The following is a 43,572-nucleotide window of genomic DNA, read 5'->3' as shown; positions in this document are numbered from 1 at the left end:
CTAGGGAAGAAACTAGGGAAGAAACTAGGGAAGAAACTAGGGAAGAAACTAGGGAAGAAACTAGGGAAGAAACTAGGGAAGAAACTAGGGAAGAAACTAGGGAAGAAACTAGGGAAGAAACTAGGGACAAAGTCCTGGCCCTGATCGCAGCCGACCCAACCATCACCATGAACGAACTCGCAGAGCAGATCGGCATCACGCCGAAAGGGATTGAGTGGCAGATCCGGCGATTGAGAGAGGCTGGCCGGCTCAGACGGGTGGGTCCAACGAAAGGCGGCCGTTGGGAGATTATCGGAGACGAAGATGAGCACCGTCGGCGAGCGTGAGCGCCTCACGCAGGAGCGTGTCGTCGCCTACTTCCGTGACACCCTCAAGTACCGCTACCTCGGGAACCGGGAGTACCGTGACGGCAACAGCAACATCGAGGAGGCGCTGCTCGCCGACTGTCTCGCGCGCCAGGGCCATAGCAAGCAGATCTTCGACAAAGTACTCTATGAACTCAACAAAGCGAAGGCGGTCAGCGGGAGCAAGACCCTCTACGACGCCAACCGCGAGGTCTACGGGCTGCTCCGCTACGGCGTGAAGGTCCGGCCCGACGTCGGCGAGCAGCACGTCACCGTCTGGCTGATCGACTGGGAGAACCCCAAAAACAACAACTTCGCCGTCGCCGAGGAGGTCACCATCGCCGGCGAGAACAGCAAGCGCCCCGACATCGTGCTCTACGTCAACGGCATCGCTCTCGGGGTGCTGGAACTGAAACGGTCGATCGTCTCGGTATCCGAAGGCATCCGCCAAAACCTCGACAACCAGAAGAAGATCTTCATCCGCCCCTTCTTTTCCACCGTCCAGCTCGTGATGGCCGGCAGCGAGACCGAAGGGCTCCGCTACGGCGTGATCGAGACGCCGGAGAAGTACTACCTGCGGTGGAAAGAGGCCGACGCCCCGCCTGCCGCCGGAGAAAACCCGCTCCTCCGCGAACTCTTCCAGCTCTGCCGCAAAGATCGCCTGCTTGAGATCGTCCACGACTTCATCGTCTTCGATGCCGGGACCAAGAAGACCTGCCGGCACAACCAGTATTTCGGGGTCAAAGCGGCACAGGAGCGCGTGAAGCGGCGCGAGGGCGGGATCATCTGGCACACCCAGGGCAGCGGGAAGAGCCTGATCATGGTCTGGCTCGCCAAATGGATCCGCGAACACGTGCCGGCCGCCCGCGTCCTGCTCGTCACCGACCGCACCGAACTCGACGAGCAGATCGAGAAGGTCTTTTTAGGCGTCAGCGAGGACATCTACCGCACCCGGAGCGGCGCCGACCTCGTCCGCGTTCTCAACACCGACACCGAATGGCTGGTCTGCTCGCTCGTCCACAAGTTCGGCCGTGGCGACGACCTCAGCGACGCCGATCTTGAGACATACATCGAAGATATCAAAAGCCACCTGCCTAGAGGATTCTCCCCCAAAGGCGAGTTCTTCGTCTTCGTCGACGAATGCCACCGCACCCAGTCCGGCAAACTGCACCAGGCGATGAAGGCGCTCCTCCCCGGGGCGATGCTGATTGGGTTCACCGGCACCCCGCTGCTGAAACAGGACAAACAGAAGAGCATCGAAGTCTTCGGCCCCTACATCCACACCTACAAATACGACGAGGCCGTGAGTGACGGCGTTGTCCTGGACCTCCAGTACGAGGCCCGCGACATCGACCAGAACCTCATCTCGCAGGAGAAGATCGACCAGTGGTTCGAGATCAAGACCCGGGGCCTGACCGACGCCGCGAGAGCCCAACTCAAGAAGCGCTGGGGAACCATGCAGAAAGTGCTCAGCGCACAGGACCGGCTGGAGAAGATCGTCGCCGATATCCTGCTCGACATGGAACTGCGCGACCGGCTCAGAAGCGGCCGCGGAAACGCGCTCCTTGTCACCAGCAGCATCTACTCGGCCTGCCGGTTCTTCGAGATGTTCCAGAAGACCGACCTTGCGGGCAGATGTGCGATCATCACCTCCTACACACCGTCGCCTGCAGACATCAAGGGCGAAGAGACCGGCGAGGGGTTGACCGAGAGGCTGCGGCAGTACGACATCTACCGCAAGATGCTCGCCGAACACTTCGACGAACCGGAGGACACGGCGATGTACAAGGTCGAGCAGTTCGAGAAAGAGGTGAAGAAGCGGTTCATCAACGAGCCCGGGCAGATGAAACTCCTGATCGTTGTCGACAAACTCCTGACCGGCTTTGACGCCCCGCCCGCGACCTACCTCTACATCGACAAACAGATGCGCGATCACGGCCTCTTCCAGGCGATCTGCCGCGTGAACCGCCTTGATGGCGAGGACAAGGAGTACGGCTACATCATCGATTACAAAGATCTGTTCCGGTCGCTTGAGAAGTCGCTCAAGGATTACACCGGCGAAGCCTTCGGCGGCTTCGACAAAGAGGACGTCTCCGGACTGTTGAAAGACCGTCTGGAGAAAGGACGTGAGCGACTTGACGACGCCCTTGAGGCGATCAGAACGTTATGCGAACCTGTCGTTCCTCCCCGGGATACTCTTGCGTATCAGCATTTCTTCTGTGCAGCCGATACCACAGATCCCGGGGCACTCAAGGAGAACGAACGTAAGCGCGTCACCCTCTACAAACTGACCGCCGCACTCCTCCGGGCGTACGCAGGCCTCGCGAACGAGATGCTTGATGCCGGATATGCCGAAGCCGAGGCCGCAGAGATCAGGGCCGAGGTCACCCACTATGACAACGTCCGTAAAGAGGTCATGCTGGCAAGCGGCGACTATATCGACCTGAAACTCTACGAACCGGCCATGCGACATCTCCTCGACACCTACATCAGGGCCGAAGAAAGCGTGAAGATATCGGCATTCGACGATATGCCACTGGTACAGCTCCTCCTCGAACGCGGTGTCGATGCCGTTGAAACGCTCCCGCCCGGTATACGGCGTGATCGCGAAGCAGTTGCGGAGACCATCGAGAATAACGTCCGGAAGCTGATCATCGACGAGACGCCGATCAACCCGAAATATTACGAAAAGATGTCCGAACTGCTGGATGCGCTGATCAAAGAACGCCGGGCGCAGGCACTCGGGTACCTGGAATACTTAAAAAAGATCGTCGAACTGACAAAGCAGATCAAGCGCCCCGGTGATGGCGCACGGTATCCGAAGACCCTAAACAGCCCTGCAAAACAGGCTCTCTACGACAACCTCGGCGAGGATGAAGCGATCGCACTCGCGGTTCATGAAGTGGTAACCTTGACCAAACAGGACGACTGGGCGCACAACCCCATCAAGACGAAGATGGTCCGTATCGCCATCAAGAAGGTCGTTCAGGACGACGATAAACTCGACAAGATCCTTGAACTGGTCAAAAACCAGCAGGAGTACACCTGAATGCACCGGATCTCCGTGAATGGCATGCAGGTCGACGTGATCCGAAAGGACATCCGGAACCTGCATCTCGGGGTATACCCTCCTGAAGGCCGGGTCCGGGTGGCGGCGCCGTTATGCGTGGATGATGAAGCGGTGCGGCTGGCGGTGATCACAAAACTGCCGTGGATCAAACGGCAGCAGACCCGATTCAGGACCCAGGAACGCCAGAGCCCGCGAGAGTACACCTACCGCGAGACGCACTACTATCTCGGCAGACGCTATCTGCTAAACGTTATCGAGGATGCAGGCCCGTCCCGGGTTGAGGTTAACAAGGCAAGGATAGACCTCTACGTTCCGGTGGGAAGCGATGCCGCCAGACGCGAACAGGTCATGCTCAAATGGTATCGAAAGGAGCTCAAGGCCCTGATCCCACCACTGGTCGATACGTGGCAGGAGACGCTCGGGGTGACGGTAGACGACTGGGGAATTAAAAAGATGAAGACCAAATGGGGCAGTTGCAACACCGATGCCCGACGGATCTGGTTGAATCTGGAACTCGCGAAGAAACCGGTTCAGTGCCTCGAATATGTTGTCGTCCACGAGATGGTGCACCTGCTGGAGCGAAATCACACCGACCGGTTCAGGGAATTAATGGATCAGTTCATGCCACAGTGGCGACATTATCGAGATGTGCTAAATCAGGCACCGCTAAGCTACGAGACCTGGAGTTACTGAAAAGCGGCCCCGATACCTGACGATACCTGATTGAGCCTGTCGCCGAGGAAAGTCCGTTGACAGGGTTCCTCAACCGGCAGACCACACTCCCTCCGGTCGGCCGAGGCCCGCGCCTCCGGCGCTTCGCTCCGTTCCGCTCCACTTCGCGAGCCTCACCTCCCTCCAGTCGTGGCGTCTGCCTGATCTTCTCTTCCTGTCCGGGACCTCTGACGACCATGACCGGCTCGGAACTCGCCGGTCATCGTCTGCTGGAAGTGCTCGTCGCGCCGTGCTGCGGCACCGCGCTCCTCGCACGGAGGGGTGGCGCAAGGCCACCCCTCAAACGACCCCCACCACCCGGCGCTGTGCGTCTCCTCAACATACCTTCGGCACTCAACTTCCTGCCGGCCGACGACCGCACCGGAAGGAGGAACAGCCAGTCCGGCTCACCCCTCCGGGCACCCGCACAATCACCATCACCCCGGAGTCCTTATACGCCGGATACCGCTTCCACTTTCGCACCTTTCCCGGGTCGATCGCGAACCCCTCGATGTCTCCCGCGCTCATGCCGCCACCCCTGCGCCGCGCTCCAGAGGCCCGGCGGCCGGCCGGGTCCGATCGTTGTGGGTCACCCATGTCCCACAAACATTTTTGTGGGTCGCATATTGCGTTTTGTGACCTACGAACTCTGTTGTGGATCGTATATGGCCCACAACCCATTCCCATATAGCCTGTAGGTATCCTGATACCCACAAAATATTTTGTTGGTATTGGATCGGGGTTTGGATACCTACAAAAAGATTTGTCAGTATCAGAATACTCACAACCGGTTCCCCTCTGTGATAGCAATCAGACGCGAAAAGGCGTAGATGTTTGGTTTACTCCCTTTACCTCGCTGCAACAACTGGATAACGTCATTCTCCTCCAGTTCCCTGAGGATTTTTGCCCCACTCTCCCTCTGGATACCTGAATCACGGATGAAGAGCGACGTACTGAAGATCGTATGGGAGAAGATCGCATCGATCGCCTGGATAGAATACTGCGAATGGGTAATCTCGGGGACAACCTGCTTCATTTCGTTATAAAGGGAGATGATGTCAAGCGCTCTCCTTCCGTTCTCATCTGCTTGTTCGCAGATAGCACGCAAGAAGAACGCAATCCAGCCGTCCCAGTCACCATCTTCCGATACGGCTCTCAATCGTGCATAATATACCTCTCGATGTCTCTCAAGGTACGCACTGATATAGAACATCGGTGTGGAGATAACCCCCTTGGAGAAGAGCGTCAAAGGGACGAGCATTCTCCCAATCCGACCATTGCCGTCACGGAAAGGATGAATCAATTCAAACTGCGCCTTGAGAATGGCCACCTGCACCAGAGCATCCTTCTCCTTGCTGTGCAGGTAGTTTTCCCAGTTGGTGAGGGCATCCCACACCATCGGTGGTGCTGGCGGCACAAACGTTGCCTCCTCTATACTCCTCCCATATGGCGCGATATAGTTCTGGATTCTCCTGATCTCTCCGGGCTCCTTATCCTGACCCCGTACACTGAAAAGCAGCGTCCGGTGGAGTTCTCGAATCGTATTGATACAGAGAGGCCGCTCACCCATCAACCCCACTGCAGTCATCATTGCCTTACGATAATTCAGGATCTCCTGAATATCATCTCTCTTGGTCTGCGAAATCTCCTCTTTTGGGTCGGCCTCGTAGTGCAACACGTCCTCAAGAGAGGCCTGTGTCCCCTCGATACGGGACGACACTACTGCCTCTTGAGTCATAATCGGCGCGAGGAGCACTCGTGGATTGACAACGCTCCGCAAAATGCCATCGTACCGTGCGATCTTTCGGTTTGCCTCACCAATAGAGGGGATATGCGACACCCAGTCAATCCTATCCAGCGGCAGGGTCTCCGGCTCATACGGATGGACGCTCACTCCATCATCTCCCTCACCATACCAAGGATCTCCACCTCAAGGCTCTTAATCTCCGCCTCGATCTCCTCGAGCGGCCGGGGCGGCGTGTAGGTGTAGAAGTAACGGTTGAAGTTGATCTCGTAGCCAACCTTCCCGACCTGGCCGTCTTTTGGGTCCGTCACCGACTCGTTGATCCAGGCATCCGGAACGTGGGGCAGCACCTCACGCTCGAAGTACTCGTAGACGGACTCCGCGAGCGGGACGTTCTCGGTGTCGCGGAGCGCGGGATCGGCCTCCGGCATGCCTTTCGCGTCGAGGCAGGCGGGCGCCGTCTCGTCGCGCTCGGAGAGCGCCGAGAGGATCGCCTTCTTCACCGCAGTATCGAGTTTCACGCCGCGTTTCTTGAACCCGGCGGTCAGAACTTTCTCGAACTTCTGCCGGTCGATATACACCTCATCGCCAGCCATCTCGCGGAGCACGGAGAGCACCAGGTCCTGCTGCCGCCTCCCCTCGGCGACCTCGGCAGCCCCGGCGTTGCCTTTCTTCTTGCTCGCGGAAAGCCTCTCAAACGCACCCTCACCGCTCAGGCGTTCGATCCGCTCCGGGGATATCCGGAAATTGAGGCGGAGCGGCCGCTCGACGGTGATCTTCCGGTACCCGAACTCCGTGGCATCAAAGATCTTCACGATCTTCGACTCCTCAAAGGTCTGGAAGAGCCCCGTGATCTCCCGGATCTGCTCATCCGCGATCTCGTGGCGCTTGTCCCCGAGACTCTTGCGCATCTTCACGTAGCAATTGGTCGCATCGATGAGCTGCACCTTCCCCTTCCGCCGTTCCTCCTTCCGGTTCGAGAGCACCCAGATGTAGGTGCTGATCCCGGTGTTGTAGAAGAGCTGGCCCGGCAGCGCCACGATCGCCTCAAGCCAGTCGTTCTCCAGGACCCAGCGCCGGATCTCGCTCTCACCCGAACCAGCATCGCCGGTAAAGAGCGGCGAACCGTTCATGACGATCGCGATCCTGCTCCCGCCGTCCTCCGTCGCCTTGCGCTTGGCGAGCATGTGCTGCAGGAAGAGGAGTTGCCCGTCGCTGATCCGGGGGAGGCCCGCCTCGAACCGTCCAGCCGTTCCGCGCTCAAACTCGGCCTTGATGAAGTCTTCCTCCTTCTTCCAGGACTTCCCGTAGGGCGGGTTGCAGATCATGTAGTCGAACTTCATCCCCGGATGTCCGTCTCTTGAGAACGAGGAGTCGGGCTTGATATTGTCCGCATCACGGTCGTCGCCCTTGATCAGCATATCGCTCTTGCAGACTGCGTAAGTCTCGTCGTTCGTCTCCTGTCCGAAGAGCCGGATATCAGCGTTCGGGTTGATCTCGGAGATAATGTGCTCCTTGGTGACCGAGAGCATCCCTCCAGTCCCGCAGGCCGGATCGAGGACCGTCTTGATGATATGGTTGTGGGCGAGCATATCCGCGTCGCCCGCGAGCATGAGGTTCACCATCAGTTTGATCACCTCACGGGGCGTGAAGTGTTCACCGGGATTCTCGTTGTTCTGTTCGTTGAACTTCCGGATGAGTTCCTCAAAGATGTAGCCCATCTGGTGGCTGCTCACGCGGTCGGGGTGAAGGTTCACCGTATCGGAGGCAAACTTCTGGATGAGCAGATAGAGCGATCCTTTCTCATGCAGGGCCTGGATGGAGTTGCGGATCTTGAACCGGTCCAGGATATCCCTGACGTTCTCGGAGAAGCCGTTGATGTAGTCGATCAGATTCTTATGGATATTCGCCGGGTCGTCGAGGAGGCGTTTGAAATCATATTTTGAAACATTGTAAAAGGCGTAGCCGGATTCGTGTTTGAGAACACCGTCAAGGTTCTGGATCTCGTCTTTTAATTCAGTGTATTTTTTCAGCACATTCTCTTTGGTCGGCGCGAGCACACAGTCGATGCGGGCGAGGACTGTGAACGGCAGGATCACATCGGGATATTTCGAGCGCTTAAAATCGTCGCGAAGGACATCATCTGCGACCGTCCATATAAAACTGGTGATGTGCTGGAAATCTGCCATATAACTATTCGATGGCGAGAAAGTGTATTAAGAGTGATTATTTGCGATCGCATGGGTTCCTAACCGACGGATCCGCCGGCCATCTCGTCTGCTATAAACGATTCAAACCCCGACCCCGCCGGCCGCCCCTGTACCAAAAAAGATTGAATCTCCTGCACCACGAACAGATCCCGCCCCCCTCACTCCCCGGCGGTACCCCGCTTCCCGCAGACCTGCACCACCTTCTCCGGCTCGTACCGCAGCGCAACCTCGCTCGTCCTCCCGCCGGCCTGCACCCGGATCAGATCAACCAAGCGCAGCGAGTCAAGCTTTCGCAGTTGCCGGGAGAAGACCGTGTAGCCGACCTTCGGCGTCTCCTCGACCCGGCCGTAGATCGCGCCGGAGACCAGCGGGCCTGATTGTTCCTGCGACAACTCAGCGATCCGCCGGAGCAGCAGCCGCTCGTCTGCGGAGAGCGCCCGGACGGTGCAGGCGAGATGGATGTGCTTCGCCTGCTCATAGGCGGCCGTGATATCCTCCTCGATGACCTCGGTGCGGGCGGCGCACTCCGCGTTCAGCACCGCCCGCTTCACCAGGTCCAGTCCCACCCGCACGTCGCCCGACTCCATCGTCTGCTCAACGATGCGGTCCAGCATCGGTGCCGAGAAGGCGCCGGGATAGAGCCCGACCCGGATCCGCTCCTGGAGGATGCCCCGGATCTCCCCGGCGTCGTAGGGCGGGAAGTAGATATCGGAGGGGCGGAACGGCGAAAGGACCCACCTGCTCAGGTCGCTCGCGAGGTCTATGTCCATGTCGCTCACCGTCGCAAAGACCGCGGCCCGGGCGCCGGGATAGTCCTGGTGCAGCCGGAGCAGGGAGTTGACGACATCGCCGAGGGTGTTGTTGTAGTGGAGCAGGTTTGCGTCGTCCAGGCAGACGATCAGGCTTATCTCTCGCCGCTGCAGGGCGCCGCCGATCGCGTCCATCACCGACTTGATCGAGATCCCGGTCCGCGCCGGAGCGTGGCCGACGATCGCTGCGTAAATCCGGGAGAAGACCATGTACTTCGTCCGGTCGTTCTGGCAGTTCACGTAGACCGGCAGGATCTTCTTTGTGATCTGCTCGAGTTCGGCAAAGATCCGGAGCACGCTGGTCGTCTTCCCGGTCCCGGGCAGACCCCTGCAGATGGCGGAGAGAGCCCGCCCGCCTTCGAGTGCGGGGCGGACCTGGTAGGCAAGGTCGTTGAGCTGGCTTTCGCGGTAGTTGAAGAGCTCTGGAACATAGTCGATCTCGAAGACATCGATACTCCGAAAGAGTGTCTGGTCGGACATGAGGAGTCGCTTTCTCATACAGGGATCGTCGAGAGACCGTTACTTAAGCGGCGGCCGTGCGCATAGTGAAAGTGAAAAAGGGATTATGCCGGGAGGACTTCTGCGCTCATACTGCCGTTGTTGGGTCCAACAGAGGCATTGTTTGCGAGAGTTCAATGTGGCTGATCATCCGCCGAGCACCCGCACAATCACCGCCACCACCCCGCCGACGACCCCGCCCGCCCCGGTGCCGATCGTGGAAACTCTTCGTTCCTCCCCGGCCTTCTCGGCTCGCCAGCCCTCCAGCGCCCGGATCCGGGCCTCGAACTCCTCGTCCTGCGCCTCCATCCGCGCGAGCGCCCGGCAGATCCACTTCACGTCCCGGTTCGTCTCGTAAAACCGAGCTCCCGGGTGGTCTTCTCCTCGGTCATCCTGGTAACCCTCCCGGAGAACAGTAGGACGGGGAAGAGAAAAAGCCTGATCGTAACGGTTATCAAAGGAGAAATCGCGACTTATCGTTGAGGAGAATCCAAAACGGGACGTTATTCTGCGCCTTCAGCGCCAGGGAGTGTAGTGAGGAGCCTCACGACCTCCTCCCTGAGTGCGGGGATATCGTGGTCCACGACCACCCAGATCTCGTCAGGGTCCACGCGGAAGTATGCGTGAACCAGGATGTTCCGAAGGCCGATTACCTGTTTCCAGGGAACGTCGGGAGAAGCGGTTCGCAGGTCAAAAGGAAGGCGTGCGGCTGCTTCCCCGATGATCTGAAGGTGGTGAAGCATCCAGACCTGCACCAGCTCGTCCTGCAAAAACGCCTCCCTGCCCTGGACTGCATACCGCTCGATCTCTTCGATCGCTTCCAGAATGTCGAGGAGCCGCTCGTTCCCGTCCCTCATAACGGCACTGCCTCTTTGAGGACCCTCTTTTTGTATCGTTCCTTGAGCGCTGTCTCCGTCACCACGTCCACCCGGCACCCGAGAGCCTCCTCCAGATCCTGGATGAGCGCGATATGATCGAGGAGGCTCCTGCCCGGCTCCAGGTCCACCAGGAGATCCAGGTCGCTCTCCGGCCCCGCCTCGCCGCGGGCGACCGACCCGAAGACCCGCAGGTTCGTGGCCCCGTGCCGTCCGGCTATTGCGAGAATCCTGGAACGCTTCTCCCGGATCAGATCCCGCGTGACGGACATGGCTGTTCAATCAGTCTTATCGAAGGTTGGAGATATAAATTTGCCCCCTGGCAACTGCGTCATCAAAAAAGCGCCTGTATGGCAGCCCTCACGACAGAAACAGTCGCCCGGCACTCCCCGATAAAGTCAGACTGATACCCTTACGAGCCAACCCTATAATCGTCTGTCACATTCCCGGGAAGCCTGGCAGGCATGGAGAACCAACCATGGCAGACTTTGTGCCGACTACCGTGAACAGAACGGCGGTCCGGGACCTCGCCGTCCCGATCGCCAGCGTAACGTCGTTTAACACCCTCGTCCAGTCCGTCATCGACGACAACCCCTTCGGGTGCGTCGGGTATACGACCAAAGGCGGCGAGACCGTCGATGGAGTCGTCCGGAACCGCGAGCACTACACCGCGAAGGTGAACTTCCTCGACGGTGAGGGCAAGCGCGTCGGGACCGTCTCGCTCCAGTCCCCGACGATCGCCGCGTTCAACGCGAACGCCGCCGAGGTCATGGACAACGCGGCCCTCGCGGCCGCGATGGGCGGCGAGGCCGTCCGGAACGGCCCGGGAGAGACCTACTACGCGCAGCTCAAGTGCCACGACCCCTCGGGTGACGACTACTACGTCACCTTCACCCGGAAGACCGTCCGGCTCTCGTCCTACCAGGACGAAGCGATCCGGGGCAAGGTCGAGACCTGGGCCGACACCGTCGGGACGCTGGAGTGAAGAGGGGGAAACCCCTCTCTCCAGAGGCTGAGGAAGATATCTGAGAAGACAGAGAGGCTATTCTCTCCGATTGATAACCGCTCATTGAGCGCATGATCTCCTATGACAATTGGGGCACAGTACCGGTTCGTCCCCACGGGTATGGGGAGCGCGGGCGCCCCCCTCAGACACTCCCACCAAACGCCGCCTGGCCGACAACGTAGCAGAGCCCGGCCACGATCGCCGCCGCCGGGATGGTCAGGACCCACGCGGCGACGATCTCGCGGACCACGCCCCACTTGACCGCCGAGTAGCCGCGGGTTGCGCCGACACCCATGATCGCGCCGGTCGTCGCATGGGTCGTCGAGACGGAGATACCGAAGATCGTCATCAGCGAGAGGACGCCGCCGGCAGTGGCCGATGCCGAAAATCCCTGGTAGGGCCGGATCTTCGTAATCCGGTTGGCCATCTTGTCGATGACCCGCCAGCCCCCGAGGAGCGTCCCGACCGACATGGCGAGCGAAGAGGCCAGTATGACCCAGAGCGGGACCGAGAACTCGGCAATCAGCCCGCCGGCAAGGAGCATGGCGGTGATGATGCCCATCGCGTTCTGGGCATCGTTCGCGCCGTGGCCGATCGCCTGAAACGACCCCGAGAAGATCTGGAGGTTCCGAAAAAGGCCTGAGAGGCGCCGCGGATGATAGTTGCGGAAGACATTGACGACGAGGGTGCTGAGGGCGAACGCCACGATGAACCCGAGCATCGGGGAGACGACGATGAAGATCAGGATCCCGAGGATGCCGCTGATCTTCAAAAATCCGGTTGCCATGGCGAGCGGGATGACCGCCGTCACCCCGATGAGTCCGCCGAGGAGGAGGTTCCACGGCTTGAAGTCACCCCGATGATACGCAACCACACCCGTGACGACCGCACCGAGGACCGCGCCGGTGAGCCCGTAGAAGAGGACCTGCTCGACCATATCAAGCGACGGCCAGAGCACCGCCCCCGTCCCCGCCGCAGCGATTCCCGTGCCGAGGAGGCCCCCGATCAGGGCGTGGCTGCTCGATACCGGGATCCCGAGGAACGATGTCACGAGGACCCAGAGGACCGCACCGACCAGGGCCACCAGGATCAGCGTCGGCGTAAGGAAGGAGGGGTCGACGATCCCTCTTCCAATGGTTGCTGCAATTGCCGTAGTGAAGAGGAGAGGGCCGAGGAGGTTGAAGACCCCCGCGAGGAGGACCGCCTGCAGGGGGGTCAGGGCTTTTGTCGCGATGATGGTGGCGATCGAGTTGGCGGCATCGTTCAAGCCGTTTGCAAAATTAAAGAGGAGGGCTAGAAGAATGCCGAGGATGACGATCGGGTCCATAGCGCTCAGGAATGTCTGATGGCTATGTCGCTCAAGACGTTGGCGACGTCTTCACACTTGTCGGTCGCCATCTCCAGGTTCTCGTAGATGTCCTTGAGCTTGATGATGGTGATCGCATCCTTCGTCTTGAAGATGTCCATGATGGCATGGCCGAGGACGTTGTCCGCGATGTTCTCCAGGCGGTTCACCTCGATGCATCGCTCTTCGATCAGGCCCGGGTCCTTGATCGACCGTATGCCGGTGACGGCCTTCTCGATCTCGACGACGCTGAGCTGGATCAACTTTGCCAGCTGGACCATCGAGTCGTCGGTCTCGGTGATGCCGTAACTGTACATCTGCTGTGCGGTGCCGTCGATGTAGTCGAGGATGTCGTCCAGCGCTGAAGCGAGGCGGGAGATCTCTTCGGGCTCAAGCGGCGTGATGAACGTCCGGTTCAGCTGCTCGTAGATCTGGTGTGTGATGTCGTCTCCCCGGTGCTCGAGCTGTTTCACCTGACGGCACTTCTCTTTCACGTTCTCGAAATTTTCGACGAAGTCGACGAGGAGATCGGCTGCGGCGACGACTGTCCCGGCCATCTCGTCAAAAAGGTCGAAGAATGCCTTGTCCTGGGGGACTACCCACTCCTTAATGCCCACGATGATCGCTATAAGTTTCTCCCATCAGGGGCTATATACCGATCGGTCATGCTGCCCGGAAAGGGCGGAGGGAGACGGCAAAATGGGGAGAGAATAAGTGCAAGGTCGCCGGGTGAGCGCATAAACCGGCTGTCGGGAGCGGCCCGCCCGGCGGTATGCCGGCGCGATACGGTGCAGGGCGACTCCCGCCCCGTGCCTCACTCCGAGACCTTCACGAGGTTGCTACGGATGAACTCGATGTCCGCGTCCTTTGCCGCGATCTCGAAGAGCATAGTCCCGTAACCGGGGCAGGGCTTCGTAAACGGCAGCAGAACCTTCTTCTTCCGGAGCTGGAGGCCGACGAGCATGGGCTCTTTTAAGAGCACCCGGATGTCCTTGAAGACGAACTCGGGGGTCATCTCGTAGTATTCTTTGCTGTGTTTTCGCACGTATTCATTCACCTGTTCGGGTGTCACGTCCTTGAGGAGCACCAGTCCACCCAGGTTGTTTACGCAGCGCGACGCCATCTATAAATTATTCGCATTTGAACGAATAAATCTTTGCGTGACCCCCGGCCCCGGAGGATTGCGCCGATCCGCTCGCAAGAACGGCCGCCCTTTGCCGGTGGGGAAAGGTTATCTTCTGCCGGGCCGATACCCCGGTATGAAGCCGTATGGAATGCCGGCCCGCTCGCCCCGGACCGGTCTCTTCCTTCTGGTGGCCTTCTCTGCCCTCCTCATCATGCCCTGCTCCGTCTCGGGCGCGACGCCCCCGCCGCTCCCTTCTCTTGCGCTCTCGATATCGAACGCCACCCTCTCCGGGGACGAAGACCTTGTTGTCTCCGCCGCCTGGAGCAGGGACGCGAGTTTCTACCGCCCCCCGCGAAGCATCGACGTGCTGATCTACAGCGTCTCTTCCGGATCGCTCGTTGCAGGCTACACCATCCCCGGCGACGATCCTACGGCCGCCGACGATACCGCCCGGCATTTCCGCGGGACGGTGCCCTCCTCGGAGTTGCCGGAGGGGAGACTCCTGCTCGTCGTCACCGACCCGGTCTCCGGCGCCGAAGCCCGCGCCCTGATCGACGTCACCGAACCGGGTCCGGATTACCCCGCCGCCCAGGCGAAGCGATACGCCGAGACCGCCTTCTTCGCGGTTGCGGGGGTCCTGCTGGCCGTCCTCGTTGCTGCTCTCGCCCTGCTCTTGCGGCACCCGTGAGCCCGTATCGCGACGACGTTGCACCACCGGTTCACTTAATGTCTGCAAGCAACCAACTATTCATCAAGTGAACCGCGAACCGGCAGTAAAAAAAGTTCTCTACTGGTGCGACGAGTGCAACGTCCCCCTCATCGGGCGCACCTGCTCCTGCAAGACGAGGGTCCGGGAGATCGAGCTCCTGCAGCCGCACGACGTCCGCCCGGCCCTCGCAGCGGATACGGCCCTCATACAGCGTCTTCTTACCGAACGGTTCGGCGATGTCCCCCTGCCCCGGGTCGTGCTCCTGAACAAGACCGGCGGCGCCGACCGGGCCGACCTCGTGATCGTCCACGGCGACCGGTTCGGCTGGCTCGCGTTCGACCCGGTCACCCGGAAGTTCAGCCTCGATATCGCCCCCGAAGCGCTCCCGTACATCCTGGGGCACGCAACGCGGGGCATCATCGACCTCGATGCCGAGCCCGCGGTGCGCGCGCATAAGGGCCGCGTCGGCGGGAAACGGTTCGCCCTCGCAACCGCCGTTCCCGATGGAACGGCCATCGTCGCCTATAAGAACCGGTTCGGGACCGGCGTCGTCAAGGACGGCCAGGTCCGGGTGAAAGAACTCGTCTCCGTCACCCCCCGCACCCGGCCCGACCCGGGCTGGGACGTGGTGATCGAGAGGAACCGCTACCACTTAAAGAACCTTGAGCGCAACGCCGTCCGCACCATCAAAAAGCATATGAACGACCGGCCGTGCGCGAACGTCTCGTTCTCCGGCGGCAAGGACAGCACCGCCGTCCTCCACCTCGCCCGCAAGGCAGGGGTGGAGAAGGCGTTCTTCATCGATACCGGGATCGAACTCCCCGAGACGGTGGAGTTCGTGGCGTCGCAGGGCGTCGAGATCGTCCGGAAGGGCGGCGATTTCTTCCAGGCGGTCGAGAAGGCAGGGCCGCCGGGGAAGGACCACCGTTGGTGCTGCAAACTCCTGAAACTCCACCCCTTGAAGATCTACCTCGCCGATACCGGCGCCTGCGTCACCATCCAGGGGAACCGTTGGTACGAGTCCTGGAACCGGGCCGACCTCGACGAGACGAGCCAGAACCCGGCAAATCCCCTGCAGTTGAACATCTCGCCGATCCGGAACTGGCGGGCGCTCGAGGTCTTCCTTTACCTCTGGTGGCAGGAGGTTCCCATGAACCCGCTCTACGAGAAGGGTCTTGAGCGGATAGGCTGCTACCTCTGCCCGGCGGCGCTCGAGAGCGAGTACGAGGGGCTCCGGGAGATGCACCCCGACCTGACGGATCGCTGGGACGAGTTCCTTGTCCGTTGGGCGGAGAAGAACGGGTTGCCGGACGCCTACCACCAGTGGGGGCTCTGGCGGTGGCGGGCGCTGCCCCCGAAGATGCGCGAGGTCTGCCGGGAGCGAGGGATCGCCGTGAACGCGGACTTCACCCTGAAGGAGGGCCCGGTGAAGAAGGAGGCCCGGGCGGCAAGCATGAAGAGTATGGATACCCAGAAGCCGGCACCGCCGGCAGAGATCGAGTCCGTCCCGGACGAGATCAGGAAGGACTTCCCGATCCTCGGCGACATCATCTATCTCGACAACGCAGCGACGACCTTCTCGCCGGAGCCGGTGGTTGAGGCGGCGGTCGAGTTCGAGCACCGCTACCGGGCGAACGTCGGCCGTGGCGTCCACCGCCTGACCCGGATCGCGACGCAGCGCTACTGGCACGCCCACGAGAAGGTGGCCCGGTTCATCGGCGGGGAGGCGGGGGTAACGGTCTTCACGAAGAACGCCACGGACGCGATCAACATGGTCGCGCAGGGCCTCTCCTGGAAGCCGGGCGACCGCGTGGTGACCACCATCCTCGAACACCACTCAAACTTCCTCCCCTGGTGGGCGCTTGCGAAACAGGGGGTCGCGCTCGACGTGGTCGGGATCGATGCCGACTACGCGCTCGACCTTGCCGCGTTCGAGGAGAGCCTTGCCGGCGGCGGCGTCCGGCTCGTCAGCGTCACCCACGCTTCAAACGTCCTCGGCGTGACGACGCCGGTCCCCGAGATAGCCCGGCTCTGCCGGGAGCACGACGCGCTCCTCCTCGTGGACGGGGCGCAGACGCTGCCGCACATGCCGGTGAACGTCGCGGAACTCGGCTGCGACTTCCTCTGCTTTGCGGGGCACAAGATGTTCGGGCCGATGGGGACGGGGGTGCTCTGGATGCGCGAGGCGCTCCTTGAGCCGCCGGTCCTCGGCGGGGGGATGGTCGCGAGCGTGACCGCCGAAGGCTACGTCCCCGCGGAGGGCTACCAGCGCTACGAGGCCGGGACGCCGAACGTCGGCGGCGGGATCGCGCTCGGCGTCGCCGTGGACTACCTCTCGGCGGTCGGGATGGAGCGGATCCACCAACATGAGGAACGCCTGACCGCCCGGCTGATCGCGGGGCTCTCCGGGATCGACGGGGTCACGGTCTATGCCGGAAAGAAGTCCGGGGCCCGGATAGGCGTCGTTTCGTTCACCATCGACGGCGTCCACCCGCAGGAGGCCGCGCAGATGCTCGACGAGGATGCAGAGATCCTGGTGCGGTCGGGGCACCACTGCTGCCAGCCGCTGATGGAGCACCTGAACCTCCCGGAAGGGACGGTGCGGGCGAGCATGGCGGCCTTCACGACGGAGCACGAGATCGACCTCCTGGTTGCGGCCGTCGACGAGATCAGCCGGGGACGGTGAAGGGTAACCCCCACCCCGCCCGGATCTCGGCGTCTGGTTTTGAGTCTTCATACCCCCGGCCTGCTTCCTGCTCTTTAGTTTCTGCCTTCAAAGTCTCCCGAAGGTCTTAATCCCCGGAGAAGAACCTTAAACGGCTTTCCACTGGCTATCACCACGCACTGCCCCCGCCCCTCGCGGGCGGGGGAGGAGCGCGAAGCGCGGGCGGGGTGGGGGCTGCACCCTCCTCCCCGTCGGCCTCACCCCCAATGGCGCTATCCCCGCCCTGAGAGAAAGGGGGGAACCGAAGGCTAACATCCAGGGCTTGATAAGCCATCAGGCCCCGGGTAAAAACGTGAGCACCGGAGTTACGAACCCCTTCACCCCTCCATCCCCTCTATCCTCTCCGGATGCGTATACACCGCCATCTCCGGCGTCCCCGCGGCCCCGACGATACAGAGTTCGGTCTCCTCCGCAACCTCCACGGCAAGCGCGGTCGGGGCGCCGGTGGAGGCGAGCAACGGGATGTTTGCCATGAGGCACTTCCTGACCATCTCGGAGGTGACCGTGCCGGTGCAGACCGCAACCGTCCGGGAGAGGTCGAGACGGTCAAGGAGCCCCCTCCCGATCACGCGGTCAAGGGCGTTGTGCCGGTCGAGATCTTCTGCGCGGGCGACGACACGGCCTTCCGATGCAAGAACAACCGAATCGAGCGGGCCGGTGAGGGCGGCAGCGGCGGCCTCGATCTCGGGCACGGCAACCACGATACCTGACTCGATCGCGGGCAGTTTCTGGGTGTCGATGTAGGAGACCGCCCCCCCGCAGCCGGAGAGGATGGTCTTTTTTACGCTGACCCGCTTGAAGATGTTCTTCGTGATGACGCTGATCCGGTTCTCCTCGATCCTGATCGACTCGATCTCGTCAGCGCTCCGGATGATCTCCTCGGTGTAGAGATAGCCGGTGATGAAATCCTCAAAACCGCCGGGGCTCAGGATGACGGTCGTCAGGTGCCGGCCGTTGACGAAGATCGCAACCGGTTTCTCTTCGGCGGCGTCGTGGGTGACGCTCCCCCCACCGATACGGATACAGGCAATTTTCTTGAACATGTTTCCTCACTTCAGGATACCTGCGGCGTCCCGGATCATGCCGGGCGTTACCCGGCAGAACCGATCCTGGTACAAGAGATGCACGGGAGAGGACTATATCATACCGGTCTTATGGCCCTACACACTGCCGGACGAACTCTTCGGGCATCGAGGTGCGCCGTGCGGTCTCTTCGACCGAGAGCCCGCTCCGAAGAAGCCTCTTCACCACGCTCTCCATGGGCTCGCCGACCTCGACGATGTGCAGATCGGGATCATACAGCCTGATCACCCGCTGCCCCCAGGGCTGCTCGATCATGCCGTGCACGTACTTCACGGAGTCCATCCCGTTGAGCCTTTCGAGAAAGGCATCCAGGTCGTCCTCTTCGAAGTAGAGTTCGGCGTTGTTCGATCCCCGGATGATATCGTCTGCGTCGACGCCGATCAGATCGGCAAAATGCGACCGGAGGTGGATCGCAAAACCGCCCTCGAACGCTACGTTCTCACCGAGATCGTAGCCGACCTTCTGGCCGAGTACCTCTTCGTAGAAGGCTCTGGATATCCCGATGTCGTGAACAACAATAAGCGGACCTGCAAATCGCATACAGGGTTTCGTAAGAATTCGAGGTAGTTATGCCTTTTGTTCGGCTGCTCCCCTGCTCTCCGAACGTTCTACACAAGAGAGGTTATTACGGCTGCCCGGCGGCGCGGGGAGATGACAGGGGAATCCTCCACGCCGCCGGGTATTGCCAGACACACCTTCTGCGCCCCGGCACGGGCGCATCGAGGTTTTTATGGAACTCAAGTATTGCTCCGGTCGAACGCCCGGGCCCCGGCAGGCTCCGGGCATAGCCCGGAACCTGCCATGATACGGGGTTATTTGAATACGTCGAAGATCTGGTCGCTGCCGGTTGCGAAGAGCCGCTGGCGTTCCGCCTGCTCCTCGACGAGCGCGAGGACCGGGAGATCCATGTTCACACCCGGGGTGTGGCCGAACATCTTCTCCATATCCGTCTGCAGGGCGTGCATGTAGAGCGAGTTCGCGATCTCCATCGGGCAGTTCTCCTCGCACTGGCCGCAGTTGACACAGGAGTCTGCCACGTGAGCGTAGCGGATCAGGTGGAACATGAACGGCACGGGGAGCACACCCGGCGCTACCAGGTAGGGCTTCTTCGTGCTGCACTCGACACAGTAGCAGATCGGGCAGTTCTCGATGCAGGCGTAGCACTTGGTGCACCGGCTCGAGTCCTCCATGATCGTCTGGAGACGCTCCTTGCCTTCGCCGAGCCCCTCGAAGTAGCGCGCCCGCCACTTGTCGCCGAGTTTCAGCATCGAGTTCTCGACCTTGCCGCGGATCTCGATACCTTTCGGGTTCGCGGCCTCGGTGGCGATCGCCCCGGACCTGACAGCCGCATCAAGGAGGTTTGCGCCCTTCTCGGAGCAGACCTCGACGAACGTGGCCTTGCCGGCCTTATCGCCAATGACGCCCCAGTTTCCGCAGGCGAGGTCCGCCTGGCGGGGGATCTTCATCTTGCACCGGCGGCAGTTGCCGCGGCGGCCGAAGCCCGCCTCCTCGAGTTCGTCCATCGAGATGCCCTTGTGCTCGCCATCCTTCGTGACGATGATGAACTGACCCTTGTCGATCTCTTCCTTGACGACGTCGTTCGGGTCGACCCCGAACTTCTCGGTGATCATCTTCCGGGCGGTCACCGGGCTGACCGATCCGCCGCAGTTGACGCCGATCATCAGGAGGTTGTCCAGGTTGATCTGGTTGCGCTTCGCGAGTTCGTAGATACCCATCGCGTCGCAACCCTTCACCGTCACGGCAAGGCGCGTGTCCTCGGCACCGTCCAGGTACTTCTTGATCAGTTTCGAGAGCAGAAGCGTTCCGCAGTGGAGCGAGCCTGCCGTCTGTCCGATCTCCGCGGGGTCGGTGATGATCGTGGGAACCGCGTCGTAGAGGTCCACGCCCTTCTTCACCGCCAGCACGGCGTCGACGATGTTGTTCTCGAGGGCGTACTTAAGGAGCCCGGTCACCGCACCGCCGCATTCCGCCACTTTGGCGAGGTCGGCGTTCGTCGTCCAGGCGTATACCATATCTCCCTTTGCTGCCATTTACTGCACCCCCGTGATCTTCTCGACGGCAACAGCACTGTGCTTCAACTCCGGCATCTTGGAGAGCGGGTCGAGAGCGGTGTTCGTCAGCTGGTTTACAGACCCGACTCCGCCGAAGTGCATCGTCATCATCAGCACGCCGGGTGCGACTTCGTCGGTCACCCGGGCAAGAGCCTCTGCCTGCCCGCGCCTGCCCTTGAGCCGGATCTTCTCACCGTTCTGGATGCTCAGCCGTGCTGCATCTTCGTTGTTGATCTGCACGTAGGCTTCCGGCACCTCCTGGTGGAGGATCTTCGCCCGGCCGGTCTGGGTCCGGGTGTGGTAGTGGAAGATCAGACGTCCGGTCATCAGGGTGAACGGATACTCGGCGTCGGCGACCTCCGCGGGCGGCCGGTGCTCGATACCGAAGAAGTGTCCGAGACCATCGGCCGACGAGAACTTCTCGCGGTGCAGGATCGGCGTTCCGGGGTGCTCGAGGGTCGGGCAGGGCCAGTGGACGGACTCGGGCTTCTCCATCCTCTCGTAGGAGATACCGGCCATCGACGGGGTGACCCGGCGCATGTCGTTCCAGATATCCTCGGGCGAGTTGAAGTCGAACCCGTTGAGATTGAGTTTGTGGGCGAGGTCGACGAAGATCTGCCAGTCTTCCTTCGCGTCTCCGGGGGTATCGACGGCCTTCCTGATACGGTTGACACGCCGCTCGCCGCTGGTGAACGTCCCGTCCTTCTCGGCGAAAGATGCGCCGGGCAGGATAACGTCGGCGTATTTCGCCGTCTCGGTCATGAAGAGGTCCTGCACGACCAGGAAGTCGAGCTTCTCAAGCGACCGCATGACGTGGTTCGAGTCGGGGTAGGAGACGACCGGGTTCAGCGCGAAGATGTACATCGCCTTGATCGGGTCGCCGCACTGGGTGATCTGTTCGGTCAGGGTCACGCCGTAGTTGCTGGCAAGCCCGGTGACGCCCCAGAGTTCTTCCATGCGCTTCCGGGTGGCGTCATCCTCGCACTTCTGGTAGCCGGAGAAGACGTTCGGGTACGCACCCATGTCGCAGGCGCCCTGGACGTTGTTCTGGCCACGGAGCGGGTTGACACCGACACCGGGTCTCCCGACGTTGCCGGTGAGCATCGCGAGGTTTCCGAGCGACCGGACGTTGTCCGTGCCGGTGGAAAGTTCCGTGATGCCGAGACAGTAGATGATCACCGCGTTATCTGCGGTGGCGTAGGCCCGCGCGATCTCCTTGACCCGCTCGGTCGGCACACCGGTGATCGACTCGACCTCGGCGTAGTTCTCCACGGTCTTCTTCAGTTCGTCGAACCCGCTCGTCCTCTTCTCGATGAACTCCTTGTCGTGGAGGTTCTCCTGGATGATCCAGTACATGATCGAGTTGATCAGGGCGATGTTCGTCGAGGGGTTGTAGCGGACGTACTCGTCGGCCAGACGCGCCGTGGGCGTGTAGCGCGGGTCGCAGACGATGACCTTCTTGCCGGCCTTCTTCGCCTGGAGGACCCGGCGTGCTGCGAGCGGGTGCGCCTCGACGCTGTTCGCGCCGATCATGAAGATGACGTCGGCGTTCTTGACGTCCTCGAAGGGGTTCGTCGCGGCGCCGGAGCCGAACGAGAGCGAGAGCCCCGCGACGGACGGCCCGTGGCAGATACGCGCGCAGTTGTCGATGTTGTTGGTCTTGAAGGCGACGCGCGCGAGTTTCTGCATGATGTAGCACTCTTCGTTCGGAGTCCGGCACGAGACCTGGAAGCCGAGGGCGTCCGGCCCGTACTTGTCGCTGATCTCCGTGAACTTCGAGGCGATGAGATCATAAGCCTCGTCCCAGGAAGCCTCGACGAACTCGCCGTTCTTCTTGATGAGGGGCTTTGTCAGACGGTCGGGGCTCTGGACGAACTCCCAGCAGGTTGCTCCCTTGGGGCAGAGTTTGCCCTCGTTGATCGGGCTCCTCTTGTAGGGTTCGACACCCACGAGTTTGCCATCGTTCACCACAAGGTTGAGTCCGCACCCTACGCCGCAGTAGGGGCAGGTTGTGGGAACGTAACGTAATTTGCCATTAATGTCAGCCATGTGAATTCTCCCGATAGTTGCATTCAACGTCGGTTTTGCCATGCATGTCCAGATGATCCGGGCATGTTAATAGTGGCTTTACTCTACTAAGTAGTATATAAATTTAAACTTACTCTTTTAACTTCGGCCGGCTTTTTATGCTATATAGTTGATCGCTTCCTCGACATATTTTTTGTCACCCGGGGTATAGGCCGCTGATATCGATGATTCCGCGATTAGGCGGCACCTTCCCGGCGATACGTCGCAGCAACCCGATCCAGGTCAATTAAACCTTATTTACCGATCCAAAATGTTTACAACCTACCCTGACCAACTACATCTCCGTGCAACCGAGACTGAATCATACATGGGAAGATATCGAGGCCCGACTCAAGTCCAGAGGCACCTCGCCGGAATTGATCGAGGACTTCAAACGCTGCATCGATTTCCACACCTTTGCGGCCCCCGGGCTTCTGGTCGGGGTCTATATGGTGGACTATGCCCTGGAACTTCTGAACTCTCCCCGGGGCCAGAAGATCTATGCCGTCTGCGAGACGACGAAGTGTCTGCCCGACCCCCTGCAGGTGATCGCCCACTGCACGACCGGCAACCACCGCCTCCGGGTGCTCCCGATCGGGAAGTTCGCCATCACCATGAATGGGCCGGCCGATGCCCCCCACGTGAACGGGTTCCGTGTCTTCGTCGACGGCGATAAGATCGAGCGGTATCCGACGTTTGCTCTCTGGTATACGAAGGACCCGCTCTTCGACCCGAGAACCCGGGGTCTCGATCTGATCGACGAGATCATCGATGCAGAGCGCGATATGCTCTCCTGGGAACGGGTGCGGGTGAAAGTGCCCCAGAAATGGCCGTGGAAGTCCGCGGTCTGCTCCATCTGCGGCGAGATGGTTCCCGACAACCTGCTCGTCGACGGTGCCTGCTCCGACTGCCGGTCACAGTCTTACTACGAGAAGATAGCCTACTGAGGAGACCTCCCTCTCGCGGGAGGCATATACCGTATGGAGTTCTCTCCGATAGGACTCGTGCATTCCGCCGTCCGCTCCAGGAGCGATATGCCGGTCCAGGGCGTCGATGCCGAGATCGAGATCCACCCCTCGTACGCCGGGGGACTCTTCGGCATCGAGGCGAACTCGCACCTGATCCTCGTCTGCTGGCTGCATGAGGCCGGCCGGGACGTCCTCCGAGCGGTTCCCCGGAAGGTCTCGGGGGATCTGCCGGAGAAGGGCGTCTTCTCTCTCCGCTCTCCGGCGCGGCCGAATCCTCTCTCCGTCTCGGTGGTCCGGCTGCGCGGGATACGGGACGGACGGTTCCTTCTGCTCGCAAACGTCGACGTGATCGACGGAACGCCGGTGATCGATATCAAACCCTACCAGACGGGGTGGGACTGCGTCTTCTCCGCGACCGGCCACGACCGGACGGAGAAGATCCGGAAGATGGGCCCCGGCGAGTACCGGGCCGGCCTCATCCGGGAGGCGGTGAACTATCACGGTGAACTCTGCCCCGGCGTGGCGGTCGCGGTGCGGCTTGCGGAGGCGGCGACGCGCATCTTCGAGCGCGACCTCGCGTCCCCCGAGGTCTCGGTCGCCCCCGGCTCCGACCCCTGCATCGCCGACGCGCTCATCGGGATCACCGGCGCGCGCCCCGGAAACCGTCGGCTGGGATCTTCAGGGAGAGACCGGTGCGTTCTCTCCTGCGCGGGAAAGGAGGCGGTCTTTCTCCTCCGGGAGGTGCCGGAGAGCGTCGATGCGATCCTCGCGGCCGACGAGGCGTCGCTCTTCGACTGCACCGTGCGCCTTCGGGCGCAGCACTGAGAGTTACAATAATCCAGGACGAATATGTCACGCAGATACCTGAACCTTACCGCGCTCTCGGAGGCGCTCGCGATGATGCGACGGGAGTTTCCCTCGCCGGGCCGCGCCGAGACCGTGCCGCTCGCAGAGGCTGTCGGCAGGGTGACGGCCGAACCCCTGTATGCGGGGTATTCCGTCCCCGTAGCCGATATCGCGAAGTTTGATGGATACGCGGTGAAGAGCGGCGAGACCCGTGGAGCGCAGGACCAACAGCCGCTGCCCCTTGCCGGGTATGCCCGCGTCAACACCGGCGAGGTGCTCCCGCGACCGTTCGACGCTGTCGTCATGATCGAGGATACCTGGAACGAGGGCGGCGTCCCCCGGATCCGGAAGTCCGCCGCGCCCGGGCAGAACATCCGCCGTGCCGGCGAGGATGTCCGGGCGGGGGAACTCGTCCTCCCGAAAGGCCACCGCATCAGGCCGTTCGACATCGGTGCGCTCGCGACCTACGGGATAGACCGGCTCGCCGTCCGGTCGGTCCGGGTCGGGATCGTCCCGACGGGGAGCGACCTTGTCCCGCTCGGCACGGCGCCCGGGCCCGGTCAGACTATCGAGACGAACACCCTCATGGCGGAGGCCTACCTCGCCGGGTTCGGGGCGACCTGTCGCCGTTACGGGATCGTTCCCGACGAACCCGATCTCATCCGGGAGGCGGTGGAGGCGGCGGTCGCCGAGAACGATCTCGTCATCCTCTCGGCGGGTTCGTCGGCCGGCACCCGCGACTTCTCCCGGGACGTCGTCGAGGTCCTCGGTGAGATCGTCTTCCACGGGATCGCCGTCCGGCCGGGGAAGCCGGTGCTGCTCGCGAACGTCGGCGGCAGACCGGTTCTCGGGATGCCGGGGTATCCCGTCGCCGCCCAGACGGTTCTCCGCGAGGTTGCCGGGGCGCTCCTCGCGGGGTGGGGACTCGAGCCGCTCCCGGGCGAAGAACTGGATGTCCGGCTCTCGCGACGGCTGGCGTCCGATCTCGGGTTCGACGAGTTCGTCCCGGTCTCGATCGGGCGGGTCGACGGCACCTGCTGGGCGACGCCCCATCCCCGGGGCGGCGGCATCCAGATGGCGGTCGTCCGGGCAAACGGCTATCTCCACATCCCGGCCGCACGGGAGGGGATCGAGGCGGGCGAGGAGGTGCGCGTCCGGCTCACCGTCCCGCCCGCTTCCGTCGCCCGGACGCTCGTCTGCGTCGGGAGGCGTGACCCTGTCCTCGGCGAACTCGGCAACCTCCTCGCGGAGGCTGGCTACCACCTCCACTGCTGCAACGCATCGACGATCGGAGCGGTGCTCGCTCTGCGGGCGAAGACCTGCCACGCGGCGACGGTTGCTCTCCCCGAGACCGCGTCGGCGTGGAGCGACCAGGTGCTCCGCTACCTGCCCGACGTGCGTCTCCTCCGGGTTCCGGTGGCCCGGACGGAGTTCGGGGTTGCGTCGGCCGGCGACCTCGATGCCGGGAGCCTTGCGTCGCTGCGGGTCGTGAACCGCCCGGTGGCGCAGTTCCTCCTCGATGCGTGGCTTGACCGGGAGGGGATCGCTCTCTCCCCGTCGGGCGTTCCCGGGGACGTCCGGGTCTGTTCGGCCCTTGAAGCGCGGGAGTCGGGGCTCCGGTTCACGTCGATCGGCTACGAGTCGTGCGATCTGGTGATACGAGAGGAGTTTGCCGCGGACGAGGGCGTCGCAGCCCTCATCGAGGCCGCACGGTCGCCGGGGTTCTGCGCGTACCTCCGGGCTGTCGGGAGAGATCCCGGGGACGGAGCCGCGGACGACGTATCTTCGGCCTGAGCCGCTGCCCCTGCTCGAAACGAATATCCATTTTTGGTATGACCACTCCTCATGCGAGTCAGCGAGCAGACCCGGGAGCAGATCATGGCGGTGCTCCGGCGGATGACGGATGCCATGAGCAGGAAGGATGTCGAGGGTATCATGGCGTTCACCGACCCCGAGTTCCGCGGCTTCGGGACCGGCGCCGACGAGAAGGCGATCGGGAGGGAGGAGTATCGCCGTCATCTCGAGCGCGACTTTGCGCAGGCGGAGACGATCTCGCTCGACCTCTCCGACGTCCGTATCGGCGCCGAGGGGACGGTCGCCTGGGTGATGGCCGATCTGACCTACCACGTTGTCGCGGGCGGCGCCCCGCAGGACCTGAACGGGCGGATGACGGCGGTACTCCGGGGGACCGGCCATGCGTGGGTCTTTGCCCAGATGCACTACTCAATCCCGGCAGAGGGCCAGGAAGCGGGCCGGTCGTATCCGGCGTAACCCTCCCCGCGCCGTCTGCAGAAACAGTTCGATCACCACTATTTTTGAGAGTTGTCTTATACCGCCGAAAGCGGGAAAAAAGGGTGGGAGCGGCGAGCCGGATCAGGGCTGGCCCGCGCTGAACGTGAGCAGGGTCGCTCCGGCTTCATCGGTGAGAACGAGCCGGGTTCCGTCGATCCGGTAGCCTGCGACCGACTCGAGGAGGGTGAGGTAGCGGTTCTCCTGCTCCATGACGCCTTCCGGCTCGCCGCAGTACATCTTCGTGCTGATCGGCGCTTCGACGGTGAGGTTTGCGCCGTCCACGGTGTAGCCGGCCCCGTAGGAGTTGCACCCGGCGTTGCCGCCGACGTTCCCGTCGGCCGAGAAGACCGCGGTGACCGTCGTCCCGGCGATCACCGAGGAGACGGCTTCGCTGCTCAGGCTATAGGACTCAAGCGTCCACTCCGTCCCGGCGAGCGGCGCCGGCGGGACCTCCTCGGCCTGCACGAAGAAGAGGAAGTCCGTCCCCGCCGCGTCCGCGAGGGTCAGGCGGTCGCCTTCGATTCGGTAGGACGAGGCATTTCCGAGGAGGGCAAGGTAGGCGCTCTCCTGCTCCATGACGCCGGGCGTCCCGCAGTACATCAGGGTGCTGAAGAGCGAGGAGACCGAGAGGTTTTCGCCTTCAAGGCTGTACTGGCCGCCGTAGAGGTTGCACCCGGCGTTGCCGGTGACGTTCCCGTCCGCCGAGAACTTCGCGGTGACCGTCGCCCCCGCAATCACCGAGGAGATTGCGTCCCCTCCGGTGCTGTAGCTGTCAAGCACCCAGTCCGTCCCGACGAGCGGGAGGTCGGACTTCGGGACGGCCTTCTCGAAGACCAGGAGGTCGGCGCCCTCGCCGTCCGTGAGGATCAGCCGGCCGTCTTCCATCCGGTAGGAGGCGACGTCCGCGAGGAGCGCAAGGTAGCGGTCCTCCTGGTCCATGAGGCCGGGCGGCTCGTTGCAGTACATCTCGGTCCGTATGGCCGGCTCAATGGTGAGGTTCGCGGCGTCCACGGTGTAGCCGGCCCCGTAGGAGTTGCACCCGGCGTTGCCGCCGACGTTCCCGTCGGCGTTGAAGAGCGCCGTGACGGTTGTGCCGTCAAGGACCGGGATCATGGTGCCGTTTTCGGCGAGGCTCGCGAGCGTCCAGGACGTCCCGGCGAGTTCAGCGGGCGCGTCTCCCTTCACGAAGACGAGCGTCGTTGCTCCCTCCGCATCGGTGACGACGAGCCGATCGTTCTCGATCCGGCATCCGGCCGCCGAGCCGAGGAGGTCGATGAACCGTGCCTCCTGCTCCATGACGCCCGGCGTCTCGCAGTACATCAGCGTCTGGATGAGCGAGGAGACCGAGAGGGTCGTGCCGTCGAGGCGGTAGTCGCCGCCGTAGTGGTTGCACCCGGCATCCCCGCCGACGTTCCCGTCAGCGCCGAAGACCGCCGTGACCTCTGTTCCCGGCAAGACCGGAACGAGGGTTCCGTTCCCGGCGAGGTATGAATCAAGTTTCCAGGACGTTCCGGAAAGCGCCACAGACGCCCCCGGCGTCGACGTGCCCCCCATGCACCCCGCGGCGATGATGGCTGCCACGACGATGACCAGGAGCGACGCCGTCGTGAGGATGTAGTTTCTGTTCCTTCTTCTGTTCGGTGCCATACAACAGCATATGGGCGGGAATGAGTGATAAATGAATTGTAAGCTACGAAATAAATCGAACCTATACGTGGTCGGTTTGTCAAACCTGACGATTATATGGTTTATCCGGGTTCTGTTATTTTATGCCGCCTAATAGCGAGGAGTGGGCTGTCCCGCCGTATTTGGGCGTTCCGGTATCGTTCGGCGGGTATCTTTCTGCATGTGCAGGGGTTTTATCGGGGAGCGTCCCATACCGGGTGCGGGAGAAGAACGCTATGGTAACGTTGATCCTTCTGAGGCACGGCGAAAGCGTCTGGAATCGGGAGAACCGGTTCACGGGCTGGACCGACGTCGACCTCTCGCCACAGGGTATCGAAGAGGCCCATAAGGCGGCGGAACTCCTCGGGGACGGCGGGTATACGTTCCGCGTCGCCTACACCTCCGTCCTGAAGCGGGCTATCCGGACGCTCTGGATCGTGATGGACGACCTCGACCTCATGTACGTCCCGGTGCACCGGTCGTGGCGGCTGAACGAGAAGAGTTACGGCGCCCTGCAGGGTTTGAACAAGCAGGAGACCGCGGAGAGGTACGGTGCGGATCAGGTGCATCTCTGGCGCCGGGCATACGACGTCCGGCCGCCGCCGCTCCCGTGGGACGATCCGCGGCACCCGCGGTTCGACCCCCGCTATGCAGACCTCGACCCGGAGACCCTGCCTGCGACCGAGGCCCTCCGCGACACGCTCAAGCGGGTGCTCCCCTGCTGGGAGAGCCATATCACCCAGGACCTTGCGGCGGGGAGACCCGTCCTGGTCGCCGCCCACGGCAACAGCCTCCGTGCCCTGGTCAAGCACCTGGACAATGTTCCCGACGACGAGATCGCGGGGCTGAACATCCCGACCGGCTACCCGCTCGTCTACGAACTGGACGGAGACCTGAAGGCCGTCCGGCACCACTACCTCGGCGACCCGGAGGAGATTGCAGCGGCCGCCCGGGGCGTGGCCCGGCAGGCAGGGCCGGGATAGACGAAGGAATGCACGGGCGGCTGGCCGGGGATCGCGTATGCCGGCTTTTCCCTGGGAGGGTACGCATACGCTTTCTCCGGCAACCCCCACCCCGCCCGGCGTTTCCCTGGGAGGGTACGCATACGCTTTCTCCGGCATCCCCAACCCCGCCCGGCGTTTCCCTGGGAGGGTACGCCTATACTTCTCCGCATCCCCCACCCCGCCCGGCGTTTCCCTGGGAGGGTACGCATACGCTTTCTCCGGCATCCCCACTCCGCCCGCGCTTCGCGCTCCTCCCCCGCCCCCTCCCGGGGGCAGGGGCAGTGCTTGCGATACCCGGGGAAGGCCGTGCCCGGGGAGCAGCGCTTGGCGCCGGTTCTTTTCTGACCATATCCCCATACAGGGGACCGTGGTGGATATCGCGACTGGGGGAGGGGCCGACGGGGAGGGGGGAGCATCCCCCCTCCCCTGTCTCTACCCCATAGGGCTATTCTCCGGACCTTCCACCTCGCCCACCGGCAGGGACTGTCATGGCGATACCCGGGGAAGGCCGTGCCCGGGGAGCAGCGCTTGGCGCCGGTTCTTTTCTGACCATATCCCCATACAGGGGACCGTGGTGGATATCGCGACCGGGGGAGGGGCCGACGGGGAGGGGGGAGCATCCCCCCTCCCCTGTCTCTACCCCATAGGGCTATTATCCGGACCTTCCACCCTTCCCGGGGGCAGGGGCAATGCCCAGGCGTATACCCGGTGGGAAGCCGTGCCCCGGGGGAGCAGCACTGACGCCGGCGTCCTGATAGGGATCGCGTATGTCACCCCCTCTCCGCGGTGGGAAAGATCATATATACCATCCCGCAGAGGGCCACCTCTCCAACAGGGGGAAGTGTCATGAAGAAGGTTGCCATCAACGGATTCGGGCGGATCGGGCGGAAGGTTCTCTCCAATTACCTGACCGATCCGCCGGAGAAGATCGAGATCGTCGCGGTGAACGACCCAAACCCGACAGAAGAACTCGCCTACCTGATGCAGTACGACTCGGTCCACGGGCGGGCGCCGTTCCCGGTCGAGGCCGGGAAGGACCATATCCGGTTCGGGCCGAAGGAGGTGCGGGTGCTGCACGAGAGGGACCCGACCCGCCTCCCGTGGAAGGACCTCGGCGTGGATATGGTGCTCGAGTGCACGGGGCACTTCACGGAGCGGGCGGGCGCCGCGAAGCACCTGGACGCCGGGGCATCACGGGTCGTCATCAGCGCACCCTCGCCCGACGCCGACCATACGGTCGTCCTCGGGGTCAACGAGGAGACGTATGACCCTGCAAAGCATACCGTCGTCTCGAACGCCTCCTGCACGACCAACGCGCTCGCGCCGGCGGCGAAGGTCTTGAACGATGCGTTCGGCGTCGAACGCCTGATGGCAACGGCGATCCACGCCTACACCGCCACCCAGGCACTGGTTGATCGGGCCGCAAAGAAACCGCGCCGGGGACGGGCCGCAGCCGTCTCGCTGATCCCGACGACGACCGGTGCCGCCGTCGCCACCACCCGGGTTCTGCCCGAACTCACCGGGAAGATGGACGCGATAGCGATCCGGGCTCCCATCCCCGACGGGTCGGTCATCGATATCGTCGCGGAACTGAACCGCGATACAACGGCGGACCAGGTGAACGCCGCGATGAAGACGGCGGCGGAAGGAAGGATGAAGGGATACCTCGCGTATACCGAGGATCCGATCGTGTCGGCCGATATCGTCGGCGACCCGCACTCCGGGGTCGTCGACGGGCTCTCCACGAGCGTCGTCGGCGGGCGGATGGTCAAGGTCCTGGTCTGGTACGACAACGAGTTCGGGTATGCGAAGAGGATGGTCGATATCGCCGCCTACATGGCCTCCCGGGAGTGAGGGGATGACCAAATTAGTCTTCTTCGGCCTCGATGAGCACGAACAGGATGTGATCGGGAGGGGGTTCGCCGGCCCGAGCGGTTATGATCTCGCCCTGCACGCCGAACCGCTCACTATCGAGAACGTATCGCTTGCCCATGGCGCCGAAGGCATCGGGGTCTTCGTCATGTCCCGTGTCACCCGCGAGGTCCTCGACCGGCTGCCGGACCTCAAGGTGATCGCCGCCATGTCCACGGGGTTCGACCACATCGACTTCGCCGCCTGCCGGGAGAAGAACATCGCCGTCTGCAACGTGCCGCATTACGGAGAAACCACGGTGGCGGAGTTCGCCTTCGGGCTCATCCTGGCCCTCGCCCGGCGGTTCCGGGCGACGTTTGCGCGGACCGACCGGGGCGACTTCTCGCGGGCCGGACTTGCCGGGATGGACCTCGCCGGTAAGACCCTCGGCCTGATCGGGACCGGGCGCATCGGGTCGCACCTCGCTCGCATCGCCCACGCGGCGGGGATGGAGGTGATCGCCTACGACCTGAGGCCGAACCCGGCTCTCACAAAAGACTACGGCGTCCGCTACATGGACCTCGACGAACTCCTGCGGGAAGCGGACGTCATCAGCCTGCACGTCCCCCACACGAAGGCCACGCATCACCTTATCGACGCAGAACGGCTCCGGCTGGTCAAGAGCTCCGCGCTCCTCGTCAACACAGCCCGGGGCGGCGTGGTGGACATCCGGGCGGTCGCAGAAGCCCTCCGCGAAGGCCGCCTCGGCGGCGTCGCGCTCGACACCTTCGAGGGGGAGGAGGTCTGGATCGAGGAGGAGTTTGCCGGGGCGGACGAGGCGTCGGCGGAGGAACTGCGGGATGCGCTCGCGAGTTTCGGCCTGCTGCACTCCGATAAGGCGATCCTCACCCCCCATAACGCCTTCAATACGCGGGAGGCGGTCGACCGGATCCTCGATGCAAGCATCGAGAACATCAGGGCGTTCTTCGTCGGGAACCCGCAGAACGTCGTCGCCGGAACCTACCGGGTGCCGGCGGAGGCGCCGGCAGGAGGGGGAGCATGAAGCAGGACGCGAAGTATATTCGTTGGTTTATCGACGTCAGAAACGAGGACGTCGGCCTTGTCGGTGGGAAGAACGCATCGCTCGGCGAGATGTACAGTGAACTGACCCCGAAGGGCGTGAAGATCCCCGACGGGTTTGCCGTGACCGCCGAAGGCTACCGGCATGTCCTTACATCCGCGAGGATCTTCGACGACCTCAAAGAGACGCTTGCCGGGCTCGACCGGAACAACGTCGCCGACATCGCAAAGCGGGGGAGGCGGGCCCGCGATCTCATCCTCTCGGCCGGGATCCCCGACGACCTCTGGGGCGAGATCCGGGCGGCCTACGATATGCTCTCCGACGAGTACGGGCCGGATGCCGATGTCGCCGTCCGGTCGAGCGCCACCGCCGAAGACCTCCCGACGGTCTCGTTCGCGGGGCAGCAGGAGACTTACCTGAACGTGCGGGGCTACCAGGCCCTGCGGGATGCCTACGTCCGGTGTCTCGCCTCCCTCTTCACCGACCGGGCTATCGCCTACCGGGTGGACAACGGCTTCGACCACTTCAAGGTCGCCCTCTCGGTCGGGGTCATGAAGATGGTCCGCTCCGACCTGGCATCGAGCGGGGTCATCTTCACGCTCGACACCGACACCGGGTTCCGGGACGTCGTCCTCGTCACCGGCTCCTACGGCCTCGGCGAGATGATCGTCCAGGGCGCCGTCAACCCCGACGAGTTCTACGTCTTCAAACCGACCTTCCGGAAGGGACGCCGGGCCATCGTCAGGAAGAATCGCGGCGAAAAAAAGGTGAAGCTCGTCTACGGCCACGGGGGAGAGAAAGAGGTCACCCGGAGGGTCGATGTCCCGGATGCCGACCGGAGACGGTTCTGCATCACCGACGACGATATCCTGACGCTTGCCGGGTATGCGCTCACGATCGAGGACCACTACTCGGCAAAGGCCGGAAGACCGGTGCCGATGGATATCGAGTGGGCAAAGGACGGCGAGACCAATGAGCTCTTCATCGTCCAGGCCCGGCCCGAGACGGTGCAGTCGCAGAAGGCGGGAGACGTCCTCGAGACCTACCGCCTCGACGAGCGCGGGACGGTGCTCGCCGCCGGAAAGAGCATCGGGAATAAGATCGCCGCCGGGAAGGCCCGGACCGTCACCGATGTCGGCCGCCTCTCCGAGTTCAGGCCGGGGGAGGTCCTGGTCTCCGACACCACGACCCCCGACTGGGAGCCCGTCATGAAGACGGCCGCCGCCATCGTGACGAACCGGGGCGGTCGGACCTCCCACGCCGCGATCGTCAGTCGGGAACTCGGCATCCCTGCCGTCGTCGGCACGGGCGACGCGACCGAGAAGGTCCCGACAGGACGGGAGGTGACGGTCAGCTGTGCCGAGGGGGAGGAGGGGTTCATCTACGACCGGGCCCTCCCGTTCCACGTCGAGAAGACCCGGCTCTCGGACCTGCGGCGGCCGAAGACCGAGGTGATGATGAACCTGGGTAACCCCGATGCGGCTTTCGGGCTTGCGATGGTCCCGAATGACGGTATCGGGCTTGCCCGGATGGAGTTCATCATCAGCAGTTACATAAAAGTCCACCCGATGGCGCTCGTTCACCCCGAGCGGGTCGAGGACGAGTCCGTCCGGCAATCGATCGCGGGCCTCACCTACGGCTACCCGGACGGGGAGGAGTACTTCGTCGAGAGGCTCGCGGAGGGCGTCGGGACGATCGCCGCGGCGTTCTACCCGAACCCGGTCGTCGTCCGGACGAGCGACTTCAAGACGAACGAGTATGCGAGCCTCCTCGGCGGCGCCGGCTTCGAGCCCGGCGAGGCAAACCCGATGCTCGGGTTCCGCGGCGCCTCCCGCTACTACGACGAGCGCTACCGGGAGGGATTCGCTCTCGAGTGCCGGGCGCTGAAGCGGGTCCGCGAAGAGATGGGCCTTGCGAACCTTATCATCATGATCCCCTTCTGCCGCCGGGTGGAGGAGGCAAAGCAGGTCATCGAGGAGCTCGGGAAGAATGGTCTTTCGCGCGGCGAGAACGGTCTTGAGATCTACCAGATGTGCGAGATCCCGAGCAACGTCGTCGAACTCGATGCGTTCAGCGAGTACTTCGACGGGTTCTCGATAGGCTCGAACGACCTGACCCAGCTCGTTCTCGGCATCGACCGCGACTCGGCGGTGGTGGGCGGGGCGTTCGATGAGCGCGATCCGGCCGTCAAACGGATGGTCGCGATGGCCGTTGAGGGATGCCGGCGGAACCATCGGCACAGCGGGCTCTGCGGCGAGGCGCCGAGTACCTACCCGGAGTTCGCCGACTTCCTGGTGGAGCAGGGGATCGACTCGATATCGGTCGAGCCCGATGCGCTCCTGGCGATCACCCTCCGGGTTGCCGAGGTCGAGGAACGCCTTCGGGGCGCGAAGAAGGCGGCCCCGGTGCCCCGGTGAGGGATTCCCTCACCGGACAAACGGTATGCTGCCGCGGTCGATGAGGCGGTAGGCGTAGACCTTTATCGGATCTGTGATCACGAGCGCCCAGACGAGCGCATAGATCCAGACGAAGATCGCAAGCGGCCAGCCGATGGGCGCTATAAATATCCCGTAGACGGTGATCAGGGTCGCGACGGTCTGCGTGACGATCACCGCCCCGAGCAGGACCGGGGCGGGCCGGACGGACCAGAACGGCCCCCGGGTACGGGCGACGAAGACGGTGAGATGGCCGGCGACCGCGAGTTTGAGGAAGATGAGCGACCGGATGGTGTCCAGGGGGAGGTTGAGCGGGCCCTGTGCGATGGCGAGCAGGATAAATGAGGATACGACGCCCACGAACCCGATGATCGTCGCGAGCGTGAGGATCTCGCGCATCTTCCACCGTTCAGGGGACCGGGAGTAGAGGACGTTGTCCCAGGCGATGGTCATGATCGGGATGTCGTTTAGGAGCGCAAGGAGGACGATCATCAGGGCGGTTATCGGGAAGAACCCAAACAGCAGGATCGAGAGGGTGATGAAGAAGAGGAGGCGGATGGTCTCGGCGATCCGGTAGGTGACGTAGTGGCTCATGCGCTGGAAGATCATCCGGCTCTCTTTGATCGCATCGATGATCACCGAGAGGCCCGGTTTCGTGAGGACGATCGCGGCCGCCGACTTCGCTGCATCCGTGGCTCCGGCGACCGCGATCCCGACGTCGGCCTTTTTGAGAGCGGGGGCGTCGTTCACGCCGTCTCCGGTCATGCCGACGATATGCCCCCGCGACTGGAGGAGGGAGACGATCCGGTATTTGTGCTCCGGGAAGACCTCGGCGAACCCGGCAGCCTCCTCGACGATCTCCGCGGCTTTCGGGTCGCTCTCCTTTACGAAGGCATCGGCGGTGGCGATCTCGGTCCTGAGGTTCACCTCCCGCGCGACCTCCCGGGCGATCGCGGTGTGGTCGCCGGTGACCATCTTGACGTCGAGCCCCATATCCGCCGCCGTCTTGATGGTCGCCGCGGAGTCGTCGCGGGGCGGGTCGTGGAGGCCGAGGACGCCGGCGTAGGTCCAGGTATTGGGGGCGTCGCTCCGTGCGACGCCGAGCATCCGGTAGCCTTTCTTCGCGAAGGTCCCGGAGAGGCGGTCGACCGCCTCTCGAAGATCCTCTCCCCCGCCGGCGAGGGCGAGGATCACCTGCGGCGCACCCTTTGCGACCGAGAACTCCCGGCCGTCGCCTTCCTGGACCGTGGCCTCGGTGCGCTTAATCACCGCATCGAAGGGCTTGAAGCCGGTGACGGTATAAGTGTGGAGCCGATCATTGAGACCCTGCGCCTCCTTCGACTCGATGATCGCGACATCGATGGGATCCCGGTCCTCTTCGCGGGAAGCGAGGATGGCGGCGAGGATTACGTCGTCCTTCCCGAACCCCTCAAACGGGACGACCTCGGCGAGGGTGAGCCTGTTCTCGGTGATCGTCCCGGTCTTGTCGGTGCAGAGAACGTCCACCCCGGCCATCTCTTCGATGGCGACGAGTCTGCTGACGATGGCCTCCTTCCGGGCAAGCGCCGTCGCCCCTACGGCCATGGTGATCGAGAGGACGGCCGGCATCGCCGCGGGGATTGCCGCCACGATCAGGACGAGCGCGAACTGGAGGGTTTCGAGGAGACTCTCCTGCCGGATGAGCGAGACGATGAAGACCACGGTGACGAGGGCGACCGCGAGCACGATCAGGTAATCGCCGATCCTGACGACGGCCTTCTGGAAGTGGCTTGCCGTCGCCGCCTCCCCGGCGAGCCGGGCGGTTTTGCCGAAGAAGGTTTTTTCACCCGTAGCCACGACGAGCGCGGTCATCTCGCCCTGTTTGACGGTGGAGCCGGAATAGGCCGTGTCCGATACGTGCTTCTCGACCGGCATCGACTCTCCGGTGAGGGCGGACTCGTCGGCCGAGAGGAAGTCTCCCTCGACGAGTTTGATGTCGGCGGGTATGACATCCCCGTTCCTGACCCGGACGATATCCCCGGGAACGAGGTCTCGTGCAGAGATCTTCTGCCACTTGCCGTCGCGAAGCACCCTCGCCTCGAGTGCGAGCCTCTTCTTCAGCATGGCGATGGCGTTGCCGGCCTGGCGCTCCTGCCAGAAACCGACGACCGCGTTGATGAGAAGGAGGGCGAGTATGATCGCGAAGTCCTCCCAGCGCCCGATGACGGCGGATATGATGAGCGCCGCCTCGATCATCCAGGGGATGGGGCCCCAGAAGTAGCGTAAAAACTTCAGGACCGCGCTCTCCTCCTTTTCGGGGATCTCGTTGTAGCCGTACTTTCGGATCCGGTCCCCTGCCTCGGACCCGGACAGGCCGTCCCGCCGGGAGGAGAGGGCCCGGTAGAGGTCGTCGACGGCCATGCCCCGGGCCTCATCGGTGCTGATCGCCTCGTGCTCCATGGTTCTCCCGCTCGCCCCTCTTGATGGGATCGTATATAGGTGCCGCCTGCTGGCCCCCGGGGTGTGTGTGTCTGTGGCGATAGCCGGGGAAAAATCGTTTCCGGGTGTGGTTTTACCCGGTTCTTCTCCGGACTTGTCCCCATACACCGGACCGTGGTGGCTATCGCCCCCTGGGGATGGGGCCGACGGGGAGGGGGCGCCCCCTCCTCTGTCTCACCGGGTAGCGATACCTGTAAGCCCCCACCCCGTCCGCGCCTTCGGCCTCCTCCCCCGCCCGGGGCGGGGGCAGTGCTTGAGGATACCCGGTGGGAAGCCGTGTCCGTGTGTGGCTCTAGATCCGGTTCCTCCCCGGGCCTGTCCCGATGTAGTGGACCGTGGTGGCTATCGCCATTGGGGGAGGGGGAAACCCCCTCTCCCTGTCTCTCGCAAGGCGGTACCCGAATCCCCCACCCCTCCCGGCCTTCGGCCTCCTCCCCCGCCCCCGGGGCGGGGGCAGTGCGTGGCGATATCCAGTGGAAATCCGTGTCTGGAGTGGCTCTGGACCCGGTTCTTCCCCGGGTATGTCCCGATGCACTGGACCGTAAGTGGCTTGCGCACCTTCGATGTTCGAGCTCCTGCCCTTCGGCCAGTCCCTTATCGCATCCGGGGGAGGGGGCGGGCTCCCCGCACAAAATCATACCCGTAAGCCCCTCCGGGGGGCCGTGCATGAGAATACCCGGTGGCAACCGGGCCATGGGTGTATGCGAGTAGCGCTACATAACCCACCCCCAAAACCCGGTCTGTCGGCAGGTTCATATGATATCCGGGGGATGCAGGGCCATGGCGGCGAGGGACCCGGTCTGCGGGATGCCGGTGGATCCGGCGAAGGCGGCATACTCGGTGGAGGTCCGGGGCGAGACCTACCATTTCTCGAGCGAACTCTGCAGGGATACGTTCATCCGGGGCGAGAAGATCGCCTACTTCTCGATGGAGATCGGCATCGAGAGCGAGATTCCGACCTACAGCGGTGGTCTCGGCGTGCTTGCCGGGGACGTCATCCGGTCGAGCGCGGATCTCCTCATCCCGATGGTCGCGGTGACGCTCGTCAACCGGAAAGGCTACGTGCGGCAGCGGCTGACCCCGGAAGGCGACCAGATCGATTCTGCGGATGAGTGGGACCCGGAGAAGCACATGCGGGAACTTCCCCGGCGGGTGACCGTGCGGATAGGAGATGCCAACGTTGCGATCCGGGCCTGGCTCTACGACTACTGGAGCCCCGTCGGCGGCCTCGTGCCGGTGCTCTTCCTCGACACCGACCTCCCGGAGAACGCACCGGATGACCGGGGGATAACCGACCACCTCTACGGGGGCGACCAGGAGTACCGCCTGAAGCAGGCAATCGTGCTCGGGATCGGCGGGGCCCGGATGCTTGCCGCGCTGGACATCAGGGTCGGCAAGTACCACATCAACGAGAGCCACTCAAGCCTCCTCACCCTCGAACTCCTCAGGCGGCCGGGGATGGACGAGGAGAAGGTGCAGATGCACTGCATCTTCACCACCCATACCCCGGTGGCGACGGCGTTCGAGACGTTCCCCCGGGATACGGTAATCCGCCTGCTCAGCGCCGAGATCTCGCCGACCCTGCTCGACGAGTACATCGGCGAAGACGGGCTTGCCCTCGCAACCCTCGCGTTCCGCCTGAGCAGGTACGTCAACGGCGTGACGACGGCGCACATGAACTTCTCCAGGCGGCTCTTTCCAGGGTTCCATATCCGGGCGGTGACGAACGGCGTCCACCCGCACACGTGGACATCGATGCCGTTCCGGGGCCTCTACGACCGCTACATCGCGGGCTGGGCGCAGGAGCCGGAACTGCTCGTCAGGGTCGATGCGATCCCGCACGAGGATATCAGGCACGCTCACCGGCAGGCAAAGCAGGCCCTGGTGGACTACGTCAGGGAGGAGAACGGTGTCGACCTGGACCCCGAAGCCCTCACGATCGGGTTCGCCCGGCGGGCGGCGGCCTACAAGCGGGCAACTCTGCTCTTCTCGGATCTCGATAAACTTCGGGAGGCCGGCAAGCAGGGGGCGATCCAGCTCGTCTTCGCCGGGAAGGCCCATCCGGCGGACGCTATCGGCAAGCAGGAGATCCGCGAGGTCCACGGTGCCCTGCGCGACCTTGAGGGGGAGGTGACGGGGGTCTACCTCGAGAACTACACGATGGATGTCGCGGGCCTGATGACCGCCGGGGTGGACGTCTGGCTGAACACGCCCCTCCCACCTTATGAAGCGAGCGGGACGAGCGGGATGAAGGCCGCCCTGAATGGCGTGATCAACTTCAGCGTCCTCGACGGCTGGTGGATCGAGGGCTGGATCGAGGGGACGACGGGGTGGGCGATCGGTCCCGGACCCGATGCGTCGGTGAGCGAGGCCGAGCGGCGGAGGCAGGAGATCCAGGACCTCTACAGCAAACTGGAGTACCTGATCATCCCCACCTACTACCACCGGAAGGACGAGTGGGCGACGATCATGCGGAGCTCGATCGCGAAGATAGCCTACTACTTCAACACCCACCGGATGATGCGGAGATACGCGACGGAGGCGTATCTCTAGAGAGGCCGGGGCCGAAGAACGAGGCAATTCTCCCGGCAATTTTTACCTGATCGCTTCGCGTAACATATTGTTACAGATCCCTCGCGGGTGTAACAAAACCGCAACACTATCGCCCATACCGTAACAAAACTGTAACACATAAATCCCCGGCCGCAAAACCTTTTCTTCATGTCCAGGGTCGTCCGGGTTGACGAGGAGGCGCTGGAGGTCGCCCTGCAGTACGGGAAGAACCTCTCAGCCGGGATCATGAAGATGGAGGAGATGATCAAGAAGCAGGAGAAGGCACGGCGCGACTACACGGCCATCGAGGAGATGGTCCGGCGGACGATCCGCGAGGAGCTTGAGGCCCTGAGCCGGTACTGAACGGGCTAGCAACGCCCTCAAAGACGTTCCAGACGTTTGCAGACTGCAACCTTGCTGTAATCATCGCGTATAAACCGTTAGCTCACGCGAAGGCGCGAAGAACGCGAAGATTGGCTATCTGATAGGAACTCCCCTTCGCGCCTTCGCGTCTTTCGCGTGAGATACGGGTGCAGATAGCGATATGGCCCTGCATGAAATCGTGAGGGTTGTGAGAACTTCCCCCCCGCTCTGCGTTCTTCTCCGCTCACCCCCGCCCCGACAACACCGTAAGCCCCCTGAGCCACTCAAACGGGGCTTCATCGAACTCCGCGGGGGTCATCCGCCACACCCAGTTCCCCATGGTGGTCGAGGGGTAGTTCATCCGTGCCGCGGCGCCGAGACCGAGGATGTCCTGCATCGGGACGATGCACGCCCGCGCGACCGATGTCATCCCGAGCCGGATGAGTTCCCGGTGAACCACATCCGCCCCCACCTCCCGCCCGACGTAGGCGAAGAACCGCTCCCTGTCCTCATCCGTCGCCTCCTCCTCGAACCACCCCCGCGCCGTGTTGTTGTCGTGCGTCCCCGTGTAGCAGATGAGGTTATGGACGTAGTTGTGCGGGATGTGGGCGCTCTTCTCGATCCCCTCGCCGAACGCGAAGAGGAGGATCTTCATCCCCGGGAAGGCGAACCGGTCGAGGAGGGCCTGGACGGCCGGGGTGTTCGCCCCCAGATCCTCGGCGACGATGGCAAAGCAGGGGAACCGTCGGGCGAGCGTCTCGAAGAACTCAGCCCCCGGCCCGTCGACCCAGGTGCCGTGCTCGGCGGTCGCATCTCCCGCCGGAACCTCGTAGTAGTCCGCGAACGCCCGGAAGTGGTCGATCCGGAAGAGGTCGTAGAGTTCGCCGGACCGGGCAATCCGGCCCGCCCACCAGTCGTATCCCCGTTCCCGGAGTGCAGCCCAGTCATAGACCGGGTTCCCCCAGAGCTGCCCCGTCTTGCTGAAGATATCGGGCGGCACCCCGGCGACCACGGTCGGGCGGAGGTCTTCGTCGAGTTTGAAGATCCCGGGGTGCGCCCAGACGTCGACGCTCTCGTAGGCGACGTAGATCGGGATGTCGCCGATGACCTGGATGCCCCGCTCCGTGCAGTAGCGCCGGAGGGCCGACCACTGCCGGGCGGCGATGTACTGGAGGAACTTCTCCTTTCGTATTTGGTCGTCGAGCAGTTCGCGCATCTCTTTGAGCGCCCCCGGCTCCCGGGCCCGGATCTCCTCCGGCCACCGGGTCCACGCCTGCCCGCGGAAGTGGTCCTTGAGCGCGACGAAGAGCGCGTGGTCGTCGAGCCACCACCCCGCCCCGTCGCAGAACGCTTCGAACCTGCGATCCGGCCCGGAGTAGCGGAACCGCTCATAGGCAACCGCAAACAGCCGCTCGTGGTACCACACGGCCGCCTCGTAGGCCGCCCGCTCCTCCGGAAAACCGGGCGCCGGCTCCAGTTCGCTCTTCCTGAGGTAGCCTTCCCGGACGAGCATCTCCGGGCTGATGAGGAGGGTATTCAGGGCAAACGCCGACGGGCTCGAGTAGGGGGAGTGGGCGTACGCCGCCTCTGTCGGGTTGAGCGGCAGGATCTGCCAGTAGTGTTGCCGGGCTCCCTCGAGCGCATCGACGAACCGGTATGCCGCCGGGCCGAAGTCCCCGATGCCGTACGGCGACGGCAGGGACGTGATATGCAGGAGTATGCCGCTCCCTCGCGCCTGAATCATACGCCTTCTCCCGATAACTCGCTCTTCTGGGGCAGTGCCCCCATATAGTCTTATCCCGGCCGGAGAGGGGTACGGTCAAATAGATCCCACCCACAGAGGGGCCGGAGAGGAGGTGATTGAGATGGGTTTACCGACTGCCATGACCACGTCCCGCATTCACGCATGTCTCTGCGACGCCCCGTACCCGGCGACCCGCCGGAGCCTGGTCGCCTATGCCCGAAAGACCGGTGCACCGGACGACGTCCTGCGAACGCTCGAACGGCTGCCGGAGAGGGGGTATGCGAGCCCGGACGCCGTGACCAGGACCATCGGGATGCTGGTGTGAGGGTCCGGGATATCACCGTGCCGCCACCGGCACCTCCTCCCGGATGGTGAAGCGGTCGCGGAGGGTGTCCTTGATGCAGGCCTCGAAGATATCCCGGACGTGGGTGTGGGCGATCTCGAGCCAGTCTGCCACTCCGTCCGGCGGGATCTGCTGGCCTTCCGTCAGGTAGTAATCGATGTTGAGGAGGAACGCGTTGTTCTCCGTCGATCCGGGGACGGCGTCGGTGAGTTCCACCCGGCAGTTGTCGCGGTTGTTGTGGAACGCGAACTCGCACCCGGTGATGAACCCCGCCGGCACCCGCGGGAGTTCAGGCGGGAGGGTGGGGTAGAAGGCGAAGTAGTCCGAGAGCGTCACCTCCCGCTCCGGGATCTCGATGAGGTTGACGTACCGGAGGTTCATCGTGCCGATGGCGTCAGCGCTGACGACCTCACGGAACCGGTCGAACGCCCCGCGGATCTGCGCCGAGAAGGCCTCCCAGTGGACGTAGGGTTTCTGGCAGCTCACCGACAGCAGGCGGGGCCCGACCTGGACGGCGCAGCCCTCGTCCTCGGCGAGAAAGATCGACCGTTCCCCAACCAGGAGTTCCTCGCGGAGCCCCTCCGGGCCCGAGGAGCATCACCACTTCGCGGACGTAGCGCTGGTCTCTCTTCGGGTAGGTCTCTTTCAGGTGGTTGTAGAGTATGCCGGGGTAGGTCAGGTCCCAGGGGGTATCCTCGGGGAACCGGAACTCGCATATCACTTCGGCGGCGGGGGGGTTGATGTACTTCCGTACTTCTGCCATCTTCTTCTCCCTCAGGGGGTGTTGGATGGGAGGAGACTATTTTAAGGTGACTGCTGCCCGGCACCCGCACGATGCTTTATCTGCCGCGGCCGCTATCCGGGTGTGATGGGCGAGACGTTCCGCCAGACGGTCCACCTGCTCATGGGGGTCCTCGGCGCCGCGATAATTCTCAGTCTGGACGACCTGGGGGCGTTAATATTCGTGAGCGCCGCTCTCGTCGCCCAGTTCCTCGCCTGCGACGCCTTCACCCGCGGCTACGACGTCCCGGTCCTCTCGCGGGTGATGGACGAGTCGGAACGCACCGGGAAGGTGCCGCTCAAGGGCGGGATCGCCTACGCCGCCGGGGCGCTCTTCTGCCTCGCGGTCTTCGGGAGGGAGTATACCGCGGTCGGCCTCGTCACGGTCGGGGTGCTCGACAGCGTCGCGACCGTTGTCGGGCTGCGCTTTGGGCGGCATACCCTCGTCGGCAGCAAATCGCTCGAGGGGACGGTTGCCGGGGTCGTCGCGGCCGCTCTCGCGCTCGCCTTCCTGATCCCCTGGTGGGCGGCCGCGATCGTCGCGGCGGTCGGCGGGATCATCGAAGCCTTCTTCCCGCTCGACGACAACGTGGCGGTCCAGGTGGGGGCGTGTGTGGTGCTGGCAGGGCTGGGGGTCGGGGGGATATGACAGAAGAATCTCAAGTGCTGGGTTTGCGGAGTGCGGGGTTTTGACTGAGGATGGCAGAACAAGTTGGGGCGATAAAAAATCCCCGTGCACTGGACCGTGGTGGCTATCGCCATGGAGGGGGGTGGG

The 43,572-nt window shown here is 63.2% G+C and carries 37 protein-coding genes; 18 read left to right on the top strand and 19 right to left on the bottom strand.

Translation table 11 applies throughout. The features are described 5' to 3' along the window. The 3 genes from FKB36_RS12920 to FKB36_RS12910 form a co-directional block, all read left to right on the top strand. The coding region (locus FKB36_RS12920) for a winged helix-turn-helix domain-containing protein (protein ID WP_261598506.1) at positions 1-326 on the top strand (326 nt) is incomplete at its 5' end. After that, positions 304-3,393 carry a type I restriction endonuclease subunit R gene (locus tag FKB36_RS12915; RefSeq protein ID WP_261598505.1) on the top strand — a complete coding sequence of 1,030 codons (3,090 nt, stop codon included), beginning with the start codon at positions 304-306 and terminating at the stop codon, positions 3,391-3,393. The genes FKB36_RS12920 and FKB36_RS12915, both read left to right, overlap by 23 nt. Beyond that, on the top strand, positions 3,394-4,107 hold the full coding sequence (locus tag FKB36_RS12910) for a M48 family metallopeptidase (protein ID WP_261598504.1): 714 nt from the start codon (positions 3,394-3,396) through the stop codon (positions 4,105-4,107). Between the two features lie 372 nt (positions 4,108-4,479). Here FKB36_RS12910 and FKB36_RS12905 read toward each other — a convergent pair whose 3' ends face one another. The 7 genes from FKB36_RS12905 to FKB36_RS12875 form a co-directional block, all read right to left on the bottom strand. Beyond that, positions 4,480-4,653: a hypothetical protein gene (locus FKB36_RS12905; protein WP_261598503.1), complete on the bottom strand. Its 174-nt coding sequence runs from the start codon at positions 4,651-4,653 to the stop codon at positions 4,480-4,482. Positions 4,654-4,906: 253 nt separating this feature from the next. Then, complete coding sequence (locus FKB36_RS12900) at positions 4,907-6,019, bottom strand: Fic family protein (protein ID WP_261598502.1); 1,113 nt, start codon at positions 6,017-6,019, stop codon at positions 4,907-4,909. After that, positions 6,016-8,058, bottom strand: a complete 2,043-nt coding sequence (locus tag FKB36_RS12895; protein ID WP_261598501.1) for a type I restriction-modification system subunit M — start codon at positions 8,056-8,058, stop codon at positions 6,016-6,018. Before FKB36_RS12895 ends, FKB36_RS12900 begins: the two co-directional genes overlap by 4 nt. Positions 8,059-8,237: 179 nt before the next feature. Then, a complete protein-coding gene (locus tag FKB36_RS12890; RefSeq protein ID WP_261598500.1) occupies positions 8,238-9,386 on the bottom strand; it encodes an ORC1-type DNA replication protein in 1,149 nt (382 codons plus the stop codon). A gap of 147 nt (positions 9,387-9,533) precedes the next feature. Continuing rightward, on the bottom strand, positions 9,534-9,725 hold the full coding sequence (locus tag FKB36_RS12885; RefSeq protein ID WP_315901841.1) for a hypothetical protein: 192 nt from the start codon (positions 9,723-9,725) through the stop codon (positions 9,534-9,536). 164 nt (positions 9,726-9,889) lie between these two features. Beyond that, positions 9,890-10,243 (bottom strand): HepT-like ribonuclease domain-containing protein, encoded by a 354-nt coding sequence (locus tag FKB36_RS12880; RefSeq protein WP_261598499.1) that lies wholly within the window; start codon positions 10,241-10,243, stop codon positions 9,890-9,892. Beyond that, positions 10,240-10,533, bottom strand: coding sequence for a nucleotidyltransferase family protein (locus FKB36_RS12875; protein WP_261598498.1), 294 nt, complete (start codon positions 10,531-10,533; stop codon positions 10,240-10,242). The genes FKB36_RS12880 and FKB36_RS12875 overlap by 4 nt, the downstream gene beginning before the upstream one ends. A gap of 206 nt (positions 10,534-10,739) precedes the next feature. Here FKB36_RS12875 and FKB36_RS12870 point away from each other — a divergent pair, with 206 nt between their 5' ends. Then, a complete protein-coding gene (locus tag FKB36_RS12870; protein WP_261598497.1) occupies positions 10,740-11,246 on the top strand; it encodes a hypothetical protein in 507 nt (168 codons plus the stop codon). Between the two features lie 163 nt (positions 11,247-11,409). Here the strand turns inward: FKB36_RS12870 and FKB36_RS12865 are convergent, their stop codons facing one another. From FKB36_RS12865 to FKB36_RS12855, 3 genes are all read right to left on the bottom strand, one after another. After that, positions 11,410-12,594 carry an inorganic phosphate transporter gene (locus FKB36_RS12865; protein WP_261598496.1) on the bottom strand — a complete coding sequence of 395 codons (1,185 nt, stop codon included), beginning with the start codon at positions 12,592-12,594 and terminating at the stop codon, positions 11,410-11,412. A 5-nt stretch (positions 12,595-12,599) separates the two neighbouring features. Further along, positions 12,600-13,229, bottom strand: a complete 630-nt coding sequence (locus tag FKB36_RS12860) for a DUF47 domain-containing protein (RefSeq protein ID WP_261598495.1) — start codon at positions 13,227-13,229, stop codon at positions 12,600-12,602. Positions 13,230-13,426: 197 nt separating this feature from the next. After that, positions 13,427-13,735, bottom strand: a complete 309-nt coding sequence (locus FKB36_RS12855) for a DUF1894 domain-containing protein (RefSeq protein ID WP_261598494.1) — start codon at positions 13,733-13,735, stop codon at positions 13,427-13,429. A gap of 136 nt (positions 13,736-13,871) precedes the next feature. Between FKB36_RS12855 and FKB36_RS12850 the strand changes: the two genes are divergently transcribed. Beyond that, positions 13,872-14,426, top strand: a complete 555-nt coding sequence (locus tag FKB36_RS12850) for a hypothetical protein (RefSeq protein ID WP_261598493.1) — start codon at positions 13,872-13,874, stop codon at positions 14,424-14,426. A gap of 67 nt (positions 14,427-14,493) precedes the next feature. Then, positions 14,494-17,133 (top strand): aminotransferase class V-fold PLP-dependent enzyme, encoded by a 2,640-nt coding sequence (locus FKB36_RS12845; protein ID WP_261598492.1) that lies wholly within the window; start codon positions 14,494-14,496, stop codon positions 17,131-17,133. A 356-nt stretch (positions 17,134-17,489) separates the two neighbouring features. Here the strand turns inward: FKB36_RS12845 and FKB36_RS12840 are convergent, their stop codons facing one another. The 4 genes from FKB36_RS12840 to fdhF form a co-directional block, all read right to left on the bottom strand. Further along, positions 17,490-18,215 carry a formate dehydrogenase accessory sulfurtransferase FdhD gene (locus tag FKB36_RS12840; protein WP_261598491.1) on the bottom strand — a complete coding sequence of 242 codons (726 nt, stop codon included), beginning with the start codon at positions 18,213-18,215 and terminating at the stop codon, positions 17,490-17,492. Positions 18,216-18,324: 109 nt separating this feature from the next. Further along, complete coding sequence (locus tag FKB36_RS12835) at positions 18,325-18,795, bottom strand: VOC family protein (RefSeq protein WP_261598490.1); 471 nt, start codon at positions 18,793-18,795, stop codon at positions 18,325-18,327. A 272-nt stretch (positions 18,796-19,067) separates the two neighbouring features. Continuing rightward, entirely contained in the window at positions 19,068-20,306 is a 1,239-nt protein-coding gene (locus FKB36_RS12830) for a Coenzyme F420 hydrogenase/dehydrogenase, beta subunit C-terminal domain (RefSeq protein ID WP_261598489.1), read from the bottom strand. Next, positions 20,307-22,376: a formate dehydrogenase subunit alpha gene (fdhF, locus tag FKB36_RS12825; protein WP_261598488.1), complete on the bottom strand. Its 2,070-nt coding sequence runs from the start codon at positions 22,374-22,376 to the stop codon at positions 20,307-20,309. Positions 22,377-22,699: 323 nt separating this feature from the next. On the opposite strand from fdhF, the gene FKB36_RS12820 reads away from it, so the two are divergent. From FKB36_RS12820 to FKB36_RS12805, 4 genes are read left to right on the top strand one after another with little or no spacing between them, the layout of a single operon-like run. Further along, entirely contained in the window at positions 22,700-23,341 is a 642-nt protein-coding gene (locus FKB36_RS12820) for an FmdE family protein (protein ID WP_261598487.1), read from the top strand. A 33-nt stretch (positions 23,342-23,374) separates the two neighbouring features. Beyond that, the gene (gene tsaA, locus FKB36_RS12815; RefSeq protein WP_261598486.1) at positions 23,375-24,187 is read left to right on the top strand and encodes a tRNA (N6-threonylcarbamoyladenosine(37)-N6)-methyltransferase TrmO; all 813 of its coding nucleotides are present in this window, start codon (positions 23,375-23,377) and stop codon (positions 24,185-24,187) included. A 24-nt stretch (positions 24,188-24,211) separates the two neighbouring features. Beyond that, the gene (locus FKB36_RS12810; RefSeq protein WP_261598485.1) at positions 24,212-26,002 is read left to right on the top strand and encodes a molybdopterin-binding protein; all 1,791 of its coding nucleotides are present in this window, start codon (positions 24,212-24,214) and stop codon (positions 26,000-26,002) included. A 51-nt stretch (positions 26,003-26,053) separates the two neighbouring features. After that, positions 26,054-26,479 carry a nuclear transport factor 2 family protein gene (locus FKB36_RS12805; protein ID WP_261598484.1) on the top strand — a complete coding sequence of 142 codons (426 nt, stop codon included), beginning with the start codon at positions 26,054-26,056 and terminating at the stop codon, positions 26,477-26,479. Positions 26,480-26,581: 102 nt separating this feature from the next. Here the strand turns inward: FKB36_RS12805 and FKB36_RS12800 are convergent, their stop codons facing one another. Then, positions 26,582-28,147: an META domain-containing protein gene (locus FKB36_RS12800; RefSeq protein ID WP_261598483.1), complete on the bottom strand. Its 1,566-nt coding sequence runs from the start codon at positions 28,145-28,147 to the stop codon at positions 26,582-26,584. Positions 28,148-28,401: 254 nt separating this feature from the next. Between FKB36_RS12800 and gpmA the strand changes: the two genes are divergently transcribed. The 4 genes from gpmA to ppsA all read left to right on the top strand — a co-directional run bounded on the left by gpmA (position 28,402) and on the right by ppsA (position 34,518). Further along, entirely contained in the window at positions 28,402-29,148 is a 747-nt protein-coding gene (gene gpmA / locus FKB36_RS12795; protein ID WP_261598482.1) for a 2,3-diphosphoglycerate-dependent phosphoglycerate mutase, read from the top strand. Positions 29,149-30,015: 867 nt separating this feature from the next. Continuing rightward, the gene (gene gap, locus FKB36_RS12790; protein ID WP_261598481.1) at positions 30,016-31,023 is read left to right on the top strand and encodes a type I glyceraldehyde-3-phosphate dehydrogenase; all 1,008 of its coding nucleotides are present in this window, start codon (positions 30,016-30,018) and stop codon (positions 31,021-31,023) included. 4 nt (positions 31,024-31,027) lie between these two features. Next, positions 31,028-32,083, top strand: a complete 1,056-nt coding sequence (locus tag FKB36_RS12785; RefSeq protein ID WP_261598480.1) for an NAD(P)-dependent oxidoreductase — start codon at positions 31,028-31,030, stop codon at positions 32,081-32,083. Beyond that, complete coding sequence (ppsA, locus tag FKB36_RS12780; RefSeq protein WP_261598479.1) at positions 32,080-34,518, top strand: phosphoenolpyruvate synthase; 2,439 nt, start codon at positions 32,080-32,082, stop codon at positions 34,516-34,518. Before FKB36_RS12785 ends, ppsA begins: the two co-directional genes overlap by 4 nt. Positions 34,519-34,527: 9 nt before the next feature. On the opposite strand, the gene FKB36_RS12775 is transcribed toward ppsA, so the two are convergent. After that, on the bottom strand, positions 34,528-36,975 hold the full coding sequence (locus FKB36_RS12775; RefSeq protein WP_261598478.1) for a plasma-membrane proton-efflux P-type ATPase: 2,448 nt from the start codon (positions 36,973-36,975) through the stop codon (positions 34,528-34,530). An 819-nt stretch (positions 36,976-37,794) separates the two neighbouring features. Between FKB36_RS12775 and glgP the strand changes: the two genes are divergently transcribed. Beyond that, positions 37,795-39,567 carry an alpha-glucan family phosphorylase gene (glgP, locus tag FKB36_RS12770; protein ID WP_261598477.1) on the top strand — a complete coding sequence of 591 codons (1,773 nt, stop codon included), beginning with the start codon at positions 37,795-37,797 and terminating at the stop codon, positions 39,565-39,567. Positions 39,568-39,735: 168 nt separating this feature from the next. Further along, the gene (locus FKB36_RS12765) at positions 39,736-39,930 is read left to right on the top strand and encodes a hypothetical protein (protein ID WP_261598476.1); all 195 of its coding nucleotides are present in this window, start codon (positions 39,736-39,738) and stop codon (positions 39,928-39,930) included. A 244-nt stretch (positions 39,931-40,174) separates the two neighbouring features. Here FKB36_RS12765 and malQ read toward each other — a convergent pair whose 3' ends face one another. Beyond that, positions 40,175-41,674, bottom strand: a complete 1,500-nt coding sequence (gene malQ / locus FKB36_RS12760; RefSeq protein WP_261598475.1) for a 4-alpha-glucanotransferase — start codon at positions 41,672-41,674, stop codon at positions 40,175-40,177. Positions 41,675-41,795: 121 nt separating this feature from the next. Here malQ and FKB36_RS12755 point away from each other — a divergent pair, with 121 nt between their 5' ends. After that, complete coding sequence (locus tag FKB36_RS12755; protein WP_261598474.1) at positions 41,796-41,999, top strand: DUF2795 domain-containing protein; 204 nt, start codon at positions 41,796-41,798, stop codon at positions 41,997-41,999. 12 nt (positions 42,000-42,011) lie between these two features. On the opposite strand, the gene FKB36_RS12750 is transcribed toward FKB36_RS12755, so the two are convergent. Then, positions 42,012-42,509: a TIGR04255 family protein gene (locus tag FKB36_RS12750; RefSeq protein WP_261598507.1), complete on the bottom strand. Its 498-nt coding sequence runs from the start codon at positions 42,507-42,509 to the stop codon at positions 42,012-42,014. Continuing rightward, positions 42,427-42,780, bottom strand: coding sequence for a TIGR04255 family protein (locus tag FKB36_RS12745; protein ID WP_261598473.1), 354 nt, complete (start codon positions 42,778-42,780; stop codon positions 42,427-42,429). Before FKB36_RS12745 ends, FKB36_RS12750 begins: the two co-directional genes overlap by 83 nt. A gap of 105 nt (positions 42,781-42,885) precedes the next feature. On the opposite strand from FKB36_RS12745, the gene FKB36_RS12740 reads away from it, so the two are divergent. Further along, complete coding sequence (locus FKB36_RS12740; RefSeq protein ID WP_261598472.1) at positions 42,886-43,446, top strand: diacylglycerol/polyprenol kinase family protein; 561 nt, start codon at positions 42,886-42,888, stop codon at positions 43,444-43,446. Positions 43,447-43,572 lie beyond the last annotated feature (126 nt).

This window comes from Methanoculleus formosensis (genome assembly GCF_025384765.1).
GTDB classification, from domain to species: Archaea; Halobacteriota; Methanomicrobia; order Methanomicrobiales; family Methanoculleaceae; genus Methanoculleus; species Methanoculleus formosensis.
Note: the sequence above shows the minus strand (reverse complement) of the source record. Positions and strands in the feature narration are given on the sequence as shown.

Coding starts and splice junctions, on each gene's coding strand:
- FKB36_RS12915 (WP_261598505.1), top strand. CDS start 304: ATGAGCACCGTCGGCGAGCGTGAGCGCCTCACGCAGGAGCGTGTCGTC.
- FKB36_RS12910 (WP_261598504.1), top strand. CDS start 3,394: ATGCACCGGATCTCCGTGAATGGCATGCAGGTCGACGTGATCCGAAAG.
- FKB36_RS12905 (WP_261598503.1), bottom strand. CDS start 4,653: ATGAGCGCGGGAGACATCGAGGGGTTCGCGATCGACCCGGGAAAGGTG.
- FKB36_RS12895 (WP_261598501.1), bottom strand. CDS start 8,058: ATGGCAGATTTCCAGCACATCACCAGTTTTATATGGACGGTCGCAGAT.
- FKB36_RS12890 (WP_261598500.1), bottom strand. CDS start 9,386: ATGAGAAAGCGACTCCTCATGTCCGACCAGACACTCTTTCGGAGTATC.
- FKB36_RS12880 (WP_261598499.1), bottom strand. CDS start 10,243: ATGAGGGACGGGAACGAGCGGCTCCTCGACATTCTGGAAGCGATCGAA.
- FKB36_RS12875 (WP_261598498.1), bottom strand. CDS start 10,533: ATGTCCGTCACGCGGGATCTGATCCGGGAGAAGCGTTCCAGGATTCTC.
- FKB36_RS12870 (WP_261598497.1), top strand. CDS start 10,740: ATGGCAGACTTTGTGCCGACTACCGTGAACAGAACGGCGGTCCGGGAC.
- FKB36_RS12865 (WP_261598496.1), bottom strand. CDS start 12,594: ATGGACCCGATCGTCATCCTCGGCATTCTTCTAGCCCTCCTCTTTAAT.
- FKB36_RS12855 (WP_261598494.1), bottom strand. CDS start 13,735: ATGGCGTCGCGCTGCGTAAACAACCTGGGTGGACTGGTGCTCCTCAAG.
- FKB36_RS12850 (WP_261598493.1), top strand. CDS start 13,872: ATGAAGCCGTATGGAATGCCGGCCCGCTCGCCCCGGACCGGTCTCTTC.
- FKB36_RS12840 (WP_261598491.1), bottom strand. CDS start 18,215: ATGTTCAAGAAAATTGCCTGTATCCGTATCGGTGGGGGGAGCGTCACC.
- FKB36_RS12835 (WP_261598490.1), bottom strand. CDS start 18,795: ATGCGATTTGCAGGTCCGCTTATTGTTGTTCACGACATCGGGATATCC.
- FKB36_RS12830 (WP_261598489.1), bottom strand. CDS start 20,306: ATGGCAGCAAAGGGAGATATGGTATACGCCTGGACGACGAACGCCGAC.
- fdhF (WP_261598488.1), bottom strand. CDS start 22,376: ATGGCTGACATTAATGGCAAATTACGTTACGTTCCCACAACCTGCCCC.
- tsaA (WP_261598486.1), top strand. CDS start 23,375: ATGGAGTTCTCTCCGATAGGACTCGTGCATTCCGCCGTCCGCTCCAGG.
- FKB36_RS12810 (WP_261598485.1), top strand. CDS start 24,212: ATGTCACGCAGATACCTGAACCTTACCGCGCTCTCGGAGGCGCTCGCG.
- FKB36_RS12805 (WP_261598484.1), top strand. CDS start 26,054: ATGCGAGTCAGCGAGCAGACCCGGGAGCAGATCATGGCGGTGCTCCGG.
- FKB36_RS12800 (WP_261598483.1), bottom strand. CDS start 28,147: ATGGCACCGAACAGAAGAAGGAACAGAAACTACATCCTCACGACGGCG.
- gpmA (WP_261598482.1), top strand. CDS start 28,402: ATGGTAACGTTGATCCTTCTGAGGCACGGCGAAAGCGTCTGGAATCGG.
- gap (WP_261598481.1), top strand. CDS start 30,016: ATGAAGAAGGTTGCCATCAACGGATTCGGGCGGATCGGGCGGAAGGTT.
- FKB36_RS12785 (WP_261598480.1), top strand. CDS start 31,028: ATGACCAAATTAGTCTTCTTCGGCCTCGATGAGCACGAACAGGATGTG.
- ppsA (WP_261598479.1), top strand. CDS start 32,080: ATGAAGCAGGACGCGAAGTATATTCGTTGGTTTATCGACGTCAGAAAC.
- FKB36_RS12775 (WP_261598478.1), bottom strand. CDS start 36,975: ATGGAGCACGAGGCGATCAGCACCGATGAGGCCCGGGGCATGGCCGTC.
- glgP (WP_261598477.1), top strand. CDS start 37,795: ATGGCGGCGAGGGACCCGGTCTGCGGGATGCCGGTGGATCCGGCGAAG.
- FKB36_RS12765 (WP_261598476.1), top strand. CDS start 39,736: ATGTCCAGGGTCGTCCGGGTTGACGAGGAGGCGCTGGAGGTCGCCCTG.
- malQ (WP_261598475.1), bottom strand. CDS start 41,674: ATGATTCAGGCGCGAGGGAGCGGCATACTCCTGCATATCACGTCCCTG.
- FKB36_RS12755 (WP_261598474.1), top strand. CDS start 41,796: ATGGGTTTACCGACTGCCATGACCACGTCCCGCATTCACGCATGTCTC.
- FKB36_RS12745 (WP_261598473.1), bottom strand. CDS start 42,780: ATGGCAGAAGTACGGAAGTACATCAACCCCCCCGCCGCCGAAGTGATA.
- FKB36_RS12740 (WP_261598472.1), top strand. CDS start 42,886: ATGGGCGAGACGTTCCGCCAGACGGTCCACCTGCTCATGGGGGTCCTC.